General features: G+C 44.4%; 40 protein-coding genes. 18 read left to right on the top strand and 22 right to left on the bottom strand.

Translation table 11 applies throughout. The features are described from left to right. A partial coding sequence (locus BLU80_RS19595; RefSeq protein ID WP_170831276.1) for a hypothetical protein occupies positions 1–632 on the top strand: 632 nt, incomplete at its 5' end. 1 nt (position 633) lies between these two features. Next, on the top strand, positions 634–1,101 hold the full coding sequence (locus BLU80_RS17140) for a hypothetical protein (protein ID WP_091400917.1): 468 nt from the start codon (positions 634–636) through the stop codon (positions 1,099–1,101). A gap of 69 nt (positions 1,102–1,170) precedes the next feature. On the opposite strand, the gene BLU80_RS17145 is transcribed toward BLU80_RS17140, so the two are convergent. Together BLU80_RS17145 and argH are read right to left on the bottom strand one after the other, a co-directional pair. Further along, complete coding sequence (locus BLU80_RS17145) at positions 1,171–2,052, bottom strand: TlpA family protein disulfide reductase (protein ID WP_091400918.1); 882 nt, start codon at positions 2,050–2,052, stop codon at positions 1,171–1,173. 59 nt (positions 2,053–2,111) lie between these two features. Then, complete coding sequence (gene argH, locus BLU80_RS17150; RefSeq protein ID WP_091400920.1) at positions 2,112–3,443, bottom strand: argininosuccinate lyase; 1,332 nt, start codon at positions 3,441–3,443, stop codon at positions 2,112–2,114. 130 nt (positions 3,444–3,573) lie between these two features. On the opposite strand from argH, the gene BLU80_RS17155 reads away from it, so the two are divergent. Continuing rightward, complete coding sequence (locus BLU80_RS17155) at positions 3,574–4,092, top strand: gluconokinase (protein ID WP_091400922.1); 519 nt, start codon at positions 3,574–3,576, stop codon at positions 4,090–4,092. 59 nt (positions 4,093–4,151) lie between these two features. Here the strand turns inward: BLU80_RS17155 and BLU80_RS17160 are convergent, their stop codons facing one another. After that, positions 4,152–4,835: a TMEM175 family protein gene (locus BLU80_RS17160; RefSeq protein WP_091400923.1), complete on the bottom strand. Its 684-nt coding sequence runs from the start codon at positions 4,833–4,835 to the stop codon at positions 4,152–4,154. Positions 4,836–5,038: 203 nt separating this feature from the next. Between BLU80_RS17160 and BLU80_RS17165 the strand changes: the two genes are divergently transcribed. The 3 genes from BLU80_RS17165 to BLU80_RS17175 all read left to right on the top strand — a co-directional run bounded on the left by BLU80_RS17165 (position 5,039) and on the right by BLU80_RS17175 (position 6,412). Then, on the top strand, positions 5,039–5,302 hold the full coding sequence (locus tag BLU80_RS17165; RefSeq protein ID WP_139188192.1) for a hypothetical protein: 264 nt from the start codon (positions 5,039–5,041) through the stop codon (positions 5,300–5,302). 361 nt (positions 5,303–5,663) lie between these two features. Then, the gene (locus tag BLU80_RS17170; RefSeq protein ID WP_091400926.1) at positions 5,664–6,182 is read left to right on the top strand and encodes a DUF2975 domain-containing protein; all 519 of its coding nucleotides are present in this window, start codon (positions 5,664–5,666) and stop codon (positions 6,180–6,182) included. A 32-nt stretch (positions 6,183–6,214) separates the two neighbouring features. Further along, positions 6,215–6,412, top strand: a complete 198-nt coding sequence (locus BLU80_RS17175; RefSeq protein WP_244518994.1) for a helix-turn-helix domain-containing protein — start codon at positions 6,215–6,217, stop codon at positions 6,410–6,412. A gap of 108 nt (positions 6,413–6,520) precedes the next feature. On the opposite strand, the gene BLU80_RS17180 is transcribed toward BLU80_RS17175, so the two are convergent. The 8 genes from BLU80_RS17180 to BLU80_RS17220 form a co-directional block, all read right to left on the bottom strand. Further along, positions 6,521–7,636 carry a M20 family metallo-hydrolase gene (locus tag BLU80_RS17180; protein ID WP_091400930.1) on the bottom strand — a complete coding sequence of 372 codons (1,116 nt, stop codon included), beginning with the start codon at positions 7,634–7,636 and terminating at the stop codon, positions 6,521–6,523. A gap of 93 nt (positions 7,637–7,729) precedes the next feature. Further along, positions 7,730–8,521: an acetylglutamate kinase gene (argB, locus tag BLU80_RS17185; protein ID WP_091400981.1), complete on the bottom strand. Its 792-nt coding sequence runs from the start codon at positions 8,519–8,521 to the stop codon at positions 7,730–7,732. A gap of 121 nt (positions 8,522–8,642) precedes the next feature. Beyond that, a complete protein-coding gene (locus BLU80_RS17190; protein WP_091400931.1) occupies positions 8,643–9,671 on the bottom strand; it encodes a Rossmann-fold NAD(P)-binding domain-containing protein in 1,029 nt (342 codons plus the stop codon). 170 nt (positions 9,672–9,841) lie between these two features. Continuing rightward, on the bottom strand, positions 9,842–10,993 hold the full coding sequence (locus tag BLU80_RS17195; RefSeq protein WP_091400933.1) for an aspartate aminotransferase family protein: 1,152 nt from the start codon (positions 10,991–10,993) through the stop codon (positions 9,842–9,844). Positions 10,994–11,052: 59 nt separating this feature from the next. Beyond that, on the bottom strand, positions 11,053–12,051 hold the full coding sequence (gene argC / locus BLU80_RS17200; protein ID WP_091400934.1) for an N-acetyl-gamma-glutamyl-phosphate reductase: 999 nt from the start codon (positions 12,049–12,051) through the stop codon (positions 11,053–11,055). Between the two features lie 92 nt (positions 12,052–12,143). Beyond that, complete coding sequence (locus tag BLU80_RS17205) at positions 12,144–13,349, bottom strand: argininosuccinate synthase (RefSeq protein ID WP_091400936.1); 1,206 nt, start codon at positions 13,347–13,349, stop codon at positions 12,144–12,146. Positions 13,350–13,442: 93 nt separating this feature from the next. Further along, complete coding sequence (locus tag BLU80_RS17210) at positions 13,443–14,189, bottom strand: GNAT family N-acetyltransferase (RefSeq protein WP_244518995.1); 747 nt, start codon at positions 14,187–14,189, stop codon at positions 13,443–13,445. A 409-nt stretch (positions 14,190–14,598) separates the two neighbouring features. Next, a complete protein-coding gene (locus BLU80_RS17220) occupies positions 14,599–15,009 on the bottom strand; it encodes a hypothetical protein (protein ID WP_091400940.1) in 411 nt (136 codons plus the stop codon). 141 nt (positions 15,010–15,150) lie between these two features. Here BLU80_RS17220 and queG point away from each other — a divergent pair, with 141 nt between their 5' ends. Next, positions 15,151–16,086 (top strand): tRNA epoxyqueuosine(34) reductase QueG, encoded by a 936-nt coding sequence (gene queG, locus BLU80_RS17225; RefSeq protein ID WP_091400942.1) that lies wholly within the window; start codon positions 15,151–15,153, stop codon positions 16,084–16,086. A 109-nt stretch (positions 16,087–16,195) separates the two neighbouring features. Continuing rightward, positions 16,196–17,350 carry an acyltransferase family protein gene (locus BLU80_RS17230; RefSeq protein ID WP_091400944.1) on the top strand — a complete coding sequence of 385 codons (1,155 nt, stop codon included), beginning with the start codon at positions 16,196–16,198 and terminating at the stop codon, positions 17,348–17,350. 145 nt (positions 17,351–17,495) lie between these two features. Here BLU80_RS17230 and BLU80_RS17235 read toward each other — a convergent pair whose 3' ends face one another. Continuing rightward, positions 17,496–19,625 (bottom strand): glycoside hydrolase family 30 protein, encoded by a 2,130-nt coding sequence (locus tag BLU80_RS17235; RefSeq protein ID WP_091400945.1) that lies wholly within the window; start codon positions 19,623–19,625, stop codon positions 17,496–17,498. 456 nt (positions 19,626–20,081) lie between these two features. On the opposite strand from BLU80_RS17235, the gene BLU80_RS17245 reads away from it, so the two are divergent. Next, positions 20,082–20,510 (top strand): CBS domain-containing protein, encoded by a 429-nt coding sequence (locus BLU80_RS17245; protein ID WP_091400948.1) that lies wholly within the window; start codon positions 20,082–20,084, stop codon positions 20,508–20,510. Between the two features lie 278 nt (positions 20,511–20,788). Here the strand turns inward: BLU80_RS17245 and BLU80_RS17250 are convergent, their stop codons facing one another. After that, the gene (locus tag BLU80_RS17250) at positions 20,789–21,196 is read right to left on the bottom strand and encodes an STAS domain-containing protein (RefSeq protein WP_091400950.1); all 408 of its coding nucleotides are present in this window, start codon (positions 21,194–21,196) and stop codon (positions 20,789–20,791) included. A gap of 205 nt (positions 21,197–21,401) precedes the next feature. Here BLU80_RS17250 and BLU80_RS17255 point away from each other — a divergent pair, with 205 nt between their 5' ends. Then, positions 21,402–23,963, top strand: a complete 2,562-nt coding sequence (locus BLU80_RS17255) for an ATP-dependent Clp protease ATP-binding subunit (protein WP_091400952.1) — start codon at positions 21,402–21,404, stop codon at positions 23,961–23,963. A 148-nt stretch (positions 23,964–24,111) separates the two neighbouring features. Here the strand turns inward: BLU80_RS17255 and BLU80_RS17260 are convergent, their stop codons facing one another. Next, entirely contained in the window at positions 24,112–26,169 is a 2,058-nt protein-coding gene (locus BLU80_RS17260) for a M48 family metalloprotease (RefSeq protein WP_091400953.1), read from the bottom strand. Between the two features lie 440 nt (positions 26,170–26,609). Between BLU80_RS17260 and BLU80_RS17265 the strand changes: the two genes are divergently transcribed. The 3 genes from BLU80_RS17265 (at position 26,610) to BLU80_RS17280 (ending at position 29,776) form a co-directional block, all read left to right on the top strand. Next, positions 26,610–26,909: a hypothetical protein gene (locus BLU80_RS17265; protein WP_139188193.1), complete on the top strand. Its 300-nt coding sequence runs from the start codon at positions 26,610–26,612 to the stop codon at positions 26,907–26,909. A 422-nt stretch (positions 26,910–27,331) separates the two neighbouring features. Then, entirely contained in the window at positions 27,332–29,020 is a 1,689-nt protein-coding gene (locus BLU80_RS17275; protein ID WP_091400958.1) for a SulP family inorganic anion transporter, read from the top strand. Positions 29,021–29,104: 84 nt separating this feature from the next. After that, positions 29,105–29,776 carry a carbonic anhydrase gene (locus tag BLU80_RS17280; protein ID WP_091400960.1) on the top strand — a complete coding sequence of 224 codons (672 nt, stop codon included), beginning with the start codon at positions 29,105–29,107 and terminating at the stop codon, positions 29,774–29,776. Positions 29,777–29,904: 128 nt separating this feature from the next. Here BLU80_RS17280 and BLU80_RS17285 read toward each other — a convergent pair whose 3' ends face one another. From BLU80_RS17285 to BLU80_RS17315, 7 genes are all read right to left on the bottom strand, one after another. Next, positions 29,905–30,426, bottom strand: a complete 522-nt coding sequence (locus BLU80_RS17285) for a methyltransferase family protein (protein WP_091400961.1) — start codon at positions 30,424–30,426, stop codon at positions 29,905–29,907. Between the two features lie 129 nt (positions 30,427–30,555). After that, positions 30,556–31,089 (bottom strand): ribosome maturation factor RimM, encoded by a 534-nt coding sequence (gene rimM, locus BLU80_RS17290; protein WP_091400963.1) that lies wholly within the window; start codon positions 31,087–31,089, stop codon positions 30,556–30,558. Positions 31,090–31,193: 104 nt separating this feature from the next. Next, positions 31,194–31,661 (bottom strand): 30S ribosomal protein S16, encoded by a 468-nt coding sequence (gene rpsP / locus BLU80_RS20015; protein ID WP_091400965.1) that lies wholly within the window; start codon positions 31,659–31,661, stop codon positions 31,194–31,196. Positions 31,662–31,801: 140 nt separating this feature from the next. Further along, positions 31,802–32,992, bottom strand: coding sequence for a glycine C-acetyltransferase (kbl, locus tag BLU80_RS17300; RefSeq protein ID WP_091400966.1), 1,191 nt, complete (start codon positions 32,990–32,992; stop codon positions 31,802–31,804). 137 nt (positions 32,993–33,129) lie between these two features. Then, on the bottom strand, positions 33,130–34,452 hold the full coding sequence (locus tag BLU80_RS17305) for a UDP-N-acetylmuramoyl-tripeptide--D-alanyl-D-alanine ligase (RefSeq protein WP_091400968.1): 1,323 nt from the start codon (positions 34,450–34,452) through the stop codon (positions 33,130–33,132). 122 nt (positions 34,453–34,574) lie between these two features. Next, positions 34,575–36,005, bottom strand: coding sequence for a group II intron reverse transcriptase/maturase (ltrA, locus tag BLU80_RS17310; RefSeq protein WP_211481891.1), 1,431 nt, complete (start codon positions 36,003–36,005; stop codon positions 34,575–34,577). A 546-nt stretch (positions 36,006–36,551) separates the two neighbouring features. Then, on the bottom strand, positions 36,552–36,935 hold the full coding sequence (locus tag BLU80_RS17315) for a DUF4783 domain-containing protein (RefSeq protein ID WP_170831277.1): 384 nt from the start codon (positions 36,933–36,935) through the stop codon (positions 36,552–36,554). Positions 36,936–37,136: 201 nt separating this feature from the next. Between BLU80_RS17315 and gpmI the strand changes: the two genes are divergently transcribed. The 5 genes from gpmI to BLU80_RS17340 all read left to right on the top strand — a co-directional run bounded on the left by gpmI (position 37,137) and on the right by BLU80_RS17340 (position 45,521). Beyond that, the gene (gene gpmI / locus BLU80_RS17320; RefSeq protein WP_091400972.1) at positions 37,137–38,663 is read left to right on the top strand and encodes a 2,3-bisphosphoglycerate-independent phosphoglycerate mutase; all 1,527 of its coding nucleotides are present in this window, start codon (positions 37,137–37,139) and stop codon (positions 38,661–38,663) included. Positions 38,664–39,328: 665 nt separating this feature from the next. Then, the gene (locus BLU80_RS17325) at positions 39,329–40,546 is read left to right on the top strand and encodes an MFS transporter (RefSeq protein WP_091400974.1); all 1,218 of its coding nucleotides are present in this window, start codon (positions 39,329–39,331) and stop codon (positions 40,544–40,546) included. Positions 40,547–40,880: 334 nt separating this feature from the next. Beyond that, positions 40,881–43,259, top strand: a complete 2,379-nt coding sequence (locus BLU80_RS17330; protein WP_091400976.1) for an ABC transporter permease — start codon at positions 40,881–40,883, stop codon at positions 43,257–43,259. 608 nt (positions 43,260–43,867) lie between these two features. Next, positions 43,868–44,350 (top strand): Lrp/AsnC ligand binding domain-containing protein, encoded by a 483-nt coding sequence (locus BLU80_RS17335; RefSeq protein WP_091400978.1) that lies wholly within the window; start codon positions 43,868–43,870, stop codon positions 44,348–44,350. Positions 44,351–44,393: 43 nt separating this feature from the next. Further along, complete coding sequence (locus BLU80_RS17340) at positions 44,394–45,521, top strand: hypothetical protein (protein WP_091400979.1); 1,128 nt, start codon at positions 44,394–44,396, stop codon at positions 45,519–45,521. A gap of 272 nt (positions 45,522–45,793) precedes the next feature. Here the strand turns inward: BLU80_RS17340 and BLU80_RS17345 are convergent. Beyond that, positions 45,794–46,143 (bottom strand): PD-(D/E)XK nuclease domain-containing protein (locus BLU80_RS17345; RefSeq protein ID WP_170831278.1); only part of this gene is annotated, 350 nt, incomplete at its 5' end.

Genomic DNA, 46,143 nt, shown 5'->3' on the forward strand with positions numbered 1-46,143 from the left:
TGGTTGCCGGTATGGTAGCCGGGCTATTTATAGCAACCACACAAGGTTTTATGCCAATATGGATGGTGATAGTCAATATTGTGGGCTCGATAGGTTTGGGCTGGTTATTCGTGTACATCTTTGTACGCTACCAAACAGCCAAATATAACAGCGCCCTCCATCAAAGTAAAGAACCGGGGCACACCGTCACCGCCCACATTGACGATATGCAGTTCGCAGGCCTGAGACTAATGGAGCCCCATCAGCTGATGACTTTTCAGCTGACCGTATATCCTTCCCCGGGTGATATCTACCAGACAACGATCCGCCAATATATGACGCAGGAAGCCTTAAATAATTTGCAGGATATCCAATATATCAGCTTCCAGGAAGACCCGCTAAGTCCGGGCATGGGCACCATCTTAGCAAAGACACCGGAAAATAAAACCAGGCAACTTAATATAAATGCCGAGGACAGTGATAGCGAAAAAGAGCCCGTTAAAGCTGTAAATTATCCCCATCAGATATACAACAAGGAAGGCAAAGGTGCTTTGCTGACATTATTAGGTCAATCACAAAATAAGATTTCAAGAATCTTAAATACTTTTTTTGATCCTGGTCCTATTTTTCACCGGTTTTCTGGTACCTTTTAAGATGTCAGGTAATCTGGATTGGCTGAGGATCAAATTAAAATATTATCCTCAGAAATTCACCTTTCACTATAAAGGCAATTTTAACGAAGACGCCTTTAACATGGCTTACGACAAAGCCGTCGGCTTTATTGGCGACCAGAAAATTGAATCCCTGCTATTCTATAAGGATTTAATCAGCGTCAACTATGAGCCTGCAGATCATAAGGGCTATACGCAGCTGGTTAACATAAAAGGCAATACCGTAGAGAAAATATTCTCCCCCTCCGTTATCCGGGAACCGGAACGCTTATTTAACATCGATGCCGTTAGTCTGGACCGGTTTAAAAAGGCGATAGCCGCCATCCAGCAAACCAATGAGCTCCACAAGGTGATGTATTTCGGTGTCCGTAGTGACATATGGCCGAGACAGCCTCAGGCAGCGATCGATTTAAATGTCGTATTTGAAGATGGCAGAAAATCACTTCATTAATAAGCCAGGGAATTAAATTACCACTTGTAATTAGCAGGAACGGTTCTTCACTTTTCCCCCGGAAAATCATTAGCCGCCGTTTGAGATACCGGCCAATTTTTCCATTTCCCTTCGGATGGAAGCGTAGCTTCCTATCCGGACTATTTTTCCTGATTTATCCACCAGAATCTTTGTCGGAAACTCCTGAATATCCAGTTTCTGTTCAATATAATCCTTAGCATCCGCCACGATGTCAAAAGCAAAACCCTGCTTTTGGAGAAAGTTTTCAATGGCAGTTTTACTATCCAGACAAAGACTTAAGAAGAGTACATCCTTTCTGTCCTTATTTTGATATACCCATTTATTCAGTTCAGGCATTTCCCTCACGCAGGCACCGCAACGGACAAACCAGGTATCAATCACCAAAATACGTCCCTTACAATTTTCGTTAGTATAGCGTTTACCGTCAATGGCCGTCATGTTAAAACCGGGCAAAGGCTGCCCTTCCATTTTATAATCATGCAGGGCCTTCGCAGTTAATTGTTCAATCAGACTTTTAATGACCGGATCTGAAGAGGAAGGCAAAGAAAGGAGTTGATATGTGTAAATATCCTGATTGACATCTTTACGATCCGGCCTTTCAATCCGGGTGATGGCCGCCATGTATCTGCCGGTATGTAATTGCTTTAAAAATGCAAGCTTAGAAAGGGTATCCCCTTTTGTATCCAGGGGCAAAAAATCTCTTGTCAGATCGATACTGTCATACCAATAGTTCCAAAATGACTTAAAATCCGCCGTTAAACCGTGAACATCCGGCCGCAGTTGGAAAACCTTTACCGTATCCGGCTGTTTAGTTGTAGCCTCCCGAGGCGCTCCATGCTGACTTTGACAACCCGGTAACAGCCATCCTAGAACCAGCAAGCTGGTACAAAATAAAGCGTGATAAATCCTGCCTTTAGGTTCAACCAGCATCCCTGTACATTTAAAGGTTTAACGATAAAAACAAGCAATAAGCTAACCGGTCCTCTGCCTTACTTCAACAGTGCTTCTATCGCCTTATGATAAGTCGCAAAATCAAAGCTGTCCAGTGCTTTCTCCATATTGGATTTAATTTGCCCGGTGCACAGATTACCGATGCTTCCCTCATGGGTGTGGTGCACCTCGGTGGAATATTCAAACTTACCGGCTTCGATTTCCAGGCCGACCTTTTTATAGGCATCCCTGAAAGGCATACCTGCCAGTACCAGTTTATTGACCTCCTCCACACTGAAGATATATTTATACTTAGGATCTTCAACGATGCCTTTATTAACCTCCATATGGCTGATCATAAGACCCGTCATCTCAATACAGTTATGCAGGGTTTGAAAAGCCGGGAACAGATGTTCTTTTAAAAGCTGCAACTCTCTGTGATAACCGGAAGGTAAATTGGTGGTCATCATCATAATTTCATTAGGAAGCGCCTTGATCCTGTTGCTATATCCTCTGATCAGTTCGAAGACGTCCGGATTCTTTTTATGCGGCATAATACTGCTGCCGGTAGTCAGTTCCGGTGGGAAAGAAATAAAGGAGAAGTTCTGAGAGAGGTATAAACAGCAGTCCATGGCCAGCCTGCTCAGTGTTTCTGCAATCCCCGCCATCGCCATAGCGGTCACCCTTTCCGCCTTGCCTCTTCCCATCTGGGCATACACCACGTTATGGTTCAGATCCGCAAACCCCAGCAACTGCGTAGTCAGGGTCCGGTTAACGGGGAAGGAAGAGCCATATCCGGCAGCCGATCCTAACGGGTTTTTATTCACCACCTGATAGGCAGCCTGCAGGCTCAGCATATCATCTGCCAAGCCTTCCGCATAAGCACCCAGCCATAATCCAAAAGAGGAAGGCATGGCGATCTGCAGGTGGGTATAACCCGGCAATAAAATATCCTTATAAGCTTCACTTTTCTCTATCAGTAAATCAAATAAGGAGCGGACGTCCCGGGTAATTTTTTCAATTTCAGAACGTAAAAACAACTTCAGGTCTACCAGAACCTGATCGTTACGACTTCTGGCCGCATGGATCTTTTTCCCGGTATCTCCCAGTTTCCGGGTCAAAATAAATTCCACCTGAGAATGGATATCTTCCACATCATCCTGTATACGAAAGTCACCGGCCTCTATCTGCTTATAAATATCCTTTAAGGCAACCAGCAAATCCTCTTTTTCCCCTTCGGTCAGCAACCCGATGGTGGATAACATCGTGGCATGGGCCATATTTCCCAGTACATCAAAAGGTGCCAGTTGGGTATCAAATTCCCGGTCCTTGCCAACCGTAAATTGTTCAACTTCTTTGAGTGCCGTGGTACTTTTTGCCCAGAGTTTCATGGATATTGCTTTTATTTAATATTTCAACTGATAATGGCAGACTGATCCATTAAACCAGTGCCGATTTCATCTGCAAAGAAACAGTATTTAGGGCGGATTATGATATCTTTGGAAGACAAATACTAGAAAGATGCAGGGAAAATGTATAATCGTAATGGGGGTTTCAGGTTGTGGCAAGTCCACTATAGCAAAGGCCATTGAGAAAAAAACCGGTGCGATATTTCTGGAAGGCGACGATTTTCACTCCCCTGAAAATATTGCCAAAATGCATAACGGTCACCCCTTAACGGATCAGGACCGGGCCGGTTGGCTGGCCGCCATCCATACCAAGGTAGGGGAACTCACCAGCGAAGGGAAAGAGGTGATTGTCAGTTGTTCGGCTTTGAAAGAAAACTACCGGAACACCTTAAGGAACCATATCTCCAAAATACAGTTTATCTATTTAAAAGGTTCTTTTTCCCTGATACACAAATGGATGGCGGCAAGAAAAGGCCATTTTATGCCGGCCGCCTTACTTAAAAGCCAGTTTGATACGCTTCAGGAACCTACAACTAAGGAAAAGGATGTCATTACCATATACCTGCAACCCAATCTTAAAAAAGAAATCTATGAGGTCTATGAAAGACTCCGGGCCAAAGGATTTATGTAACGATCTTATTTTCAATAAGTTGATTTCAGCCTATTTTTACTCCTATTCCTCCTTTCCACCTACTTGCCGGCTTTGCCTGCCCTGACTTCTTTTTTCTCTTTCGGATCATCTTTTATCAACCGGAAGTAAAACGGAATCAACATTAATAAATATCTGCCCCAGACTGCATCAAATATCCAGCAGGCCATAAAGGATATAAAAAATGTAAAAGGGAGCACCAAAGCCCTGAGTTTCGCATTACGTACAAATCTTTTTGGGAAGACCTGTTTGCAGACCGGGTTCCCCGGTTTGGTAATATAGACCCAGATCCAGAAATTAGCCAGCCCGCAAAGGATTATATTCAGACTATATATTAAAAACGGCCCGAGCAGATGTACATATTTCTCCGAGACATAGGCGCTATAAACCTGTGTGGAGAAAGGCATCAGAACAATAGCGGCCAGTAACACCAGATTTAAAAAGATCAGCTTTGGACTATAATCTGTTATATAACCAAATACAGCGTGATGTTTGGACCAGTACAGGCCTATGAGCGCAAAACTCATAAAAAAGCCGATAAATTCCGGTATCATCTCCGCCATTTTCTCACCAAAAGCGCTATCTGTTGCAGGAAGCCCCTCTAAGCTGGGTGGGTGGATTTCAATAATCAATAAGGTAATGGCGATCGCGAAGACTGCATCGCTAAATAAAATAAGCCTGTCTACCTGAAATCTTTTTCTTTCTTCTGTCAGCAAATCATGCATAAAAGCGTGTAATTATTTAAAAAATAAGGGTGTATTTCTTTAATTATTATCCTAAAATTAAGACCTCGGGGAGGATTTCCGGCAGATTTTTCACAGTTTTTATATCCAATATCCCGTTTTTTAGCTACTTTTAAATGGAAGTCAAGGCAAAATCTCCGGATTATTGTGGGAAACGCCCCACTAAAACCCCAAAATATTTACCTATGATGGAAGAAGCAAAAAATAACAAGGGCAAGCATAATCTTTTCGATTTAAAGCACCTGAATAAAAGCAAGGTCATCTGGCTAAGTGTTCTATGGGTACTGGCAGTTATCTGTTGCCTGATCTATATGAGCGACTTTTTCAGTCGTTCTGTCTTTACCAGAAAATCCTTTACACTCTGGGTTATCCTGTTAGCCTCTGGCTATACAATGATTAAAATCCACAGAACTTATAACCGCCAGAAAAGAGGAGAAGAAATCTCCTGATTGCTTTTCTTTTACCCGGATGTTCACACTCGGCAGGCCCCAGGTCGCATTTCCCTTTGACATAAGCATGGGGCAATTATAGCCCTTTGCGCGGGCTTATCAATTTGCACCCGCGCAGCCTCAGTTAACAGTTAGAACCTTCTCATTTTATGTTTTACGGCGGCCTTATTCTGGCTCCTATTTGTCTAAGCGTCATATTCTCAAGGTTGAATTGCCCTAATAGTCCTTTTTTACATTCCTCCTGCGCTTTACTAAAGCATCTCATTGAATGAATTTTTACATTTTAATAAAACGGTAAATATTTATTGTTTTTCAATAAATATTTATTATTTTTACAACCATAAATTAAAACCTAATTGTTATGACAAAACGAGATAATCTAATCTTAACCGGAGCAAAAGTTATTACATGGCTTATTTTTATCGGTTTATGCATCCAGGCAGGTGTACTGTTATTTAATTACCCATCTATTTCGGCTGCCTTTAACCAAAAAACGGCAGTCACCGGCCCTGACAACCACAACAGGTGGATTTTCCCTTCTATGTTCAGTCTCGCTGTTTTCATTACCTTTTTAAAAGCTTACCTGTTTTATTTAGTCATCAGACTTATGCAAACTCTGGACATATCCAACCCTTTTCAGCTTCCTGTGGCAATGCAGATCAGTAAAATCAGTAAGACCACGTTTTCCATCGGCCTTATCAGCTATATTGCCTTTCAATCAGCCCGGAATATGGACCATCATGGTCTGATCACCGGTAGTCTTAACACATTTTGGGGTGACAGCCAGGCGTATATCTTAATGTCCGCAATTATTTATATTATTGCCCTTATTTTCAAAAGAGGAATTGAAATGCAGGCAGAAAACGATTTAACCATATAATATCCATGCCCATAATAATCAATCTCGACGTCATGATGGCAAAGCGTAAAATGTCTCTAAATGAACTTTCTGAAAAGGTCGGACTGACGCTTTCCAATTTATCTATTTTGAAGACCGGAAAAGCAAAAGCCATCCGGTTAAGTACCCTGGAATCTATCTGCCAGGCCTTAAATTGTCAGCCGGGTGATATTTTAGAATATGTGGATAACGGGCTGGATAATCCATTGTAAGCACAACAGCTTAAAATAAAAGGCAACTTAATCAACACCTAAGTGTTTTAATTAAGTTGCCTTTTATTTGTTACCTATTTTAGTCGTTGTTAACGCCGGTCCAATCTCCTATCCCGCAAACTGTGTCGTTTCCAGCATCTGGATATAGCGCTGAATACCGTTTTTGATTTCTTCCAGATAGATGTATTCATCGGCAGTATGCGATCTCGCACTATCGCCGGGTCCGCATTTAAGTGCCGGGAATGGCATAAGCGCCTTATCGGAGCAGGTTGGAGAACCGTAAGGCTTACCTCCTAATTTAATGCCAGCAGCGACAAGCGGATGTTCTACTTCGATACGGGTAGAACGAAGCCGGATGCTGCGTTCCTTAAAATCACTTTTAATGTTTTGTCGTATAATTTCCAGCACCTGTTCATGCGTATAACAATCCGGGATACGGATATCCACTACAAAGCTACACTCTGCAGGTACAACGTTATGTGCTTTATTTTCTGTTTCAATAACCGTTACCGTCTGATGCACTTCTCCCAACCACTCGGAATCCTCGGGATATTTAAAATGCTCGAACCACTCGATATCTTTAAGAGCGATATACAGCGCATTGACGCCTTCGTTGCGGGCAGCATGCCCGGCCTTTCCCTGAGCCTTGGCATCCAGCACCATCAGTCCCTTTTCGGCAATGGCCAGATCCATCTTAGTGGGCTCCCCTACAATGGCAGTGAACCGATCCTGCTGATTTTTAAAATCAGGATGATGCAGGCTGCCCAGAAATTCATAATGTTTCAGTAAGGCTTCGATACCATCCTTACCGGTGATTTCTTCCTCAGCCGTTGCCGCAATAACCAGATTAAAAGGAAGGTTCTCCTTATCATAAAAATGAACAAAAGTGGCGATTAGTGACACCAGGCAACCGCCGGCATCATTAGAGCCAAGACCATATAATTTGCCCGCTTCAACTTCCGGAACAAATGGGGAACGGGTATATTTCGGGTTGGGTTTTACGGTATCGTGATGAGAGTTCAGGACAATGGTTGGCTTTAAGGGGTCAAAATATTTATTGGTGGCCCACACATTATTCAGATATTGCCTGGCAGCAATATCTTTATTATGTAAAAAAGTCCGGATAATAACCGCCGTCTTTTCCTCCTGTCTGGAGTAAGAAGGCGTTGCTATCAGTTGCTTGAGTAAACTGACAGCATCTTCATAAAGAAAATCTAAGTCCATGCGTTTTTGTTTTCCAGGTATATCTAATCCCTGAATTGCAAGATACCCGTCTCACAATCAGCAAATTATAATATATCTGCGTTTTATTTTTGTTTAATAAATGATGAGCGTGCCTGTTGTATCTTTCGTTGTGTTGGCTAAGAGATCACTACTGTCTCCGATCAAAACTTCCCTGACGCCGCTATTGATGGCATCAAAAGCATTATCAATTTTCGGAATAATCCCTTCAAATAATTTTTTTTCTGTCAGTAGCTGCTGATAGAGCGCATGGTCAATTCTGCCGATGACTGAGTGGTCATCTTCGACATCCATCAGCACGCCTTTTTTCTCAAAACAATAAATGAGCCTTACGTCAAAAGCACCGGAAAGCGATACGGCTAACTGGGAAGCAATGGTATCAGCATTGGTATTTAATATATGTCCCTGATTATCGTGTGTTAAAGCAGCAAATACAGGAGTAATATCCTGACTGAATAAAGAAACTAAAAACGAAGTATTGATGCTGTGCCGGGGGATGTCTCCGACCCAGCCAAAATCAATTTCCTTGACCGGTCTTTTGACAGCACGAATCACATTGGCATCAGCACCTGTCAGACCAATACTGTTGTTTCCAAGCGCCTGCAGGCTGGCTACAATCTTTTTATTGACCAGGCCGCCGTAAACCATAGTTACCAGATCAATGGTTTTGTCGTCGGTAATACGTCGTCCCTGGTGATAATTAGGTTCTATTCCTAATCCCGTTCCGATTTTGGTAGCAATCTTGCCGCCCCCGTGTACCAGAATCTTTTTACCTTTTACGGAGGCAAAACTTCTTAAAAATCCCTCTAGTTTCTGGGGGTCATCAATTACATTCCCACCAATCTTAATTACAAATAATTGTTCCATAAATTTATTCAAAAGTAAATGTCGGTTGGACCCGTCACCCATCATTTACCTTTGAAGTTCTTCAGCCTCCGTCAGGCCGGCTTTTGGCGGCCTGACGGGACTCAATTCCGGAACAATGCACCTAGCGTCGCAATAGTTCGCTGATAACCGCCTGAGCTGCCCAGACCCGGTTACCCGCTTCCTGTGTTACGATGCTATGGGTACTGTCCAGTACCTCATCGCTGAGTTCAACATTACGTCGAACAGGTAAACAATGCATGACTCTTGCCTGACGGGTCAGCTGTAATTTTTCCAGCGACAACATCCAGGACGGGTCATTTTCAAAAATCTTTCCGTAATCATTATAAGTGCTCCAGTTCTTGACATAGACAAAATCCGCATCTTTCAGCGCTTTGTCCTGATCGTATTCTATGGTGGCACTACTAGTAAACTCGCCGGCCAGTTCGTAATGCTCGGGGTGTGTAATCACAAATTCACTCTTCCCCTGCCAGGCACACATCCACTGCGAAAAGCTATTGGCCACACACTGTGGCAATGGTTTTACATGGGGCGCCCAGGTCAGCACTACCTTAGGCTTGCGGCCTTTAAAATCCGCTGAGCGCTGCTGAACCTGCTCCGTGATGGTAATCACATCGGTCAAAGATTGCAGCGGGTGCAGTGTCGCACTCTCCAGACTGATTACCGGTCTGCCGCAATATTTGATAAATTCACTGATATAGAGCTCACTATAATCATCCGCTCTGTTGACCAGAGACGGGAACGTCCGTATACACAAAATGTCAAAATAGCTTCCCAGAATAGGCGCCGCATCCTTCACATGTTCAGAAGTATTACCACTCATGATAGCACCTTCTTCAAATTCCAACTGCCATCCTTCCTTATCTACATTAAACACGATGGCTTCCATGCCCAGATTTCTGGCCGCGATCTGCGTACTCAGACGTGTCCTCAGGCTGGGATTTAAAAACAGCAGGCCGATGCGCTTTCTGGCACCCAGCTGACTGTCTTTATAAGGATCTGCTTTATATTCAAGCGCCTTTTTTACGAGTGCATCAATATCTGATACATCCGTTGCTGTCGTAAACTTACCGGTTAATAGAGAGCCGGTTTCTTTTAATTTGACAGACCCCGCGGGAATTGATTCTTCCATTTTTCGAACTAATTAAAACGATTAATTATTGACCAAATTACAAAAAACAAAAAACAAAAAAAACGATATAACTGCTTTAGAGGCCAGAGGCATATTTTGTCCAAGACATGCCAGTAGACCGGTAAAGATACTTAATTGTTGGTGTGATAACGCATATTGCCTTTACAAAACTAAGCCTGCACGCCGCTTAACGCTTCTACTGATTCTACCAGCAGCCCCAGGAATTGTTCCAGTTCAGGCTTACTGATGGCCAAAGAAGGCAACAGCCTTACAACATTTGGTTTGGCAGTTCCTGTAAATACCTTTTTATCAAATAATAGATGCTTGCGTAAATCCTTTAATGAATCATCGGTATCAAAACCAATCATCAGGCCCTTACCCCGGATATTTCTCAGACCCGGCACTGCGTCCAGCGCTTCCATCAAGAACTGACCATGATCTGCTGCCTGCTGGATTAAATGATCTGATTCCATGACTTCCAGAACGGCCAGTGCTGCAGCACAGGCCAGGTGATTGCCTCCGAATGTAGTACCCAGCATGCCGAAAGAGGCCTTGATTTGCGGGGCGATCAGAATACCGCCAATAGGAAACCCATTACCCATGCCTTTAGCCATAGAGTAAATATCCGCATTCACACCGCTATGATCATGAGAGAAGAATTTACCGCTTCTGCCATAACCGCACTGCACGCTGTCGGCAATGAAAACGGCGCCGCTTTTATCGCACAGGCTGCGGATCAGCTGCAAAAAGCTGTCCGTGGCAACTCTTATTCCACCTACTCCCTGAATACCTTCAATGATAACACCTGCCACCTGATCACCGTTTTTAGCAAAATAGTCACTTAACGCCGCTTCATCATTAAATGGCAGAAAGTCAATATTATCCGTTTCATTCACAGGCGCCACGATGGCCGGATTGTCTGTAGCAGCGACCGCCAGCGAGGTTCTGCCGTGAAAACTGCCTTTAAAGGCAACGATCTTCTTTCTGCCCGTATGAAAAGAGGCCAGTTTTAAAGCATTTTCATTGGCTTCCGCTCCACTGTTACATAAGAACAGCTGATAATCTTTTTTACCGCTAACCTGGCAGAGTTTTTCCGCCAGCTGTTCCTGTAAAGGAATATGTACGGAGTTGGAATAAAAAGCGATCTGATGGAGCTGATCTTCAATACGCTTCACCCAATGCGGGTGCGTATGACCAATGGAGATGACGGCATGACCGCCATACATATCTAAATAAGATTGTCCTTTGTCATCCCAGACCGTGGAACCCAGGGCTCTGGTGATGGCAATATCATAAAGTGGATATACGGGAAACAGAGACATAATTTTTGTAGTTTAACCGCTTTGCAGCTTACAATCATTTAAAAGCTGACCAAGCGAGATTAGAAATAATTGGCTTTCAGGTTCAGACCAGTTGTTTCTTCCAGCCCGAACATCAAATTCATATTTTGAACGGCCTGTCCGGAAGCGCCCTTTAACAGATTATCGGTAGCCGAATGTACCACCAGTTTTGAGCCGACCTTTTCCAGATAGATCACACAAAGATTGGTATTGACCACCTGTTTTAAGAAAATCGGCTGTTCACTGACAAAGGTGAAACGGGCCTCTTTATAAAAATCCTGATACAGTGCGTTTAATTCAGCGAGATCCTTATCACAGGTAATCGTGGAGCTGACATATATTCCCCTGGGGAAGTCCCCTCGCCATGGAACAAAATTGATGATTTCTTTATTTTCCGCCCATGTCGGCAGTAAGGGCTGCAACTGATGCAGCGACTGCTGGATCTCATCCAGATGCTGATGGGTCAGGGTTTTATAAGCCTGGATATTATTAGCCCGCCAGCTAAAATGAGAAGTAGCAGAAAGTCCTTGTCCGGCTCCGGTGGATCCAGTTATACCAGTAGTATAAACTTCACTTAAAAGACCCGCAGCGGCCAGCGGTAATAACCCTAGCTGGATACAGGTAGCAAAACAACCCGGATTGGCCACATCTTTAGCCGTTTTAATGGCTTCCCGGTTGATTTCCGGTAACCCGTAAACAAAATCTCTTCCTTTAAACGCTTTATCTTTTACCAGCCTGAAGTCATTGGCCAGATCTATAATACGGATCCTTGCATCTATTTCATTTTCTGCCAGGAACTTTTTAGAATTGCCATGCCCCAGACAAAGAAACAGAACGTCTACGTCACTGGAAAGTTCTTTGGTAAAGATCAGTTCCGGATGGTTAATCAGATCCTGGTGCACCTGATAGACCGGATTGCCACCGTTACTGTTACTATGCATAAAAGTCAGTTCCACCTCAGGATGTGTGATTAATAATCGGATCAATTCGCCGCCTGTGTAACCGGCTGCGCCGATAATACCAACTCTTATTTTAGCCATAATAACCTCTCTTTTATTTATATTCTGTCAATAATTAATGCGGTACCTACTAGTTTGTCCCGCCAAATATGCTGAAATTCCAAAGTCTCTTTCTAACTTTCTTTTCCCTGCTGATCTTCTTTAATGGATTCATAAATAGCGACCTGGTTACCGAAGATCTTCGAGAATCCTCTCACGTCTTCACCGGTCCACCCGCTGTTCATTTCCCCATATTTACCAAATTTGGCGCTCATCAGATCAAAAGGGGATTCTATACCCAGTACCTGAAAACGGTAGGGATACAGCTGTAAAAAGACATCACCCGTTACGTGTTTTTGTGCACTGGTCATCATGGCTTCCATGTCCCGCATAACAGGATCCAGTATCTGGCCTTCATGCAGCCAGTTACCATAAAACGCGGCAATCTGATCTTTCCAGCTCAGCTGCCATTTGGTCAGCACATGTTTTTCCAGACTATGGTGGGCTTTAATGATGATGACCGGAGCGGCCGCTTCAAAACCCACGCGACCTTTGATTCCGATAATGGTATCCCCTACATGGATGTCGCGGCCGATACCAAAAGGTCCGGCTATTTGCTGCAGGTACTGAATGGCTTTGGTAGGATGATCAAACTTCTGGTCGTTGACGGCGCAAAGCTCTCCTTTGACAAAAGAAAGTTTCAAGGCTTCAGGTTCTGTCTTGGTCACCTGCGTAGGCCAGGCCTCATCGGGTAAAAAGCCATTGGAAGAAAGTGTTTCTTTTCCGCCGACGCTGGTACCCCAAAGTCCTTTATTAATGGAATAAGCTGCTTTTTCAAAATTCATGTCTACACCTTTTTCCTTCAGATAGGCAATCTCCTGTTCCCGGCTTAGTTTCAGATCCCGGATCGGTGTAATAATTTCAATACCCGGAGTAACCGTATTTAAGATCATATCAAAACGAACCTGATCATTACCGGCGCCTGTGCTTCCATGTGCCACGGCGTCAGCTCCCAGCTTCTTGGCGTGCTCTGCCATATGCAGCGCCTGCACCAGTCTTTCGGCGCTGACACTAAGCGGATAGGTATTATTTTTTAAGACATTGCCAAAGATCAGATACTTTACAATGCGGTCGTAATAATTTTCAATGGCATTGACGGCGGTATGGGTTTTCACGCCCAGCTTATAGGCATGCTCCTCAATTTTTTTAAGTTCCTCATCAGAGAAACCGCCCGTATTTACAATAATAGAATGGATATCATAACCTTTGTCCTGAAAATGCTTCACACAAAAGGTGGTGTCCAGTCCACCACTAAAACCCAGTACAATTGATTTTGCCATAATGCTTACTCGTTTACATTTTTGTTTGCCCTTTGCGAAATGCCCCTGAAAGAACCTTACTTTCATCTGCACTCCCGGAAGTGGTAATATAAATTATAATCCTAATTTTTCAAAAAAACCATTAAATGGTTTGTTATGTGGCTGCGAGGCCTGCATTTTTTTATTGTTATTATCCTTCTTACGAAAAGCCTGTAAAAACTTATGCTGTTTTAAACGCAGCAGCCTTTCATAGATTTTAGATTTTTCCTTAAAATGCTCCTGTGTTTCTTCGGGCTGATAATGATCCTTGGGATCAAAAAGCATCGCCGTACACATGCAATTCTTCCGGCCTTTGCTCATCAGAATGTCATAGTTCACACAGCTCTTGCATCCGGCCCAGAAAGCTTCGTCATCGGTCAGTTCGCTATAGGTAACCGGTTCATAACCCAGGTCTGAGTTAATCTTCATAACGGCTAACCCGGTGGTGAGACCAAAGATTTTGGCATCCGGATATTTTTTCCGGGACAGCGCAAAGGTATTCTCTTTGATTCTTTTGGCCACACCGCTTTTGCGGAAATTAGGAGAAACGATCAGACCGCTATTGGCGACAAACTGACCATGGCTCCACTCCTCAATATAACAGAAGCCGACCCATTGTCCGCCGGTGGTCAGGGCAATAATCGCCTTGCCTTCCAGCATTTTATTAGCCACGTACTCCGGGCTACGTTTGGCAATACCGGTTCCACGAACTTTGGCAGATGAAGCCATTTCATCTACGATTTCCTGCGCATAGTGCGTATCACCCTCACAGGCTACACGAACTACAATATCATTATTGTTGTTGTTGTTGTTATTATTCACGTTTGATAGATACACTAATGGTGTAACAATTAAACTCCACCGCCCTAACAGGCGAAGTTTGTGGGTTTCAAAGTAAGGCTCTATATAGGGATATAGAAATTAAAGCCTCGGTCGTCGGCTTACTGGGAAAAATGAGCGGGGTGCATTAACAATAGAAATCTTAGCACACATAAAGACGATATGCGTGTCCTTCAGATTGTAGTATTTGTGATAATTTTTCAACTTCTCTTAAAGATGAAATGTGAATCAAAATTGTTAATTTGCTTTTGCGCTGTAAAGGTACACTACATATATGGACTACAATCATTTTTGCCAAAAAATTTGTGGAATTTTGGCAATAAGGAGGATATTGAGGGTAAAAAGCCCGCACTACTAATGTTTGTTCGCAGCGCAGGTCTCCAAAAAAGTCTTATAAGTTTCCGCTGAAGGTGTATTTAAGATCCACCTTCCAGCCGTTATCTGTCTTAACCGCCTTCAATTTACGGGTAATCTTATCATAAGAGTTCTGATAGGTAATGATCTCCTCGCTGGGCGATACGACTTCGTCATTTTCTATGATCGTATTGGAGGACCGGTATTCCACCCGCTGATCACTACTATTATGATAATAAGCTTCTTTCAACGCAGCCAGCTGCTGATTATTGGTCGAATCAGCGGACAGATAATAAGCGGCCTGTTTAAAATCTCCTTTAAGACAACCACCTAAAAACTGCTGGGCGGCGACTAAAGCATTGTCCGCCGGTGTAAAATCCGAAGAAGAACCGCAGGAACTAAAAATGGCTATCACCAACCCCAGCGCAAAACAGACAATATTTTTCATCACCCTCGTGTATTTTTAATGCTATAAATAAAGAACCATGGCTATCCAAAGTGACTTTGCTAACTTTGCCCCTAGCCTGGAATGTGTCAAAAGTACCTACTTTGCAGGCATAATTATCTAAAAGAGCCTTAATTTTTACCGGTGGACCTGGAGACCAGAACCCATATTATTAAAACTATTGCCGCAGCACTCGGCTTTGAGCACTGCGGGATTGCCAAAGCCGCTCCGCTGGATCAGGATGCCCGCAGGCTGGAAGCCTGGCTCAACAAAGGCATGCATGGCAACATGCATTATATGGAAAATTATTTTGAACTCAGAACAGATCCCACGAAGCTGGTACCCGGTGCCAGATCCGTGATTACCCTGCTGAAAAACTATTATCCGTCCGAGACGCAGAAGCCTGACCGCCCTAAAATTTCAAAATATGCTTACGGGAATGACTACCATGAAATTATAAGAGCCCGGCTGCATGAATTTATCCACCAGCTCAGAGAAAAGATCGGAGATGTCCAGGGCCGGGGCTTTGTAGACAGCGCCCCGGTGCTGGAGCGTACCTGGGCCGGCAGAAGCGGCCTGGGCTGGGTAGGCAAAAACGGGATGCTGATTAATAAAGGCGCCGGGTCCTATCACTTTATCGCTTCTCTGATTATTGATTGGGAGCTGATCTATGATCAGCCGCTGGCCAAAGATTTCTGCGGCAGCTGTACGCGTTGCATTGACGCCTGCCCTACAGATGCGATACTGCCTGATAAAGTCATCCAGGGCAATAAGTGTATCAGCTATTTTACCATAGAACTCAAGGATTTACTTTTACCGGGTGATCTGAAATCTGATTTTCAGAACTGGGCCTTTGGCTGTGATATCTGCCAGGAGGTCTGCCCCTGGAACCGGTTCAGCACACCGCACAAGGATGCCGCTTTTACCCCTATTGCGGAGATTTTGGATTTTACCACCGAACAATGGCTGGATCTTACCGAAGACGCATTTAAAAAGATTTTCCGGCTATCGCCATTAAAGCGATCTAAATACCAGGGCATTATGCGCAACCTGAAGTTCATCTCCCAGGACGGCATTTAACCCGGGCTATCTCCCGCTTTGAATATTTTCCCAAGGGAGATACTTCTTAAGCTGGTAATTTAGCGTAACTTACCGCAAGTTTTTCATTTTATCATTAAAAACAGCACCGATGAAAAAAGAGCGGTATTACTCTTTGGATGTATTCCGTGGCATGACAGTAGCCCTGATGATTACCGTCAACAATCCAGGCTCCTGGTCTCATATTTACGCGCCGCTGGATCATGCCCAGTGGGCAGGATGTACCCCCACCGACCTGGTCTTTCCGTTTTTTCTTTTTGTGGTGGGCAACGCCATGGCTTTCGTCATTCCCAGATTACGCGATGAGGGTAATAAAGCCTTCCTGACAAAAGTGATACGCAGAAGCCTCCTCATCTTTGCGATCGGATTATTTCTGAACTGGTTCCCCTTTGTGCAGTGGGATGGGGATCATTTAGTGGCTAAATCCTGGGAGCATATCCGCATCTTTGGCGTCTTGCAACGCATTGCGGTAGCTTACCTGTTCGGATCCCTTATTGTTTATTATTGTACGCCCAAAAAGGCTATTATTATCAGCGTGCTGATACTGCTGGGCTATTGGTGGATATGTTATGCGCTGGGTGCCCCCGGCGATCCATATAGTTTACAGGGCTGGTTTGGTACCGGACAGGTGGATATACCTGTTTTAGGTACCAATCACATGTACCACGGGGAAGGCGTTCCCTTTGACCCGGAAGGTATCGCCAGCTCGGCAGCGCCTGTTGTGCAGGTAATAATAGGATATCTGACCGGGCGATATATTCAGCTGAAAGGCAAGAGCTATGAAATGGTCACCCATCTGTTTGTAGCCGGTGCCCTGCTGCTCTTTGTGGGAGCTTTCTGGGGACAGTTTTTTATCGTCAGCAAAAAAATCTGGACCAGCACCTTTGTACTGCTGACCTCAGGATGGGCGCTGACCATACTGGCTGTGGTTATTTATTTTATTGAACTTAAAAACAAACGGATCTGGCTGGATAAATTCTTTAATGTCTTTGGAAAAAATCCGCTGTTCATTTTTGTACTCAGTGGTTTATTGCCCCGTATTTTATGGCTTATCCGCATCCCGGCCGGTACAGAAAACGGGCAGCCGGTGTATACCAATCCGCTGGCCTGGTTTTACGACCATGTCTGTAAACCGGTATTCAGCAGCGAATACAACAGCAGCCTGCTGTATGCCATCTGCTTTATCATCTTTATGTGGATCATCGTTTATTTTATGGATAAAAAGAAAATCTACGTCAAGGTGTAAGACACTTTCTTAAGTAATACGCTGTCCTGAGAACCGGAAATCAACTACCTCCAACATCCATCCGCCCTTGTATACGTGTATACAAGGGCGGATGGTTTTATACAGAGAGTCCGGGCCCAGGCAGCAGGCAGCAGCCCGCCATACGCTACCGGTACATTTTACCCGTTACTCTTTCCGTGGAGGGGGCACCTGGTACCGTAGCTGCCCCTGTCAGTTGACCTTGTGCACTGACAGGGGCAATATACAGATTATCAAATTCAGCGACGGTTCTGTAAGAAGCGGACTCTCCGTTCTCAGCCTGGCCTGCGCCGGCCTTTTCCATAGGCATATCCAATGTCATAAGGCCTGCCATCCCGCTTTTATAAGTACTGTCTGATACACGCAACTGCATTTTACCGTCTAACAATCCTGTTATCTGCGCTCCTTCAAAAACCAGCGTTAACCGGTGCCACTGGTCAGCGCGGATATCTTTTACTGAGGCTGCCGCCAGTTCTCTGGGTGGGACTTTCTCATCCTGGCTGACAACATATAATGCCAGACGGCCGCTATCTGAGAGTGTCATATAATAGGCGTTGGGCTGCACGCCGAACCCGTAGCCCGTCGCGTTAACTTTACCCATAATGCCGGCAGCTCCTTTATGTTCAATATATACGTCCGCAGCGACCTGATAATCCTTCCAGGCAGGATCTCCGATAATGGTATACGGCTCCCATTCCGGCGCCCAGCATTGCGGTTTTTCAGGCAATACCTGTTTTAAGCATTTTCCGCTTCGGTCGCTGCGGGAACTTAGTTCAAATACGCCGGCAATATCTGCGGTATAGTTCGGTAGATAGCCATAGGATCTGGGGTCTTTATACCCTTCAAAATCATCCTGATAAGGGAAAGGAAAATGCCGGGAAGCAGCTACGTCCTTAAAGCCTCCTTTTTGTTGTCCCCGGGTAGTCGTCAACGAATAAATAGCGCCGGTATCCAGCGTGATAGAAAATCGTCCGCTTACAGGAGCGATATCAGTTAGCCGGACAAACTGAGCCTGATGATCGCTTTTCCAGACAGCCAGTGTCCCCGTTGACATCCCTTCTTTTAACGCAAAATTCAGTGTCTGTTTCCCGGTGGCACCCTTGGTTTCAATAATAATACTATAATCTCCGCCCTCCGGAGCTTTAAGCGTAACATAACTGCCTCCATTTTTTAAGGTATCACACGCTCCCCGGATATATTGCCAGCCCACTTTGGTGAACTGTCCGTAATGGGCATACCCCCAGAAAGCCTCCCGCAACTCGTAATGGCCGCTCCAGGGTTCTCTTGCAATCATCATGGGCGGTTGCGCGGCAAATGGTTCAATATCATAAGTAGAACCGACCAGGTACCAGTTCACGATTTTGGTGGCTCCGCTCACAATATAATTTTTATTAAAAGCATCCACTATCCCCAGGGCGCAGTCAAAACCGTCCAGATAGACATGTTCCTCAGAATTCCAGATGGGTTTATGAAGTTTTGCTGCCAGCTCTTTTACAGAATCCGGCGTCGGTATCTCGCTCATCGTATGAGCACTTAAAATAGCCACTGAACTGCGCAGTACACTGTCTTGCAACATGGCAAAAGCCCAGTCAAATTTGTCTTTCTGCCAGTTATCAAATGCGTGGATCCTGACCTGATTCAAACCGTTAGCGTCCAGCGTTTTTCGTAACATCTTAACGTAATCCAGATTCACCCCTCTTTCATTGCGGCATCCTATGGCGTCCAGTATCAACCCATGTTCGGATTTTAATCCCTGGATCCATTTAACCACATAATCACACATTTGCTGCGTCCAGAACTGATGATGACTAATCCAGCCGGGGGCACTCCATACATTGGCATCCAGCGTCAGATCCGGGTTACGTTTTTTGGCTTCTTTCATCAGCCACCATTCATATCCTCTGTAGTAATTCAAATCACCGCTGCTATGCATGTGGCTGGGTTCGGACCCCTGCGTGGAGTTGCCGTCACCCGGCACTTCCACCAGTAAAGCCGACACGGAGGCCCCGAACCGGGGCTTAAAAAGTAAATCCAGAATCTGCCGCCGTACAGCGGCCGGATAATCTTTCAACAGCAGGGAAGTGCCGCCGCCTCCGCTTACGGCGCCGATACCGTCAAAACGGTCCAGCTTCCCGTGTCCGTCAATTGCAATGGATTGCGCAAATACATCAAAAGAAAGAAATACACTGATAATCAAAAAAATAACAGCTTTTGCTGGCTTTAAAAAACAGTTGGCATAAAATGGCTGCTGCATCATGAGTGGTCGTTTGTTTTACGGTTTTTATAAATTGTTGAATGGGCTGCTCAGGACAAATACCTATCTTCAGAACAGGCTGCATCTTCTTTTTGTTGTTTCCCCTCCCCTTCAAAAAAAATCCTGTAACTCTTAACATCACAGGGATTACTAAATCACAAAGATCACTGCCCCTCAGCAATAACAGGGTTCCCGATTTCAAAAATAACCAAAAACTTTTAAGCCACCCTCTATTGAAGGCAAATTCAGGCAGCACTTCTGAAAATCAGGTAAAAGTTCTGTAAATCTGTTTAAATTATCCGCATCAAGCGGAAAAAGCAGAAAAAATCCCGGAAAAATAACCCGAAGATTTCCGGTTTTTAGGCAAAAAAACCTAAATTTAGCTTAGAATCTCAAATCAAAGAAATCAGATATGTAACCCTACTTCCCACCCTTTTAAACCTGTAAAATTGAAATCGTATGAAAACAGTCCAATTTATTCTGAACCAGAAGCCGGATGTACTCTATTCAGTGACCAGCGACAGCTCCGTCTATCATGCCCTGGAGTTAATGATGGACAAAAATATCAGCGCGCTGCTGGTCATGCGTGAGGACAGCCTGGAAGGTATATTCACAGAAAGAGATTATGCCAGAAAAGTGATTTTACAGGGAAAAGCCTCTAAGACCACTTCCATGCAGGAAGTAATGACCAGTCAAGTAATTACCGTCAGCCCCTCAGAGCCTGTAGAAAAATGTATGGCTATCATGACCGACAGGCATATCCGGCACCTGCCGGTAGAAGAAAACGGTAAAATTGTGGGATTTATTTCCATTGGTGATCTGGTGCGCCATGTTATTGAGGACCAAAAATCAACCATTGAACACCTGCAAAGCTATATCAGCAGTTAAACGCACGTTAACACCGTTCAAAAGACTGCTAGTACGTCAGGTTACTTGAAAGGATGGCTGACAAAACTTGTAGTTTACCTGTAGAAAGGGCCTGTCTTGCCAGGTGGAAAAAGCGTCCGGAGCACGCTGACTTTTTCCCGGGTCTTAAGACAGGTTCTTTTTTGCCAAATAGCAGGATGGCGCGGCATCAAGGTCCATTACTATCATGACAAGCTTCTGTAAATCAATATTCAGTGAAAAAGGACCCTTTAAAATTCAGGGTTGTTTTCCGGTGAATCCTAATCACTCAGTTCATCTTCCGTCCCTTCTTCCAGGTCATCTCCAAAGAGTTCACGTTCAATTTCTTCCATTTGTACGATGTCCCAGGCCTCGCTTTCTGTCGGCGTTAACTGGAATACATCAATCAGATCCAGGCCCTGCATCGCGGATTTAACCCGGGGGCAGACCCCGAAAAAGACAAAGGAAGCCCCATTTTTCTGACAAAGTTGAAAGAGTGTAGCCAGTTCTACCAGCGCCTGTTCATCCGCCTGGTCTACCCCGGTCATATCAACAATGGCGTTTTTAGCTTCGGATCCGAAGCCATGGGTAACGATTTTAACGATTTCATCTGCCATTATTACAGATAATTCCGGTTCTTCGGGCCTTAAAACCTGAAATTTTTCTTTGGTATCAACTTTGATTTTCATGATAGAGGCAAAATTAAGTAACCTTCCTTGATTTTAAGAGTCAAAGATAAAATCTTAATAAGGACTTTGAGTTCTATTTATATTTTTCGGCCGATAATTTTTTAATGAATAATATCACGATTTTAAACATTGTGCCGTATCTTACCGATAGAAACCCATCATGTTCTGGCATTTTTAAAGAATTACGCAACAACAACCTACAATTATGGACAGTAACTTCTCACCACAAGTAAAAGAAATCATCACCTTCAGCCGTGAGGAAGCCTTACGACTGGGCAACGACTTTATTGGCACAGAACATCTGTTATTAGGACTCATCAGAGAGGGCGACAATGCCGCCATCCGGATTTTAAAGCAGCTGAATGTAGACCTGTTTGAGCTCCGCAAGGAAATCGAACTGGCCGTTAAGGATAAAACGGGTAAAAACATTGGAGACATTAATTCCCTGCCACTGACCAAGCAGGCAGAGAAAGTTATCCGTATTACCGTTTTAGAAGCTAAATCCCTTAAAAGTCCACAGATTGAGACCGAACACCTGATGCTCTCAATATTGAAAAACAGAGAGAACATCGCCACACAGATTTTAAATCAGTTCGACGTAGATTACGACTTGTTTCGCTCAGAAATCGGCATCGTCCGTGACCGTGAAACACCCAAATCTGAATACGAAGAACATGAAGAAGATTTTGAAGATGAAAAACGCAGCTTTGGACCGCAACAGCCGCCAAGGCCTGCTGCAGGCAATGCTAAAAGCCGCACACCGGCATTGGATAATTTTGGACGGGACATCACCCGCCTTGCAGAAACGGGTCAATTAGATCCTATCGTAGGCAGGGAAACAGAAATCGAGCGAGTCTCTCAGATTCTTTCCAGAAGAAAGAAAAACAACCCCATTTTAATCGGGGAACCGGGCGTGGGTAAGACAGCCATCGTAGAGGGTCTGGCGCTGCGCATCGTACAGCGCAAGGTCAGCCGTGTACTGTTTGACAAAAGGGTTATCTCCCTTGACCTGCCGGCCCTGGTCGCCGGTACGAAATACCGTGGTCAGTTTGAAGAGCGCATGAAATCCATCATGAACGAGATGGAGAAAAACAAGGATATTATTCTGTTTATTGATGAAATCCACACGATCGTGGGCGCCGGTGGCGCCAGCGGTTCTCTGGACGCTTCCAATATCTTCAAGCCGGCGCTGGCCAGAGGAGATCTGCAATGCATTGGCGCCAGTACCCTGGACGAATACAGAAATTATATCGAAAAGGACGGCGCCCTGGACAGAAGATTCCAGAAAGTACTGATTGAACCACCAAGTGTGGAAGAAACCATTCAGATATTAAACAATATCAAGGGTAAATATGAGGATTACCACAGTGTCACTTACGACCCTGAGGCCATCACTGCCTGCGTTAAACTCAGCGACCGTTATATGACCGACCGTCTGTTACCGGACAAAGCGATTGACGTACTGGATGAAGTAGGAGCCCGTGTACACTTAAAGAACATTAATGTTCCGCAAAGTATGCTGGATCTGGAAAAGAAAATTGAAGAGATCAAGGTAGAAAAAAATAAAGTGGTCAAAAATCAAAGATTTGAAGAAGCGGCCACTTTAAGAGATAAGGAAAAGAAACTGGGCGAAGAACTGGAAAAAGCAAAAGCCGACTGGGAAGAGGAAAGCAAAAACAAACGCTATCCAATTACTGAGGATGCGATTGCTGAAGTCATCTCCATGATGACGGGTATTCCTGTTAAACGCATGGTACAGGCAGAGACAGAAAAGCTGCGTAAAATGCATGACGACATGAGTCAGATGGTGATCGGACAAGACGATGCCATTAGCAAAGTCGTCAAAGCCATCCAGCGTAACCGTGTCGGGCTGAAAGATCCGCGTAAACCTATCGGAAGTTTTATCTTCCTTGGGCCTACCGGTGTCGGCAAGACAGAACTTGCCCGCTCACTGGCCAGGCATTTATTTGACTCAGAGGATTCTCTCATTCGGATCGACATGAGTGAATACATGGAGAAATTCTCCGTCAGCCGTTTGATCGGCGCCCCTCCCGGCTATGTAGGCTATGAGGAAGGCGGTCAGTTAACCGAAAAAGTCAGACGTAAACCTTATAGTGTCATCCTGCTGGATGAGATCGAAAAAGCACATCCGGATATCTATAATATCCTGTTACAGGTGCTGGATGACGGCGTACTGACAGACGGACTGGGACGCAAGATTGACTTTAAAAATACACTGATCATTATGACCTCCAACATTGGTGTCCGCCAGCTGAAGGAGTTTGGAGACGGTGTAGGTTTTGCTACAGCCGCCAAAGTTCAGAATCAGGAAGAGAACAATAAGGCAGTCATTGAGAAAGCCCTTAAAAGAACGTTCTCCCCTGAGTTCCTGAACCGTATTGATGATGTAATTATCTTCAACTCGCTGACAAAGGAAAATATCTTCTCCATCATCGATATATTGATGAAGAAAGTATATGCCAGATTAGCCACCCTGGGTCTGAACCTGGAAATAACGCAGGAGGCCAAAACCTTTATCGCAGACAAAGGATATGACATTCAGTTTGGTGCCAGACCGCTGGGCCGCGCGATTCAGAAATATCTGGAGGATCCGCTGGCTGAAGAGATCTTAAACCATAAGGTGGCCGAAGGCGATCAGCTCACCGCTCATTTTGACAAGGAAAAATCCGCCGTCTACTTTGAGATTAAGAAAAAACCAAAGCCCAAGGCAGAAGGCAGTCAGAAAGAACCTAAAACAGAGTCCTAAGGACATTGCATAAAAATCAAAAGCCTGTCATTTTATTGATTAGTAAAATGACAGGCTTTTGATATGATATGGATGATATGATTTGGCGGCCACTGCTGATTGACTCCGCCGTCTCAACCTGTATATCGCTTCCATACAACCTCCCGGATCAACTATTTTGCAGCTCTTGCTGATAATTCAATAAATGCTTTTTCATCAGAAAATATTTTCTGGAAATCAGAAATGAATAGCCGTGCAAACTATCAAACAGTAATCTTAAAGCATCATCGTTATAAACCTTGCCTTCAAAGTAAATCCAGTTATCTGAGACAAATTTCCGAAGATCACTTCTGAACGGATCTTTGAGTTCAGCCGTTAAAAAAGGATCCTCTAATAATTGGCAGATACCCTCTTTCAGTAACTGCTCCCTGGGTTGCAATTGTTCAAAATTCCGGACAATCTGATCAAACGGAGTGGTCACCTCCACAAACTGCAGCGCTGACATCATTTCCTTATACAACTCATTTTTTTCATCAAAAGCTTTATCAAAACTGAAAAAATCCATATACATCTGCCGGAGCCTGCCCGGCGTATCCTTTAGTGCTTCCAGGCTTAAAAAATACAGGTAAATATCCGTATCATTTTCCCGGAGCCTGGTATTTGTCATTTCCAGTTCTGACTGCAGCTGAGCTGCCAGTATTTTTGCATCTTTTCTGCCATGCCTGATTCCGTCATAATCAAAACTTTTAATAGGGGCCTTCCCTTCATAAATATCGCTCAGCAACTGTATATCATTTTTCAGTGCGATGCCGGTGTAGACCCATTCGACTTTCTGGTCTGAGAACAGCTCAGAAGGCGTCTGCACCTCTTCATTCCTTTTTTGTTCCAGATCTTCCAGAGCCAGGATGTCCAGATTCCTGTGATCATAATACCCATTGTAGATTTTCCCGAAACTACCTTTTAAAACGCTTTCTTTATACGTTTCCAGGAAGACAGCCGTTGAAAGGGTTTGCGGCTCTGCTTCATATTGAACCTGCTTAAAGACGACTTCGGTCAGTCGGTGCTGCATTTGGTGTATATCCGGAATTAACCCGTTTGCCAGTGTCTGCTCTGTTGGCGAAGCATCTACCTCTAATTGTTCCAGGCGGCTGATTCTGTCTTCTATGGAAGGATGCGAAGCCCACTGATTTTTGATCACTAGTTTTGATTTATTATACTTAGCCTGTTCCCCTGAGGGGATATCGGGTAACCCGTTGGTAAAGGAGTAATCATTCAGATGGCCCAGAAATTCCATGACAGCAAAATGTTCTAAATAGATATTTTCACTTTTGATATTTTCGGGAATCTTCCTGTCATAATAATCCAGAACATTACTATAGGAATCATCCGCAAGACCCGTTCTCAGCAGCGCTTTTTTCAGCGGCTCCACTCCCGTGATACTGGCCGCTATGGCGTCTGCGTGAAACTCCATCTCCCGGGACAAGCCCAGATAGCTTTTATTCACGACCCCGTATAACCGTTTCAATACCCATTGAATCCCCGCGTTGATCTGTATAGCTAAATAGGCAAAGAACCGCATATAGCTGATTTTACCAAAGCTGTTCAGCCCTCTTGTATAGCCTTCGTTTTCATAGAGCATATTAAAGATGATCTGATTCACGTTATAGACATAACTGCCTACTTTCATCGTCCGCTGCGAAAAATGCCCAAATTCATGCGCCAGAATGGCTCTTAATTCCTCATCGGTTACCGCATTAATCAGCCCAAGGCCTATCTGTAAATTCTTTTTAACGGGTAAGAACATACTCCAAAAGGTGGATTGATAAAAGACGGATGCATTTACATCTGCTGATAGATATACTTTTTTGGGGAAACTCGTCTCTGCCTCCGTTGCCAGAGACTCCAGCATGGAAAAAAGACGGGGCGCATCTGCTCGCTGGATCTCCACCATATGATTCAGATCCTTTTTATTTTTCTTCCCGATAAATTTAAACAGGAATACCAGAACAAATATTCCCAGGGAGGCCAGCCCGACTCCTACAGCCAGACCAAAAATGCCCGGAATTTCGCCGATGGCATACATACCCACATAAAAACAGGCCAACGTCAGACAGATCGCCAGTAAAACAATAATCAGATAGGAAAATGCAAATAAGCAAATGGCCGCAATAGCCCGTGTCGCCTCCTTTTTAAATGCCGGAGAAAGTATAACCGTTTTATTTGTCATTGATTCGTTATTAACTCGCCTTGAAATCTTTCAGTTTTGGACATCAGTTTTGTTCTGGCTATGAATATTTTAATCCACTGAGAAATATTTCACCAAGATAACAAAAATTCAACAATTCAACAGGCGTACATTTTTTTTAATGCTTCTTTTTAAATATTAAAATTCCTGATATTCACATACATGTTGCCACCCTTAATGTTCTTATTTAAAAAAAACGGTATACTTAAGGTGATGAACAGCCCTTTTACCCACCATTAAATGCTCAATCTCTGGCGCACCAAACATATAGCTTATTATAAAATATATCATCTTTGTCTTATTTTCCATTAAAAAATCAGCTGCGCAGTTTTTTTGTCATAAAACTCTCAGATTTTCCATTTTTAATCAGGTTTAACAATAATTATTCTTTAGTTTTTCCGGGAGGCATTATTTTTACCTACGTGAAACAAAAGTTGATATCCATCGTATTAATCCTGGTCTTTATGGTCCAGATACTACCTGTAAAGGAAGTAGCTTCGCTACTCACCAGCGGGCAGATGACGGAGGATATCCACGACATCGGCGCTAAAAAACCGAACCCCAATGAAGAGGTGCATAAAAAACTCTTCTTCTATGCTTCCTTATTGCCATCTGATGATGCTGGCCTTCATCAGAAAAAGAATCAATATGTACCTTCCGATCAGGCCCTGATCAATAATCTGTTGCAGGAAGTACTGATCCAGCCTCCGGATATCAGCTGATATCCAACCATCCGGTTACGTTTAAACAAATCTTCATCATCCTGCTATACAGTAAGGATGCTGACGAGCATATGTCTGATCAGGACGATATCTGCTGCATTAGCGCCAGGTAACTACCAGGATAAAGCTTTATTATTTTAAATGGTAATGCCAGGGTGTGTTGTCACTAACCTCTTCAGATTATATTCACCTTAGCCTGTTCAGTCAGTATACACAGAGCGCCGGCAACTGGCATCCTGCCAGTTAAGCCGCAAGATCCAGTAACCATTGCTGTACGGTAAAGATATGCCGGCAGTCAGCGGTATCCGGCTCTTCAGCCGCTTACTGCCGGCAAAGGACATATAATCCCTCCTGGTGCATCCCCGTGCCCCGGCACGCGTATGCACATCTGTATTCCGCATCAATTTTTAATGTAAGTTTTTATGACAAAATATTCATCTAGTTCAACAACAAATACCCATAAGCCAGCCAGGTCTTCTTTTCTAAAAAAGGATCTGATAGCCGGACTCATCGTTTTCTTAATTGCCCTGCCATTATGCCTTGGAATCGCTCAGGCGTCTAATGTTCCGTTATTTGCGGGGATTGTTTCCGGCATCATCGGCGGCATTATCATTGGGATGCTCAGTGGCAGTACTTTTAGTGTCAGCGGGCCGGCGGCCGGTCTAGTAGCCATTATTATCGGGGCCATGGAAGATCTGGGCGCTTTTGAAATTTTACTGTGCGCCACCTTGCTGGCAGGCGTGTTTCAACTGCTCTTAGGATTTGCAAAGGCAGGCACATTCGCTAATTTCTTTCCTTCCAGTGTGATTGAAGGCATGCTGGCAGGGATCGGTCTGACCATTATTTTTAAACAGCTGCCCGATGCGGTCGGCTTTCATGGTGAGCTGCCTTTTTTGCAGGATGCAGAAAGAGGGATTAATTTTTCCATGCTGTCAGGCATTACGGATAACCTGCACTTCGGAGCGGTCATTATTTCGGTGATATGTCTGGCCATTCTGATACTCTGGCAAACCAATATACCGGGTAAGGCAAAGGTTATCCCGGCAGGGCTGCTGGTGGTATTAATCGGTACCGGGCTGCACCTGGCCTTTCAATCCTCTGCCCAGGCGCTGGCACTTCAGGATAAATACCTGGTTCATCTAAGCATCCCCAGTTCCTTTAAGGATTTCCTGGGTCAGTTTACCACTCCTGATTTCTCAGGTTTTCTAAATCCGCAGGTCTGGCGATACGGCGCCGTCATTGCCGTAGTGGCTTCCATTGAAACCCTGCTTTGTATTGAGGCAACGGATAAGCTGGATCCTTTAAAACGCAGCACCTCGGGTAACAGGGAACTAAAGGCTCAGGGAATCGGTAATATCCTCAGCGGACTGATCGGTGGACTGCCGATCACATCGGTTATCGTCCGCTCCAGCGCCAATCTGAACTCAGGGGCTAAATCCAGATTATCTACCATTGTACATGGAGCACTGTTGCTGATCTGTGTAGCCACCATTCCGGCGATTTTAAACCTGATTCCTAAAGCTGCTCTGGCCGCGATTCTGATTTTTACCGGTTACCGGCTGGCCAGGCCTTCCATATTCCGGCATATGTATAAGGTAGGACCCACAGAGTTTATTCCTTTTGTGGTGACAGCCATCGCAGTAGCCGTACCTTTCCTCGGACTGCTTAAAGGCGTCGCCTTAGGCTTCGTGATCAATATCTTTTATCTGTTACGTGGCAATATGCGGATTCCCTATTATTACCAACGGATTCAGTCAAAAAACGGAGACGCGATTACCTTAAAACTAGCCGAAGAGGTTTCTTTTTTAAACAAAGGCAGCATCAAAAAGACGCTCGACGCCTTTGCACCGGATAGCACCATTATTATAGATGCGACCCGCAGTGCCTATATTGATTATGATGTGCTGGAGGTTATCCGGGAATTCCATGACGTGAAGGCAAAGGAGAAAAACATCCAGGTCTCCCTGGTTGGGTTTAAAAACAGTTACCGGATTCCGGAGGGCAGTGAAGTCAATTACCTGATGAATGAAATCAGTCAGGATAAGGCGGCCAAAAGATCTTCAGGCAAACATACCAAGTTGCTGGAAGAGCTGAAAATGGCTTCCGTCTGATCACGGTTGCCGGACAAATAAAAAAAGTCCGTTTCGGCCAGGGGGCCGTATGGCTTTCATTTTTCAAACATTTAATCTTTCAAAATGAGATATTTTCAAGCAAATAACAATAATACCGGGTTTCCCGGCCTCGTCTCTCCCTTACCCATTACAGATCCCTATCAGGCACTGGAGATCCTGAAAAACGGCAATCGCCGTTTTCTGGAAAACAGCCGTTTAAACCGCGACCATCATAGTCATATTCACGCAACCAAGGACGGGCAGCAGCCTTTTGCAGCGATCCTTAGTTGTATGGACTCCCGGGTGGCAGCCGAGCTGGTTTTCGATCAGGGCATCGGAGACATATTCAATATCCGAATTGCGGGTAACATCATCACCCCGGAAGTACTCGGCTCACTGGAATATGCAGTGGAAGTCAGCGGCACCCCGGTTATTCTGATTCTGGGTCATACGGGTTGCGGTGCCATCGGCGGTGCCTGTGACCAGGTCAGTCTGGGTAATCTGACCGGGCTTCTGGAAAAAATCAGCCCTGCCATCCAGACAGAAACCTCGGAAACAGAGCGCAGCAGTAAGAACCCGGAGTTCGTCCGCAAAGTCACTTTAATACACCTGAAAAACGTACTCAAGGACATGCTGGAGCACAGCCCTGTCATTGAAAACGCGGTTAAGTCAGGTAAGGTACTGGTGGCAACAGCCATTTATGATATCGCCACAGGTCAGGTCCAGTTTCTGGAGGACAGCCGTAAATTTATCTGATAAAAATTTCAGCCAGACCAATAAAAAGAGGGTAAGCATCTTTAAAAGTGCTTACCCTTATTTTTTCAATCCAAAATTTAAAAAATGAAAAAAAACAAAGAAAAACCATCAGATATTTATGTCCCGGCTTAAAACCACCTGCGGACGGATTTTTTATATAACTTATACTCTTTGCCAAACCTGCGCCTCAAATACTTTTCTTCCCTTTTAATGACATAGAGTTTCATGATCATCACCAAAAATGGAGAGAGGATAAAACTCCACCAGTTACCCCAGAAGATGGCTGCCCCAAAATATAAAAAGAACAGGCTTACATACAGCGGATTACGGGAATACCGGTATACGCCACTGGTTTGTAAGCTATGGGCTGATTTAATGGTGACAATGGAATTACGGCTGCGGATAAACTGAATCAGGGTCATCAGCCCTACTCCCACTCCGATCAGGCAGAGTACCCAGCCGATAAACTGCTGATTAGGCCTTCTTAAAAAACCAATGCCCAGCGCAAAATCATGTTCCAGCAGTAAGGAAAAATAAAAAAAGGCAATATAAAATAAAGGGGGCGGGATATAAACGCCCGGATGATCTTTATGAACCTGGGCATCCACCTGCCCGGGATAGTTTTGATGCAACTTTTCAGTGGTGGCCATAAGTTGGTAATTTAATTCAGCAATAGCAAGTATGCTCGCAGCAAATCCCTGCTTATTTCAGAGTTAAATTACAACATCCGGCTTAAAATTCCAAGACTTTTCTAACAATCATTCGGAAGTTTTTGAAAATCAGGCTTCCAGATAAATTTCCAGCAATCCGTCAGGCAGTTCCACATGCACTTTGCGACCTTTAGGGTCCACACTCTTTAGTGTTTCACTATGCAAAGGGATTAATACTTCTTTTTCCTGGTAAGTGATCTTCAGTAATATCTGATGGGGTTGCTCGATCACCTCTTCGACCTCAGACAGCAATCGCCCGTTATCCATTACGGTATAACCAATTAAGGATACCGGCTGAAAGCCTTCTATCAGACTGTCAAAAACGCTGCGCTCCAGCCAGAGGTTTTTACGGGTAAGTAATTTAGCGGCTTCCTTGGTTTGCGTCCCTTCTAATTTCAGCAGCCATTCGCCCTGGTTTTTAACCGTAATCTTCTCCACAAAATAAGGAATATAAGACCCTTTGACCGGTTCTATGAAAACCGCCTTCACCCTGGACAGAGCCCCTGATTTTAATTGCTCTCCCAGCGCATGTTCAACAATTAAATCTCCTTTAATGCCGTGTGTTGCGACAAGCTTTCCTACCTGTATATATTCTGTTGCCATTTAAATTTGCGTCATCCGAAAGAAAAAAAGCAGGCTGTCAAAACCTGAATTCTGACAGCCTGCCATTAATAACATGCTAATAATGCCTTAGGCGGTAGCCGGGACTAAGCCTCAGCAGGACCTTCAGCCGGAGCTTCAGGAGCTTTTTGTTCAGCTGGAGCTGCTTTTCTAACAACTGGACGCTGACGGCTTGCACGCTGCTGCTTTTTATGTTCCTCAGTACGTTTCTGCACTTTGGCTTCATGATCTGAAAACCATGCCTGAAATTTCTGCATGGCAGCTGCTTCATCAAACAGACCTAATTTTACACCTCTTAATAAATGTTTCAGGTATAAAACACCTTTGAAAGATAAAATCTGACGAACGGTGTCTGTAGGTTGAGCACCTTTGTGTAACCATTCTAAAGATTTTTGACGATCTAATTGAATAGTTGCCGGAACGGTTAGCGGATTGTAAGTTCCCAGCTTCTGAATGAACTTACCATCCCTTGGAGAGCGGGCGTCTGCTACTACGATAAAATAAAACGGACGTTTCTTGCTCCCGTGTCTTTGTAATCTAATTTTCACTGCCATATTAAATAGAAATTTAAAGGCTAAAGGATTTGGTTAAAAAAATATTTTGGAAGGCAAAGTTAACCAAAATAAGCAGTAAACCAAAAATTGTTCACTTCTTTAATTTTTTCTTTTTTGTCCCTCCCAAATTGTTAAAAGAATTATGACTTAATCACACCCAAATCCTTACCCACTTTGGTAAAGGCGGCAATAGCCTGATCCAGATGGCGCTGCTCATGGGCAGCACTCAGCTGTACCCTTATACGGGCCTGCCCCTTAGGCACAACGGGGAAGAAAAAGCCGGTAACATAAATACCTTCATCCTGCAGGGCAGCCGCAAATTTCTGGGCAATCACTGCATCATAGAGCATAACCGGAACAATCGGATGGATACCTTCTTTGATGTCAAATCCGGCAGCCGTCATATTATCCCTGAAATATTTTGTATTGGCCTCCAGCTTATCTCTTAAATCTGTTGTCTCGCTGAGCATATCCAGTATAGAGATGGAACCTCCTACAATACTGGGCGCCAGTGTATTTGAGAATAAATAAGGCCGACTGCGCTGACGCAGCAGCTCAATGATTTCTTTTCTGCCTGAGGTAAATCCGCCACTGGCACCCCCCAGCGCCTTACCCAGGGTTCCGGTAATAATATCAATACTTCCCATCACCCCTCTGAACTCATGCGTGCCTCTGCCGGTTTTACCAATAAAACCGGTGGAGTGGCTTTCGTCACTCATAACGATGGCATCATATTTTTCAGCCAGTTCGACAATCTTATCCAGCTGGGCAATGGTGCCATCCATGGAGAAAGACCCGTCGGTAACCACAATCCGGCTACGGTGTCCCGCTGCTTCTTTTAATTTAGCCTCCAGGTCTTCCATATCATTATGGTTATAACGGTATCTGGCCGCTTTACAGAGTCTGACCCCGTCTATAATGGAGGCGTGATTTAAAGCGTCACTGATAATGGCATCCTCCGGCCCGAATAAAGGTTCAAACACACCGCCATTGGCATCAAAGGCGGCTGCGTATAGTATCGTATCTTCTGTTCCTAAAAACTTTGAGATCTTGGCTTCCAGTTCCTTATGAATATCCTGGGTTCCGCAGATAAAACGAACACTGCTCATCCCGTAACCTCTGTTATCAATGGTAGCTTTTGCGGCTTCCAGCACTTTAGGATGCGAAGAAAGACCCAGATAATTATTGGCACAAAAATTAAGTACGGTCTTACCGCCTACCTTGATTTCCGGTCCCTGCGCACTCTCAATGCTTCTTTCTTTTTTAAACAGGCCGGCCGCTTCAATTTCCTGGAGTTCCTGACCTATACGCTGTACAAATGCTTCATTCATAAAGATATACTTATTTAAATTTAAATAAAGGTAATTAAGTTCGGCAATAATTCGTTGTTAAAACGTTTGCGGAAATTCTCTGCCCGGCAAAGATTCGTTGAACGCTGGCCTGTCGGCGCTTATTTCCTTCCCGCTCCTTACAGGAACTCCACCAGTTTTTCCAGCTGATTGCTTCTGGACCCTTTGACTAAAACAAGGCTGTTTGTCAGTGGCCCCGTGGCAAGAAAAGAGCCCGCGGCATGCTGATCTTTAAACCAGCTATAATCCGTATTCAGCGCCAGCCGCTCAAATTCCGGCCCTATCAGAATTACCTGTTGCCAGCCCCCGATCCGGTCTATCTGTGACTTTAGTTTAAGATGCTCGGCCTCAGAGTCCTGCCCCAGTTCTTTCATCCCCCCTAAAATCAATACTTTATGCTGGCCCTGCATCCTTGCAAAATTCTCAATAGCCGCCTGCATGCTGGAAGGGTTGGCATTGTAGGCATCCAGGATAATCTGATTGCTGTCCTTTTGAATCAGTTGGGACCGGCTGTTGGAAGGCGTATATGCCTGGATGGCCTGTTCGATTCTCTCATCCGAAATATCAAAATAACGACCCAGCGCAATGGCAGACAGCACATTGGGCAGATTATACGCGCCTACCAGCTGCGTCTTAATAATGCGGTCCGCTTTATGCAGGGCCTGCAGCTTTATCTGTAAAAAAGGATCGCTCTGAAAAATAGTACCGGCAGCCATCAGGTTCGGCTTGTTACAGGTAGCGCTTTCACTGTACCAGTACTGCCGTTCAATCCCCTGGGTCATATCGGTAAAATAAGGGTAATCTGCAAAGGAAAAACTGGTTCCGTTATGCGCTCTCAGATAATCAAATAACTCTCCTTTTCCCTTGCGTACCCCGGCCTCGCTGCCAAAACCCTCCAGGTGGGCCTTACCGCAATTGGTAATCAGCCCGATGGTGGGCCGGGTATATTCGCAATACCCGGCAATCTCTCTTAAGTGATTGGCTCCCATTTCAATAACGGCAATATCCGCATCTTTTTTAATGGATAAAATCGTCAGCGGAATACCGATATGGTTGTTCAGGTTCCCCTGCGTGGTATAGGTTGTATAAGACTGGCTGAGCACGGCATGCACCAGTTCCTTGGTCGTGGTCTTGCCATTGCTGCCGGTAATGGCAATAAAAGGGATATCAAAAGTCTGCCGGTGAAACGCGGCCAGCTGCTGCAGACAGGTTAAAACGTCTTCTACCAGGATAATCCGGTCTGCCGCGCCGTCACCGGCGCCGACCGCCTCATCCACGACGGCGTAAGCAGCGCCGTCCTTTAAAGCCTGCCCGGCATATAGATTCCCATTAAAATTCGGGCCTTTCAAGGCAAAAAACAAATCTCCCGCCTGGATTTTACGGCTGTCCGTGGTCACAGAGGGATGTTTTGTGTAAATCTCGTACAGTTCTTCTATCGACATAATGATTGGATAATTTTTTATTGAACCAGCTGCCATCGGGTAGGTAGGTAGCGATTAGTTCGCTACCTGACCTCCCACACCACCGTACGTACGGTTCCGTATACGGCGGTTCTATTAACTTTTTAAGTGGGTTGGGCCGTTTGGTTAGCATGAAAAGCCTTAAGGCCATCCACAAAACTAAAGAGTCGCAATCCATCAAAATATTTCTTAGGAAAAGCCAGGTTCATATGTGGCGCTCCCGAGTTGAACCATGGACCACGCTGATTAAAGGCTGAACGAACGGCCCTCTGCTCGGACAACCCAGCCTTCCTCAGGTGGGTGAATCTTGTCCAATTACGTTTCCATTGTCGCCAAAGGATATTTCGTAGTCGGTGCCGCAGCCATTCGTCGAGTTCATGGGCCAGCGTCTTCATATCGGCATAGCGATAATAATTAAACCAGCCTCGGATGACAGGATTGAGCCGACGGAAGATAAAGACGGGTAACTTCTGCCCTCTGCCTTGTTGACAGAGGCTTTTGATGGTTTCCTTAAGGCGTATAACGCTTTTGGGAGCTACACGAATACCCATTGAATTCCCTTTCTTATAATAGAAAGAAAAACCCAGAAATTTCCGTTTTACCGGCCTATCTACAGCGCTTTTTTCCTTGTTGACCTTTAACTTCATCTTATTTCCTATAAAATTCTGGATGGAGGCAAAGGCTCTTTCTCCGGCTCGGCGGGTCTTCACATACACATTACAATCATCGGCATATCTTGTATGCCGGTGACCGCGTTTCTCTAACTCTTTATCCAGTTCGTCCAGTACGATGTTCGATAAAATCGGACTAGCTGGGGACCCTTGCGGGGTGCCCTTTTCTCGTTCCTCCACTATTCCGTCTTTCATCATGCCGGCTGATAGATATCTATGAATAAGCTTGTGAATTTCCCACTCACCGGGTGTTTTTAGCATGATTTTACTCATTAGCCTTTGGTGAGGAACCTCATCAAAGAATTTTGAGAGATCTATGTCTATAACTATTCGGTAGCCGTCATCCTGATATTCTTTCGCCCGGTTTACCGCATCTATTGCCTTTCTTCCCGGGCGAAAGCCGAAGCTGTTGTCGGAGAAAATGGGCTCCCAGATAGGAGTAAGAACTTGTAATAGAGCCTGTTGTATCAACCGGTCCAGTACCGTAGGAATGCCTAGCATTCTTACACCTCCGTCGGGTTTAGGTATTTCTACCTTCTTCACTGGCTGCGGTTGATACTTACCCTGTTTTAGCTGCCCTTCAATTGTTGTCCAGTTTTTCCTTAGAAATAATTTTAAATCGCCCACTTCCATCCCGTCCACTCCTGCCGCTCCTTTATTGTCTACGACTTTTAAGAAGGCCTCGTTCAAATTATCCACATTAAGGAGTTTGTCGATTAAGCGGAGTTCGGGGGGATCACATCCTTTCTTTATGGGATCTACAGGAACGGCACCATCAGCGGCCCATGCCTTTTCGGAAGGCTTTACTTCCCTTGATGATGAAGATGTCTGCATCTTCTTTTCTGCTTCTGACTGTGGATTCATAATGATGATTTTAATCCATTTCGTTAATAGTTCGGCCCTTCGTCCTTTCCGTGAGTCTTCCTGCGTTACCTTTTAATTGGGGTCGCAAGCTCGTCTCGGGCTTACTATGGCTTCTGCTGACTTCTGATACCTTAGCCTGATGTTCCCATCAGGGTTGTTCCGGTTTAGAATACCTCACGTTCCTCCCGCAAACGAGATACCAGATCTCCCCGGGTAAGATGCACTTCTGTCACGCTTATACACGCCGTATATACTGCTTACCTTTCCGTGTAAGTATCGGACTTTAGAGATAATTGCCTCCTCATCCAGATAAACAGCCTCATACGATTCCTGTACGTCATGTCAGCGCTTTGCCTGCGGCTTCCTTCAGATTCTGGGTCACCCCAGACACCCTTGCCGTTCGGCTAATTGTTCCCCTTACCGGGCCAATAGAGGTCTTTCACCTCCTAGAAATACACCATGCCGGGCGCACAACAAAAATAGCGATAGAATTGATTACTACCGCTACTTGTTTTATTTGAATATCTTAAAATATGATAAAAAACCTTAATTAATCCGGACCGTTACAATAGAAGCGGTGGAACCGCTGGTTTTAAGCATAAGGGTTATATTATAGCTTCTGGAGCCTCCTTTGAGTTTACCGGTCAGATATCCGGTACCCCCCATTTCTCTTTTGGAACTTAGATCAAATCCTTTAATGCTCTGTTCGGAATAAAAATTCTTCAAAATCAGTGTCGCCTGATTCTTGCTGACATTTTTCACTTCATCTTTTCCCGGAAGTTTAAAATCCACCGCACTATCAAAATACTTGCTGACCTGGGTGGCATCATTCCCCTTTAACGCATCCACAATATCAGCGATACTGGCGGACAGCGTAGTAAAGGAAGCCAGCAACAATACACCGGTCAAAATTGCTAAAATTCTTTTCATCTTCATTTATTTAGTACACTTCCCATAAAGTGCAAAGAGTGCGCCAAAATGCATCACTTTCAAAGCCATCAGGTTCAGCGCCTTAAAATACTGATAACAGTTAGAGTAACTAACGCCGGAAAGGTTTAAATTCTTTAATTTTACTGCTTTGGAACGCAAATATAACTGAAAATAAAGCAGAAAACATTAAAACAAAATTTCATGCAAGCAAAAAAAGCCATTCTGCTCATCATGGATGGATGGGGACTGGGAAAAAGCAAACAAACGGATGCCATTCAGGCGGCCAATACACCTTTTGTTGATGCCCTTTATGATAAATATCCACATACCACACTGGTTACCTTCGGAGAATCCGTAGGTTTACCCGATGGCCAGATGGGTAACAGTGAGGTGGGACACCTGAACCTGGGCGCCGGCAGAATCGTCTACCAGGAATTACAGCGTATTAACGTAGCTATCCGGGAAAAGCAGTTCCATAATAACCCGGCCCTGATTGCTGCTATCCAAAAAGCCAAATCCACCAGCAAGCCGCTGCATTTATTGGGTCTTGTCAGCAACGGTGGCGTTCATAGCCATATCAATCACCTGAAAGCCATTATAGATGTCTGTAAGGAACAGGCGTTAAATAATGTATTCATCCATGCCTTTACCGACGGCAGGGATTGTGATCCCCACAGCGGAAAAGGATTTATCCAGGATTTACTGGCGCATTTAAGCGCTACCGGCGTCGGACAGATCGCCTCAATTACGGGCCGGTACTATGCCATGGACCGGGATAAACGCTGGGAAAGAGTAAAACTGGCTTATGATGCCATTGTGCATGCTAAGGGCGACGTCGCTGCGGATCTAGTGGCTGCCATTGAGGCCTCCTATAAAAACAATGTTTCTGACGAATTCATAAAACCGATTATTAATGCATCTCTTGCCGCTAATCCGGACAGCAGATTAAAAGACGGGGATGTGGCCATCTGTTTTAACTTTAGAACAGACCGTTGCAGAGAGATCACCCAGGTGCTGACACAGGAGGATTTCCCGGATTTTGACATGAAAAAACTGGATATCGATTATACCACCATGACGGAGTATAACAAAGCCTTCAAAGGTGTCCATGTCATTTTCCAAAACGAAGACCTGAATAATACGATCGGAGAAGTTTTGGAACAAAACGGCAAAAAACAGATCCGTATCGCGGAAACCGAAAAATACCCGCACGTCACCTTTTTCTTTAGCGGTGGCCGGGAAAAGGAATTTGAAGGCGAAAAACGCATCATGGCCGCTTCTCCAAAAGTAGCCACCTATGACTTGCAACCCGAAATGTCCGCCAACGAGATTACCGCTAAAATTCTTCCGGAAATAGAACAGGAGTCCGCAGATTTTATCTGTCTGAACTTCGCCAATACGGATATGGTGGGTCATACCGGCGTCTTCCCTGCAGTTATAAAAGCAGCGGAAACTGTCGACAACTGTGTATCACAGATCGTACCGCTGGCCCTGCAGCACGGTTATAATATCTTCCTGACAGCCGATCATGGCAATGCCGATAACATGGTTAATCCGGACGGCACTCCCAATACGCAGCACTCTGTAAATCTGGTTCCTTTGTTTTTAATCACTAATGATTATAAGGGACCGTTGAAAGAAGGTAAACTGGGGGATGTGGCTCCTTCGATTTTAAAATCCATGGATATACCGCTGCCCAAAGACATGACAGGTACCCCGCTGTTTTAAATGACAACAGCTTAACATACAAACGCTCCCTTCAATATTTTATGTGAAGGGAGCGTTTGGCTTTTCGTAAATGACACAAAAAAAGCACTGAGGTTGCCGCCTAGTGCTTTTTTAAATGGCTGTAGGGGTAGGATTCGAACCTACACGAGGCAGTTGGCTACGGTACAAATCCGGTGGTCAACCCCGGTCTCCCTTGCGGGTGCTCTATACCAAGTTTATCCTGTGATCCTCACCCTCGAGACGAGAGGGCATGTCTGCCAAAAGTTTCATCACCCCACAATGTTTAAGATCTTTGAATGCTGCCAGCCATCTGCTGTTTTCATCCGTTGATAGTGCAAAGATAGAAAAAGAATTCTTTTGTTCATAATTTTCTAATAAATATTTTAAAAGTTTAGATAATATCTAAATAATAATCAATTTTATTAAATACAATAAAATACACCGCTTCACTTTCCGGAATCCTTAGATTTTATCTAAGCCATTTACGGCTTTCTGCCCTGAACGAAAAAGGTGGCAGATATTATCCTGCGCTGTGCAGATATTAGCAAACTTTCACAAAGAACTGTATTTTAGTCTAAAGATTGCCTTAAAACCGTAATAACGACTGTTCACTATGCGGCGAGCCTGTTTATTTATGCTAACTTTGCGGCGCAAAACAAATTAAAATGTCTCGTTTATCTAAGTCTGGTTCTTTGAACCTTTCTTTAAAAATCACGATCGCCAGTTATGTACTCTTTACATTCTTTGGTTATCTGTGTATCGGATTACCCCTTGCAGTGCTGCCTATTTTCATCACCAAGCACTTAGGCTATTCTGCGATGATGGCAGGGATCGTCATCAGCCTGCAATATGTCACGACTTTTCTGACCAGAGGCTGGTCCGGTACCCTGATTGATAAACACGGTCCCAAGCTCTCTGTCTATATCAGTATGGGCTGCATGGCCCTGAGCGGCGTGCTATTGTACATCACTTATTTAACCAGCGCACATGCCTTTTTAAGTCTTTTCGTACTGATTATCGCTAGACTGATCACGGGGTGCGCAGAAGGCTTTATCGGCGCCTCACCTATTACCTGGGCCATGCTGGCGGCAGGAGAAAAGCAAACCGCGACGGTTATTTCCTATAACGGTATCGCCTCGTACGGAGGAATCGCACTGGGTGCGACCCTGGGCGTTTTTATAAACCAGCATATTCATATCGGCGCGATCGGTGTATTAACCATTTTGCTGGGGCTGTTTGGTTATTTTCTGGCCACCAAAAAACCCAATATGATCGCCCCCGTGTCTGACCAGACCCAAAAGGATCCGATTTCATTTATGACGGTCCTGATAAAAGTCGCGCCTTATGGTATCTGTCTGATGCTGGCAGGTCTTGGCTTTGGAACCATCTCTAATTTCATTACGCTTTATTACGATCATTTTCACTGGGACCATGCCGCACTTTGCCTCAGCGTATTCAGCTTTTTGTTTATCATAGGCAGGATGTTCTTTTCCAATGCGATTAATGACTATGGCGGCATCAAGGTAGCCATGGCCTGCCTGGCCTGCGAGACCATCGGGCTCCTTATACTGGCTTTATTTACCCAGCCGGGATTCGCCCTTGTAGGGGCTGCCGTCACCGGCTTTGGCTTTTCGCTGATGTTCCCTTCTCTGGGCGTTGAGGCGGTCAAATTATTTACGTCTGACCGCAGCGGAGCGGCACTGGCCGCTTACGGTCTGTTTATTGATATCTCCCTGGGCATTACCGGTCCCCTGATAGGCGGTCTGATTGAATCCTTTGGTATAGAATATATGTTTAGCTTTACAACGGTCATTGTACTGGCAGGATTTATCTATTGTTCCACCCTGAACCGTAAAATGGTCAGAAAACTGGCGACCCGGTAACGGCCGCCGTCCTTAATGTTTCTCTATATAAGCAGGATTTGCGGTTGTTCCTCTTTGAACTGTAAAATGGCTCGAAGACTGGCCATCCGTTAAGAGATCAGCAACGCAAGAGTTATGTCGCTTTAAAAACGTAAAGCAGCATTAGCCGGATTTGGTTTCAGATACGCAAAAAGAAAAAGATATTGCAAATGCAAGAGCTTTACACTATCATAACCGGACAGTAACTGTATCACATTCGAACACGAAATAAATAAATTCAATATCTATTTACCTATATTACAGGTAAATAATTTTTGGCATTATTTCTAGAGCCCCATAATTAACATTATGGTCCATGGAAAATAATAACCTCAAAACGGCTTTCCGGAGCCTGAAAAAAGATCGGACATTTTCCTTACTCAATTTGGCAGGGCTTAGCCTCGCCTTGTTTTGCAGTTTAATGATCCTGCTTTGGATCCGGGAACAAAAAAGTATCGATAATTTTCATAACAATGGCAAGGACATCTATATCATTTACGAGAATTTGCATGTGGAGGGTGATATTAATTCCAGTTATCGGACTCAGGGCATACTGGCTGCACCGCTGAAAGAAAAAATTCCGGAAATTAAGGAGGCTTCTAATGTGGCATGGCTAAAAGATGAACCGGACAGAGCCATTTTTAAAGTCAATGCAAGGCAATATCAATTTGAGACCATCTTTGCCGACAGCAATTATTTAAAAATTTTAAGTTACCCACTGCTGGCCGGAGATCCCAATAAGACATTGAATTCCCCCAAAAGCATATGTATCTCTGAGAGCATGGCCAAAGCCTTATTCTCAGATCCCAACAAAGCCATCGGGCAAATCATCAGTTATGACGGGAAAAAAGATTTAAAAATTACGGCCGTATTTAAAAACCAGCCTCCAGAAGCCTCGCAAAGATTCGACTGTATTATAAATTGGCCCACATTTCTGGAAGAGAATACCTGGGCTAAAGATTGGGGAAATGTAGGGACCAATACGTTGGTTATGCTTAAAAAAAGCGCAGACCCCAAATTAACGGCAAAAAAGATAAAACATTTTGTAGATACCTATGTTAAACCGGACAACCACTATCGTATAACGCTGGGCTTGCAAAGGTATGGGGATAGTTATTTACATGACAAATTTGAAAACGGGCAAATTTCCGGGGGTAAAATCCAGTATGTGCGTCTGTTTAGGCTCATTGCACTTTTTATCATGATTATCGCCAGCATCAATTTTGTCAATCTTTCCACAGCCAGGGCCGTTACTCGTGCCAAATCTACCGCGGTGAGAAAAATTATCGGAGCAAGCCGGCGTTCCCTGATCTGGAATTATCTGACTGAAGCATTTATAGTAACCCTGCTAGCCACCCTGATTGCCCTATTTGCCGTAGCGGCGGCGCTGCCAGGGTTTAATCAGTTAACGCACAGCCACAGCTATATCCCTGGAAAGGATCCGATATTCTGGGCAAAATTAATTCTTTTAGTACTTCTCACCTCCTTGGCTGCAGGCCTGTATCCGGCCATTATGACCACTTCTTTCAAACCCATAGTCTTTTTACAGAAAACATTATCGGTGAATAAAAACTCACTGATATTTAGAAAAGGGTTGGTCGTTTTTCAATTTGTCCTGGCTAATTTGCTGATAGCCGGTACGGTGATCATCTTTCAACAAATTCATTATATTCATCATTTGGATTTAGGATTTGACCGCAATAACCTCATTGAATTGCCCGTAACCTCCAATATCGCCAGCAAATATGAAGCTTTTAAAAATAAGGCTCTGCAAATCAATGGTGTCCAGTCGCTTTCAAAAATGGGCGAAAACCCCACCTCTGTAGGTAGTCTAACCTTTGGTGTAAGCTGGCCCGGGAAAAATCCAAATGATAAGATTATGTTCAATAATGCTGCCATCGGTTATGATTTTGTAAAAACCCTCAAACTTCATCTGAAAGCAGGAAGGGATTTTTCAAAGGCATACCCTTCGGACACCGTTGGTTATTTAATTAATGAGGCCGCTCAAAAGGTGATGGGATTAGACCAGGCAGTAGGTCAGCCGCTGAATTTCTGGGGCCACCAGGGTAGCATTATTGGCGTTTTGAAAAATTTTCATTTTTCTTCCCTCCATGATCCGATTAACCCAATTATTTTTTATTACGGCGAGAACAAAGACTGGGGTAATATTTTGATCAGGGTTGAGCCTTCCAAAACAAAGGTCGTGTTAACCAGCCTGGAAAAATTATACAAAAACATAACGGGTGGCGCTGAATTTACTTATACATTTTCAGATGACGATTTCAATAAGATGTACCAGAAAGAGCAGCTCCTAAGTAAATTATCCGGTTATTTTTCTTTTATCGCCATTTTCATTTCCTGCTTGGGGTTACTAGGCTTGATTATCTTTGCCGCAAACCAACGGACAAAAGAAATCGGTATCCGCAAAATCCTGGGAGCAAGGGTCGGGTCCATCCTAAAGATCCTGTTGAAGGAATTTGCGCAACTTATTTTTATTTCCATCGTCATTGCAACGCCCCTTTGTTTTTATCTGATGCAAAAATGGCTGGGAGGATACGCCTATAGAATCCAGATACATTGGTGGGTCTTTTTAATCGCCGGCTGTGTGTCCGTGATTATCGCCTTTTTCACGGTCGGCTATCAGACGCTTAAAGCGGCTGTAGCAAATCCCGTGGACAGTCTTCGCAGTGAATAAGGCTACCCAAGATCTAGGCTATTGTTCAAAAATGCCGTCTTTACATAAATTACTCTTCATCGTTATTTGCTCCATACACATTTCACCCTAATTCCGGAGGTCTGTAAAGAGAACGGCTTTAAGCAATTACCTTCTTTCAGCAGCAGGGATCTATCGGATCCCGCTGCATCTTTATCTAAACCAAGGATTTGGCACATTTATTTAAACAAAAAGGCAGCTATAACGGATGTATATAACATCTGTATAGCTGCCTTTAAGGTAAGTTTTTAAAGCTTGCTGTAGGGGTAGGAGTCGAACCTACACGAGGCAGTTGGCTTAAGTACAAAATCCGGTGGTCAACCCCGGTCTCCCTTGCGGGTGCTCTATACTCAGTTTATCCTGTGATCCTCACCCTCGAGACGAGAGGGCATGTCTGCCGAAAAGTTTCATCACCCCACAATGTTTAAGATCTGTGAATGTCCCGGGATATTCCCGTTTTCATCCTTTGATAGTGCAAAGATAGGCCCGGGGTATGTTTATTACAAATTATTCAAACTTTTTTTTAAAATATTAGATTATATTTAAAAATTAATTATTATATTTGATTAATAATTAAAACAGGGAGAAATATGAGCCAAAAATTAAATTTAGACAAATTGGATTATCAGATTATCCAGGTCATGATGGAGAATGCAGAAATCTCTTATGCCGACCTGGGTAAAAAGCTATTTGTTTCAGGTGGCACTATTCATGTAAGGATAAAGAAGTTACAGGAATATGGTATTGTCACCGGCTCCCGGCTGAATATCAATACCAAGGCCCTTGGTTTTGACGTCATCACTTTTGTCGGCATCTATCTGGAAAAAAGCTCTATGTATGAAGATGTTGCAACAGAATTAAAAAAGATCCCGGAGATTGTCCGGTTAAATTATACAACCGGCACTTACAGTATGTTCGCCGAAATTGTCTGCAAGGATATCCGGCAGTTAAAACATGTCCTGCATGATGAATTGCAAAATATCAAAGGCATTGAAAGGACGGAGACGCTGATATCTCTGGAAGAGAGCTTTAACCGTAATGTGCTCGTGCTTGACGAAGAAGAGATTAACTAGGCCTTCTTTTGCAGGTAAAATACGATTCACCTAAATCCTTGTTATGCAATTAAACCGCCCCCAGGCAGAAATACTCCATAAGGTACTGACACAGTGGGAGAACTCCGGCAAAATCACACCCGAGCAGGCCAGGGAGCTTAAACAAAGCTATACGGTCCGGAGTTTTGACTGGAAGATGATGGCCCGGTATTGCTTTATCATAGCGATCCTTTTAGGCGTGGCGGGCGTGGTGGCTACCTTTGCGGACCGGGCACTGATCCGGTTCTTTCAATCCATGGTGGATAGGATTTACAATGCGCCTAATTTTATTCTGGCCGTTATATGCGCTGTTATCGGTTTCGTATTCTTTTATTTCGGCGAAAAAAATAAACAAGCCCAGCCTTCCAGAATATTTACCAATGAAGGCTTTATCTTACTGGGCGCTACCTTTACCGCCTTTACGGCGGCCAATCTTGCCGCCATGACCGGCACGGGCGATATTTATTATATCACCGTTTTTCTGGTCGCTACCCTACTGTATCTGGGACTTAGCCTGAAACTAAAAAATGCCTTACTCTGGTTATTTACCCTGATTTCTTTTACCGTTTGGCTAGGGGTTCTGACCGGCGTTTCCGTCCATTGGAAAGCTTACTTTCTTGGTATGAACTTCCCGGTGCGCTATATCCTGATAGGCGCGGTCCTACTCACCGTTTTCTGGCAAACAAGAAAATTCTCCTGGTGGAAAGGTTTTTACCCGATCAGCCATTTCTATAGCCTGCTGCTGCTTTTCACCGCACTTTGGACAAGCTCCGTCTTTGGCAATACCGCTAACTTTGACATCTGGTCCAAAACACAGCAGTGGCATTACTGGCCCTGGGCCTTACTGTCCACAGGTTGGGCGGCGGCGGCCACCTACTGGGGCAGCCAGAAGCAGCAGTTACAATTACGAAGTTTTGGCATTGCCTTTTTATTCTTAAATATCTACACCCGTTGTTTTGAGTATTTTTGGGAAGGCACGCCTAAAGCGGTTTTCTTTATCGCGCTGGCCGTTTCTTTCTGGCTGATAGGCCGCAGGGCTGAAAAAATATGGCACCTGGACCTGAAAGGCTCTAATAAACAACTCAGCCGCTCCGGCGCCCCCCGCTCAAAACAGGATGCCACTAAAGACTCCGACAAAAACCATAAGGGCTAAAGGCGGTAATTATTGGCTAAATCTTATTTAGAGGTGCCGGCCAGGCCAGTCCAGAAAAAAAACAAAACCCATCCAATATCGTCACTTTAAAGATAAGACCAATCTCCATTGACTCACAATAATTGTTATTTCTTACACCTAAAAAAAGGGCAAAAACGGTAAAAATGGCAGTTAAGTATGGCTGGATGGCCGCCTGGGCTGATTTAGCGCTTATTCCACGAACTTAGCAGGTAGCAATATTTTTATCCCCTAACAGCACGCGCCGCTTGTCATTAACACTCCGCTACCTGGTATTGACTGACCTCCCGTTTTTCAGATGAGAAAGTAATGCCTACGGCCAGTTTCTTCCTGTTATCTGCTGCATAGGGCTGCAGATAACCCCTGTCTTTGATCTGCTGCAGGGCTTCTTCCGCAGTCCCGTCCAGTTTTAACTCCAATGCATAAATAAACCGTTCCGTCTTGACGAGTACATCAGATCTGCCTTTTGCGCTATGTACTTCCGTATAAACGTCCACGCCCGTCAATTTAAATGTTAAGTATATAATTACATTGAAAATGGACTCCGTGCCGGCATTCCAATGATCATAAGGAATAGTGGCTATCAGACTGTTTAGCTGAGTAA

Origin of the sequence: Arachidicoccus rhizosphaerae (genome assembly GCF_900107765.1) — a bacterium.
Lineage (GTDB): Bacteria > Bacteroidota > Bacteroidia > Chitinophagales > Chitinophagaceae > Arachidicoccus > Arachidicoccus rhizosphaerae.

Coding starts and splice junctions, on each gene's coding strand:
- BLU80_RS17140 (WP_091400917.1), top strand. CDS start 634: ATGTCAGGTAATCTGGATTGGCTGAGGATCAAATTAAAATATTATCCT.
- BLU80_RS17145 (WP_091400918.1), bottom strand. CDS start 2,052: ATGCTGGTTGAACCTAAAGGCAGGATTTATCACGCTTTATTTTGTACC.
- argH (WP_091400920.1), bottom strand. CDS start 3,443: ATGAAACTCTGGGCAAAAAGTACCACGGCACTCAAAGAAGTTGAACAA.
- BLU80_RS17155 (WP_091400922.1), top strand. CDS start 3,574: ATGCAGGGAAAATGTATAATCGTAATGGGGGTTTCAGGTTGTGGCAAG.
- BLU80_RS17160 (WP_091400923.1), bottom strand. CDS start 4,835: ATGCATGATTTGCTGACAGAAGAAAGAAAAAGATTTCAGGTAGACAGG.
- BLU80_RS17165 (WP_139188192.1), top strand. CDS start 5,039: ATGATGGAAGAAGCAAAAAATAACAAGGGCAAGCATAATCTTTTCGAT.
- BLU80_RS17170 (WP_091400926.1), top strand. CDS start 5,664: ATGACAAAACGAGATAATCTAATCTTAACCGGAGCAAAAGTTATTACA.
- BLU80_RS17175 (WP_244518994.1), top strand. CDS start 6,215: ATGATGGCAAAGCGTAAAATGTCTCTAAATGAACTTTCTGAAAAGGTC.
- BLU80_RS17180 (WP_091400930.1), bottom strand. CDS start 7,636: ATGGACTTAGATTTTCTTTATGAAGATGCTGTCAGTTTACTCAAGCAA.
- argB (WP_091400981.1), bottom strand. CDS start 8,521: ATGGAACAATTATTTGTAATTAAGATTGGTGGGAATGTAATTGATGAC.
- BLU80_RS17190 (WP_091400931.1), bottom strand. CDS start 9,671: ATGGAAGAATCAATTCCCGCGGGGTCTGTCAAATTAAAAGAAACCGGC.
- BLU80_RS17195 (WP_091400933.1), bottom strand. CDS start 10,993: ATGTCTCTGTTTCCCGTATATCCACTTTATGATATTGCCATCACCAGA.
- argC (WP_091400934.1), bottom strand. CDS start 12,051: ATGGCTAAAATAAGAGTTGGTATTATCGGCGCAGCCGGTTACACAGGC.
- BLU80_RS17205 (WP_091400936.1), bottom strand. CDS start 13,349: ATGGCAAAATCAATTGTACTGGGTTTTAGTGGTGGACTGGACACCACC.
- BLU80_RS17220 (WP_091400940.1), bottom strand. CDS start 15,009: ATGAAAAATATTGTCTGTTTTGCGCTGGGGTTGGTGATAGCCATTTTT.
- BLU80_RS17230 (WP_091400944.1), top strand. CDS start 16,196: ATGAAAAAAGAGCGGTATTACTCTTTGGATGTATTCCGTGGCATGACA.
- BLU80_RS17235 (WP_091400945.1), bottom strand. CDS start 19,625: ATGATGCAGCAGCCATTTTATGCCAACTGTTTTTTAAAGCCAGCAAAA.
- BLU80_RS17245 (WP_091400948.1), top strand. CDS start 20,082: ATGAAAACAGTCCAATTTATTCTGAACCAGAAGCCGGATGTACTCTAT.
- BLU80_RS17250 (WP_091400950.1), bottom strand. CDS start 21,196: ATGAAAATCAAAGTTGATACCAAAGAAAAATTTCAGGTTTTAAGGCCC.
- BLU80_RS17255 (WP_091400952.1), top strand. CDS start 21,402: ATGGACAGTAACTTCTCACCACAAGTAAAAGAAATCATCACCTTCAGC.
- BLU80_RS17260 (WP_091400953.1), bottom strand. CDS start 26,169: ATGACAAATAAAACGGTTATACTTTCTCCGGCATTTAAAAAGGAGGCG.
- BLU80_RS17275 (WP_091400958.1), top strand. CDS start 27,332: ATGACAAAATATTCATCTAGTTCAACAACAAATACCCATAAGCCAGCC.
- BLU80_RS17280 (WP_091400960.1), top strand. CDS start 29,105: ATGAGATATTTTCAAGCAAATAACAATAATACCGGGTTTCCCGGCCTC.
- BLU80_RS17285 (WP_091400961.1), bottom strand. CDS start 30,426: ATGGCCACCACTGAAAAGTTGCATCAAAACTATCCCGGGCAGGTGGAT.
- rimM (WP_091400963.1), bottom strand. CDS start 31,089: ATGGCAACAGAATATATACAGGTAGGAAAGCTTGTCGCAACACACGGC.
- rpsP (WP_091400965.1), bottom strand. CDS start 31,661: ATGGCAGTGAAAATTAGATTACAAAGACACGGGAGCAAGAAACGTCCG.
- kbl (WP_091400966.1), bottom strand. CDS start 32,992: ATGAATGAAGCATTTGTACAGCGTATAGGTCAGGAACTCCAGGAAATT.
- BLU80_RS17305 (WP_091400968.1), bottom strand. CDS start 34,452: ATGTCGATAGAAGAACTGTACGAGATTTACACAAAACATCCCTCTGTG.
- ltrA (WP_211481891.1), bottom strand. CDS start 36,005: ATGAATCCACAGTCAGAAGCAGAAAAGAAGATGCAGACATCTTCATCA.
- BLU80_RS17315 (WP_170831277.1), bottom strand. CDS start 36,935: ATGAAAAGAATTTTAGCAATTTTGACCGGTGTATTGTTGCTGGCTTCC.
- gpmI (WP_091400972.1), top strand. CDS start 37,137: ATGCAAGCAAAAAAAGCCATTCTGCTCATCATGGATGGATGGGGACTG.
- BLU80_RS17325 (WP_091400974.1), top strand. CDS start 39,329: ATGTCTCGTTTATCTAAGTCTGGTTCTTTGAACCTTTCTTTAAAAATC.
- BLU80_RS17330 (WP_091400976.1), top strand. CDS start 40,881: ATGGAAAATAATAACCTCAAAACGGCTTTCCGGAGCCTGAAAAAAGAT.
- BLU80_RS17335 (WP_091400978.1), top strand. CDS start 43,868: ATGAGCCAAAAATTAAATTTAGACAAATTGGATTATCAGATTATCCAG.
- BLU80_RS17340 (WP_091400979.1), top strand. CDS start 44,394: ATGCAATTAAACCGCCCCCAGGCAGAAATACTCCATAAGGTACTGACA.